55 protein-coding genes, 1 tRNA gene and 1 pseudogene (2 of these 57 running past the window's edge) are annotated in these 55006 nt (G+C 71.3%); 25 read left to right on the forward strand and 32 right to left on the reverse strand.

Going from position 1 to position 55006, the window contains the following annotated elements; genetic code table 11:
• The 3 genes in view from BUS84_RS26210 to BUS84_RS26220 are tightly spaced (each overlapping or abutting the next) and all read left to right on the forward strand, a layout consistent with a single transcriptional unit that may run on beyond the window.
• On the forward strand, positions 1-752 hold the 3' portion of the coding sequence (locus BUS84_RS26210) for an IucA/IucC family protein (protein WP_074316420.1). Its footprint begins 874 nt before the window's first position; 752 of the gene's 1626 nt are visible here — the last part of the coding sequence; the start codon falls outside the window, past its left edge; it ends in the stop codon at positions 750-752.
• Positions 749-2347: an IucA/IucC family protein gene (locus BUS84_RS26215; protein ID WP_074316422.1), complete on the forward strand. Its 1599-nt coding sequence runs from the start codon at positions 749-751 to the stop codon at positions 2345-2347. Before BUS84_RS26210 ends, BUS84_RS26215 begins: the two co-directional genes overlap by 4 nt.
• On the forward strand, positions 2344-3495 hold the full coding sequence (locus BUS84_RS26220) for an alanine racemase (protein WP_074316423.1): 1152 nt from the start codon (positions 2344-2346) through the stop codon (positions 3493-3495). The genes BUS84_RS26215 and BUS84_RS26220 overlap by 4 nt, the downstream gene beginning before the upstream one ends.
• Before the next feature lie 57 nt (positions 3496-3552).
• Here BUS84_RS26220 and BUS84_RS26225 read toward each other — a convergent pair whose 3' ends face one another.
• Entirely contained in the window at positions 3553-4287 is a 735-nt protein-coding gene (locus BUS84_RS26225) for a trypsin-like serine peptidase (protein ID WP_244298734.1), read from the reverse strand.
• 58 nt (positions 4288-4345) lie between these two features.
• Here BUS84_RS26225 and BUS84_RS26230 point away from each other — a divergent pair.
• Positions 4346-4418 (forward strand) — tRNA-Arg (locus BUS84_RS26230).
• A gap of 77 nt (positions 4419-4495) precedes the next feature.
• On the opposite strand, the gene BUS84_RS26235 is transcribed toward BUS84_RS26230, so the two are convergent.
• Positions 4496-4912 carry a hypothetical protein gene (locus BUS84_RS26235; RefSeq protein ID WP_425293466.1) on the reverse strand — a complete coding sequence of 139 codons (417 nt, stop codon included), beginning with the start codon at positions 4910-4912 and terminating at the stop codon, positions 4496-4498.
• A 32-nt stretch (positions 4913-4944) separates the two neighbouring features.
• Between BUS84_RS26235 and BUS84_RS26240 the strand changes: the two genes are divergently transcribed.
• The gene (locus BUS84_RS26240) at positions 4945-5178 is read left to right on the forward strand and encodes a hypothetical protein (protein WP_143728514.1); all 234 of its coding nucleotides are present in this window, start codon (positions 4945-4947) and stop codon (positions 5176-5178) included.
• 19 nt (positions 5179-5197) lie between these two features.
• Here the strand turns inward: BUS84_RS26240 and BUS84_RS26245 are convergent, their stop codons facing one another.
• The 5 genes and pseudogenes from BUS84_RS26245 to BUS84_RS26265 form a co-directional block, all read right to left on the reverse strand.
• On the reverse strand, positions 5198-5440 hold the full coding sequence (locus tag BUS84_RS26245) for a hypothetical protein (RefSeq protein ID WP_074316427.1): 243 nt from the start codon (positions 5438-5440) through the stop codon (positions 5198-5200).
• A 62-nt stretch (positions 5441-5502) separates the two neighbouring features.
• Positions 5503-5718 (reverse strand): hypothetical protein, encoded by a 216-nt coding sequence (locus BUS84_RS26250; RefSeq protein WP_143728515.1) that lies wholly within the window; start codon positions 5716-5718, stop codon positions 5503-5505.
• 687 nt (positions 5719-6405) lie between these two features.
• On the reverse strand, positions 6406-6855 hold the full coding sequence (locus BUS84_RS26255; RefSeq protein WP_074316429.1) for a hypothetical protein: 450 nt from the start codon (positions 6853-6855) through the stop codon (positions 6406-6408).
• Positions 6856-7191: 336 nt separating this feature from the next.
• Positions 7192-8069 (reverse strand): annotated as a pseudogene (locus tag BUS84_RS40945) (tyrosine-type recombinase/integrase); the annotation flags it as partial.
• 19 nt (positions 8070-8088) lie between these two features.
• Positions 8089-8397 carry a hypothetical protein gene (locus BUS84_RS26265; RefSeq protein WP_074316430.1) on the reverse strand — a complete coding sequence of 103 codons (309 nt, stop codon included), beginning with the start codon at positions 8395-8397 and terminating at the stop codon, positions 8089-8091.
• A gap of 500 nt (positions 8398-8897) precedes the next feature.
• Between BUS84_RS26265 and BUS84_RS26270 the strand changes: the two genes are divergently transcribed.
• Together BUS84_RS26270 and BUS84_RS26275 are read left to right on the forward strand one after the other, a co-directional pair.
• Positions 8898-11510 (forward strand): M36 family metallopeptidase, encoded by a 2613-nt coding sequence (locus BUS84_RS26270; protein WP_244298736.1) that lies wholly within the window; start codon positions 8898-8900, stop codon positions 11508-11510.
• A gap of 165 nt (positions 11511-11675) precedes the next feature.
• Positions 11676-13496 carry a CocE/NonD family hydrolase gene (locus BUS84_RS26275; protein WP_074316434.1) on the forward strand — a complete coding sequence of 607 codons (1821 nt, stop codon included), beginning with the start codon at positions 11676-11678 and terminating at the stop codon, positions 13494-13496.
• Between the two features lie 558 nt (positions 13497-14054).
• Here the strand turns inward: BUS84_RS26275 and BUS84_RS36785 are convergent.
• The 8 genes from BUS84_RS36785 to BUS84_RS26325 all read right to left on the reverse strand — a co-directional run bounded on the left by BUS84_RS36785 (position 14055) and on the right by BUS84_RS26325 (position 20614).
• Positions 14055-14360 carry a hypothetical protein gene (locus tag BUS84_RS36785; protein ID WP_084757599.1) on the reverse strand — a complete coding sequence of 102 codons (306 nt, stop codon included), beginning with the start codon at positions 14358-14360 and terminating at the stop codon, positions 14055-14057.
• A gap of 415 nt (positions 14361-14775) precedes the next feature.
• Positions 14776-15273 (reverse strand): barstar family protein, encoded by a 498-nt coding sequence (locus BUS84_RS26290; protein ID WP_074316438.1) that lies wholly within the window; start codon positions 15271-15273, stop codon positions 14776-14778.
• A 414-nt stretch (positions 15274-15687) separates the two neighbouring features.
• Positions 15688-16119, reverse strand: a complete 432-nt coding sequence (locus tag BUS84_RS26295) for a hypothetical protein (protein ID WP_074316439.1) — start codon at positions 16117-16119, stop codon at positions 15688-15690.
• A gap of 291 nt (positions 16120-16410) precedes the next feature.
• Positions 16411-17175, reverse strand: a complete 765-nt coding sequence (locus BUS84_RS26300) for a hypothetical protein (protein ID WP_143728516.1) — start codon at positions 17173-17175, stop codon at positions 16411-16413.
• A 436-nt stretch (positions 17176-17611) separates the two neighbouring features.
• Positions 17612-18211 carry a ClpP family protease gene (locus BUS84_RS26310; protein ID WP_074316444.1) on the reverse strand — a complete coding sequence of 200 codons (600 nt, stop codon included), beginning with the start codon at positions 18209-18211 and terminating at the stop codon, positions 17612-17614.
• Positions 18212-18345: 134 nt separating this feature from the next.
• Positions 18346-18843: a helix-turn-helix domain-containing protein gene (locus BUS84_RS40950; RefSeq protein ID WP_074316447.1), complete on the reverse strand. Its 498-nt coding sequence runs from the start codon at positions 18841-18843 to the stop codon at positions 18346-18348.
• Between the two features lie 111 nt (positions 18844-18954).
• On the reverse strand, positions 18955-20088 hold the full coding sequence (locus BUS84_RS26320) for a hypothetical protein (RefSeq protein ID WP_074316449.1): 1134 nt from the start codon (positions 20086-20088) through the stop codon (positions 18955-18957).
• 13 nt (positions 20089-20101) lie between these two features.
• Positions 20102-20614, reverse strand: coding sequence for a SigE family RNA polymerase sigma factor (locus BUS84_RS26325; RefSeq protein WP_244298737.1), 513 nt, complete (start codon positions 20612-20614; stop codon positions 20102-20104).
• A 168-nt stretch (positions 20615-20782) separates the two neighbouring features.
• On the opposite strand from BUS84_RS26325, the gene BUS84_RS26330 reads away from it, so the two are divergent.
• Positions 20783-21796, forward strand: coding sequence for a potassium channel family protein (locus BUS84_RS26330; RefSeq protein WP_074316452.1), 1014 nt, complete (start codon positions 20783-20785; stop codon positions 21794-21796).
• A 9-nt stretch (positions 21797-21805) separates the two neighbouring features.
• Here BUS84_RS26330 and BUS84_RS26335 read toward each other — a convergent pair whose 3' ends face one another.
• On the reverse strand, positions 21806-22294 hold the full coding sequence (locus BUS84_RS26335; RefSeq protein ID WP_143728517.1) for a MarR family winged helix-turn-helix transcriptional regulator: 489 nt from the start codon (positions 22292-22294) through the stop codon (positions 21806-21808).
• 82 nt (positions 22295-22376) lie between these two features.
• On the opposite strand from BUS84_RS26335, the gene BUS84_RS26340 reads away from it, so the two are divergent.
• On the forward strand, positions 22377-23021 hold the full coding sequence (locus BUS84_RS26340; RefSeq protein ID WP_244298738.1) for an FMN-dependent NADH-azoreductase: 645 nt from the start codon (positions 22377-22379) through the stop codon (positions 23019-23021).
• A gap of 469 nt (positions 23022-23490) precedes the next feature.
• Positions 23491-25248 (forward strand): trypsin-like serine protease, encoded by a 1758-nt coding sequence (locus BUS84_RS26345; RefSeq protein ID WP_074316458.1) that lies wholly within the window; start codon positions 23491-23493, stop codon positions 25246-25248.
• 71 nt (positions 25249-25319) lie between these two features.
• On the opposite strand, the gene BUS84_RS26350 is transcribed toward BUS84_RS26345, so the two are convergent.
• The 3 genes from BUS84_RS26350 to BUS84_RS26360 form a co-directional block, all read right to left on the reverse strand.
• Positions 25320-26354: a 2-oxoacid:ferredoxin oxidoreductase subunit beta gene (locus BUS84_RS26350; protein WP_074316459.1), complete on the reverse strand. Its 1035-nt coding sequence runs from the start codon at positions 26352-26354 to the stop codon at positions 25320-25322.
• Positions 26347-28194 (reverse strand): 2-oxoacid:acceptor oxidoreductase subunit alpha, encoded by a 1848-nt coding sequence (locus tag BUS84_RS26355; RefSeq protein WP_074316461.1) that lies wholly within the window; start codon positions 28192-28194, stop codon positions 26347-26349. Before BUS84_RS26355 ends, BUS84_RS26350 begins: the two co-directional genes overlap by 8 nt.
• A gap of 319 nt (positions 28195-28513) precedes the next feature.
• Entirely contained in the window at positions 28514-29971 is a 1458-nt protein-coding gene (locus BUS84_RS26360) for a hypothetical protein (RefSeq protein ID WP_074316462.1), read from the reverse strand.
• 129 nt (positions 29972-30100) lie between these two features.
• Here BUS84_RS26360 and ndhC point away from each other — a divergent pair, with 129 nt between their 5' ends.
• Complete coding sequence (ndhC, locus tag BUS84_RS26365) at positions 30101-30478, forward strand: NADH-quinone oxidoreductase subunit A (RefSeq protein WP_074316464.1); 378 nt, start codon at positions 30101-30103, stop codon at positions 30476-30478.
• Between the two features lie 67 nt (positions 30479-30545).
• Here the strand turns inward: ndhC and folP are convergent, their stop codons facing one another.
• On the reverse strand, positions 30546-31415 hold the full coding sequence (folP, locus tag BUS84_RS26370) for a dihydropteroate synthase (RefSeq protein ID WP_074316465.1): 870 nt from the start codon (positions 31413-31415) through the stop codon (positions 30546-30548).
• Positions 31416-31570: 155 nt separating this feature from the next.
• On the opposite strand from folP, the gene BUS84_RS40205 reads away from it, so the two are divergent.
• From BUS84_RS40205 to BUS84_RS26385, 3 genes are all read left to right on the forward strand, one after another.
• Positions 31571-32185, forward strand: a complete 615-nt coding sequence (locus BUS84_RS40205) for a DivIVA domain-containing protein (protein WP_074316468.1) — start codon at positions 31571-31573, stop codon at positions 32183-32185.
• On the forward strand, positions 32182-32679 hold the full coding sequence (locus tag BUS84_RS26380; RefSeq protein WP_074316470.1) for an SRPBCC family protein: 498 nt from the start codon (positions 32182-32184) through the stop codon (positions 32677-32679). The genes BUS84_RS40205 and BUS84_RS26380 overlap by 4 nt, the downstream gene beginning before the upstream one ends.
• Positions 32680-32779: 100 nt before the next feature.
• Positions 32780-33364 (forward strand): DNA-3-methyladenine glycosylase I, encoded by a 585-nt coding sequence (locus BUS84_RS26385; RefSeq protein WP_074319130.1) that lies wholly within the window; start codon positions 32780-32782, stop codon positions 33362-33364.
• A 136-nt stretch (positions 33365-33500) separates the two neighbouring features.
• Here BUS84_RS26385 and BUS84_RS26390 read toward each other — a convergent pair whose 3' ends face one another.
• Complete coding sequence (locus tag BUS84_RS26390; RefSeq protein WP_074316472.1) at positions 33501-34613, reverse strand: RNA-guided endonuclease InsQ/TnpB family protein; 1113 nt, start codon at positions 34611-34613, stop codon at positions 33501-33503.
• A gap of 101 nt (positions 34614-34714) precedes the next feature.
• On the opposite strand from BUS84_RS26390, the gene BUS84_RS26395 reads away from it, so the two are divergent.
• The gene (locus tag BUS84_RS26395; protein ID WP_074316474.1) at positions 34715-35338 is read left to right on the forward strand and encodes a hypothetical protein; all 624 of its coding nucleotides are present in this window, start codon (positions 34715-34717) and stop codon (positions 35336-35338) included.
• Here BUS84_RS26395 and BUS84_RS26400 read toward each other — a convergent pair.
• Genes BUS84_RS26400 through BUS84_RS26415 form a run of 4 tightly spaced genes read right to left on the reverse strand, consistent with a single transcriptional unit; the run spans position 35335 to position 39563 of the window.
• On the reverse strand, positions 35335-36576 hold the full coding sequence (locus BUS84_RS26400; protein ID WP_074316476.1) for a DUF1501 domain-containing protein: 1242 nt from the start codon (positions 36574-36576) through the stop codon (positions 35335-35337). The two genes, BUS84_RS26395 and BUS84_RS26400, sit on opposite strands and share 4 nt — an antisense overlap.
• A 16-nt stretch (positions 36577-36592) precedes the next feature.
• Entirely contained in the window at positions 36593-37891 is a 1299-nt protein-coding gene (locus BUS84_RS26405; RefSeq protein WP_074316478.1) for a DUF1800 domain-containing protein, read from the reverse strand.
• 58 nt (positions 37892-37949) lie between these two features.
• Positions 37950-38741 carry an enoyl-CoA hydratase/isomerase family protein gene (locus BUS84_RS26410; RefSeq protein ID WP_074316480.1) on the reverse strand — a complete coding sequence of 264 codons (792 nt, stop codon included), beginning with the start codon at positions 38739-38741 and terminating at the stop codon, positions 37950-37952.
• 3 nt (positions 38742-38744) lie between these two features.
• Entirely contained in the window at positions 38745-39563 is an 819-nt protein-coding gene (locus tag BUS84_RS26415) for a PaaX family transcriptional regulator (RefSeq protein ID WP_074316481.1), read from the reverse strand.
• Between the two features lie 190 nt (positions 39564-39753).
• Between BUS84_RS26415 and BUS84_RS26420 the strand changes: the two genes are divergently transcribed.
• Together BUS84_RS26420 and BUS84_RS26425 are read left to right on the forward strand one after the other, a co-directional pair.
• Positions 39754-39921 carry a DUF3117 domain-containing protein gene (locus BUS84_RS26420; protein WP_007455245.1) on the forward strand — a complete coding sequence of 56 codons (168 nt, stop codon included), beginning with the start codon at positions 39754-39756 and terminating at the stop codon, positions 39919-39921.
• A gap of 145 nt (positions 39922-40066) precedes the next feature.
• Complete coding sequence (locus BUS84_RS26425) at positions 40067-41542, forward strand: leucyl aminopeptidase family protein (protein WP_074319131.1); 1476 nt, start codon at positions 40067-40069, stop codon at positions 41540-41542.
• A 6-nt stretch (positions 41543-41548) separates the two neighbouring features.
• On the opposite strand, the gene BUS84_RS26430 is transcribed toward BUS84_RS26425, so the two are convergent.
• Positions 41549-42118, reverse strand: a complete 570-nt coding sequence (locus tag BUS84_RS26430; protein ID WP_074319132.1) for an O-methyltransferase — start codon at positions 42116-42118, stop codon at positions 41549-41551.
• A 300-nt stretch (positions 42119-42418) separates the two neighbouring features.
• Between BUS84_RS26430 and BUS84_RS26435 the strand changes: the two genes are divergently transcribed.
• Both BUS84_RS26435 and BUS84_RS26440 read left to right on the forward strand, forming a co-directional pair.
• The gene (locus tag BUS84_RS26435) at positions 42419-43813 is read left to right on the forward strand and encodes a S1C family serine protease (RefSeq protein ID WP_208869921.1); all 1395 of its coding nucleotides are present in this window, start codon (positions 42419-42421) and stop codon (positions 43811-43813) included.
• A gap of 76 nt (positions 43814-43889) precedes the next feature.
• Positions 43890-44324: a twin-arginine translocase TatA/TatE family subunit gene (locus BUS84_RS26440; RefSeq protein ID WP_074316484.1), complete on the forward strand. Its 435-nt coding sequence runs from the start codon at positions 43890-43892 to the stop codon at positions 44322-44324.
• Positions 44325-44410: 86 nt separating this feature from the next.
• On the opposite strand, the gene BUS84_RS26445 is transcribed toward BUS84_RS26440, so the two are convergent.
• The 3 genes from BUS84_RS26445 to BUS84_RS26455 all read right to left on the reverse strand — a co-directional run bounded on the left by BUS84_RS26445 (position 44411) and on the right by BUS84_RS26455 (position 47576).
• The gene (locus BUS84_RS26445; RefSeq protein ID WP_074316486.1) at positions 44411-45559 is read right to left on the reverse strand and encodes an Mrp/NBP35 family ATP-binding protein; all 1149 of its coding nucleotides are present in this window, start codon (positions 45557-45559) and stop codon (positions 44411-44413) included.
• 87 nt (positions 45560-45646) lie between these two features.
• On the reverse strand, positions 45647-46297 hold the full coding sequence (locus BUS84_RS26450; protein WP_074319133.1) for a DUF1003 domain-containing protein: 651 nt from the start codon (positions 46295-46297) through the stop codon (positions 45647-45649).
• On the reverse strand, positions 46290-47576 hold the full coding sequence (locus BUS84_RS26455) for a magnesium transporter MgtE N-terminal domain-containing protein (RefSeq protein WP_074316489.1): 1287 nt from the start codon (positions 47574-47576) through the stop codon (positions 46290-46292). Before BUS84_RS26455 ends, BUS84_RS26450 begins: the two co-directional genes overlap by 8 nt.
• A 33-nt stretch (positions 47577-47609) precedes the next feature.
• Here BUS84_RS26455 and BUS84_RS26460 point away from each other — a divergent pair, with 33 nt between their 5' ends.
• A complete protein-coding gene (locus BUS84_RS26460; RefSeq protein ID WP_074319134.1) occupies positions 47610-48479 on the forward strand; it encodes a PhzF family phenazine biosynthesis protein in 870 nt (289 codons plus the stop codon).
• Positions 48480-48494: 15 nt separating this feature from the next.
• Positions 48495-49025 carry a hypothetical protein gene (locus BUS84_RS26465; RefSeq protein WP_143728519.1) on the forward strand — a complete coding sequence of 177 codons (531 nt, stop codon included), beginning with the start codon at positions 48495-48497 and terminating at the stop codon, positions 49023-49025.
• A 17-nt stretch (positions 49026-49042) separates the two neighbouring features.
• Here BUS84_RS26465 and BUS84_RS26470 read toward each other — a convergent pair whose 3' ends face one another.
• The gene (locus BUS84_RS26470) at positions 49043-49750 is read right to left on the reverse strand and encodes an HAD family hydrolase (RefSeq protein ID WP_074316493.1); all 708 of its coding nucleotides are present in this window, start codon (positions 49748-49750) and stop codon (positions 49043-49045) included.
• 104 nt (positions 49751-49854) lie between these two features.
• Between BUS84_RS26470 and BUS84_RS26475 the strand changes: the two genes are divergently transcribed.
• The 3 genes from BUS84_RS26475 (at position 49855) to BUS84_RS26485 (ending at position 52846) form a co-directional block, all read left to right on the forward strand.
• On the forward strand, positions 49855-50814 hold the full coding sequence (locus BUS84_RS26475) for a DMT family transporter (RefSeq protein WP_074316499.1): 960 nt from the start codon (positions 49855-49857) through the stop codon (positions 50812-50814).
• A 104-nt stretch (positions 50815-50918) separates the two neighbouring features.
• A complete protein-coding gene (locus BUS84_RS26480) occupies positions 50919-51443 on the forward strand; it encodes a SigE family RNA polymerase sigma factor (protein ID WP_074316502.1) in 525 nt (174 codons plus the stop codon).
• Positions 51440-52846, forward strand: a complete 1407-nt coding sequence (locus tag BUS84_RS26485; RefSeq protein ID WP_074316507.1) for a hypothetical protein — start codon at positions 51440-51442, stop codon at positions 52844-52846. Before BUS84_RS26480 ends, BUS84_RS26485 begins: the two co-directional genes overlap by 4 nt.
• Here the strand turns inward: BUS84_RS26485 and BUS84_RS26490 are convergent.
• Together BUS84_RS26490 and BUS84_RS26495 are read right to left on the reverse strand one after the other, a co-directional pair.
• Positions 52843-53118 (reverse strand): hypothetical protein, encoded by a 276-nt coding sequence (locus BUS84_RS26490; protein ID WP_244298739.1) that lies wholly within the window; start codon positions 53116-53118, stop codon positions 52843-52845. The genes BUS84_RS26485 and BUS84_RS26490 overlap by 4 nt on opposite strands.
• A 10-nt stretch (positions 53119-53128) precedes the next feature.
• Positions 53129-53953, reverse strand: a complete 825-nt coding sequence (locus tag BUS84_RS26495) for an SDR family NAD(P)-dependent oxidoreductase (protein WP_074316509.1) — start codon at positions 53951-53953, stop codon at positions 53129-53131.
• Positions 53954-54082: 129 nt separating this feature from the next.
• Between BUS84_RS26495 and BUS84_RS26500 the strand changes: the two genes are divergently transcribed.
• Positions 54083-55006, forward strand: the 5' portion of a protein-coding gene (locus BUS84_RS26500; protein ID WP_074316511.1) for an HpcH/HpaI aldolase/citrate lyase family protein. Its footprint extends 33 nt past the window's final position; the window shows 924 of its 957 coding nt (coding positions 1-924); its start codon is at positions 54083-54085; the stop codon falls past the right edge of the window.

Raw genomic sequence — 55006 nt, forward strand, 5'->3', positions numbered from 1 at the left:
CCGCGGAACCGGCCTTCGCCGGCCGGGTCCGGCATGCCGAGGAGAGCACCTACGCGTACGCCGACGGCGACGAACGGCGCGGTTTCCTGCTGCGCCGGTATCCGCGTGATCTGGCCGGCGTCCAGGTGGTGCCGGTTGCCGCCCTCGCCGCACCCGATCCGGTCACGGGCACCGTCCTCGAACGGGTCAGCCCCGGGCGACCCGAGACGCTGCTGGAGTCCTACCTGGATCTCCTGCTCGACTGGCACGTCTGCCTCTGGCTACGGCACGGGGTGGCCCTGGAGGCGCACCCGCAGAACATCCACCTGCTGGTGCACCCCGACGGGACGGTCGGCCTGCTCTACAAGGACAACGACGGCGCCCGGCTGGACCTCCGGCACGGCGGCGCGGCTGGGCTCAAGCTGCGGGACGAGCGGATGTGGGCACGCGATCCGCAGGAGCTGGCCGACGTGTTCATCACCATCACCCTGCACCTGGCCGCGGCGGCGCCCCTGATCGCCCTGGCCGGCAGAGGAATGGCCGTGCCCGCACCGGCCACCGCGCTCGCGCCCCGGTTGGCCGCGGCCCGGGACCGTTGGGGCGACGGGCCGTCGGTGCGATCCTTCACCGAGCGGGTCCTGCAGGCCGCCCACCTGCCCATCAAGGCGATGCTCACCGCCGGCACCCTGCTGCCCAAGCAGCGGCTCGGCTGCTCCGACGTCAACAAGTACTACCGGCGCACCGGCCCGAACTACCTCCGGGAGACACGATGACGAGCGCACAGCTGCGCTCCCGGCCGGGCGTCGACACCAGCCAACTCGCCGACCTGGCCTCCGCCCACACCGTCTTCGGCTGCCTGATGCGCGAGATCGCCCTGCCCGATGGCGACGCCACCGTGGTCGGCGGAGACTCCCGTCTGCTGCTGCGGCACCTCGACGTGACACTGCGCTGCGCCGTCGTGCGCACCTCGCCGCTCGGCGCGCACCGCTACGCCGGCCCGGTGCAGCGGAGCACCGACGCCGGCCGGTGGGAGGACCTGGACGCGGCCGGCCTGGCCGGTCTGGTCGCGGCGGAACTCGCCGCTCGTACCGGGCAGGTGAACGACGAGTTCCTCGGGCAGGTCCAGGCCAGCCGGGACACGGTGGCCCGGCTGCTCGCCGAGCGCCCGGCACAGGATCCCACCCCCACCGGCGAGCCGGCCATCGACGCGTACGTCGGTTCCGAACAGTCGCTGGTCTTCGGCCACCCCCACCACCCCACACCGAAGTGGCGCAGCGGTGATCCGGACAGTTGGCGGGCCTACGCGCCGGAGCTGCGCACCGTGTTCCGGCTGCACTGGCTCGCCGTACCGGACGATCTCGTCGCCGGCGCCGGGCCGTTCGACCCGCTGATCACCACCCTCGACCCGCCGCGGCCCCCGACCGGGCACCGGGTGCTGCCGGTGCACCCCTGGCAGCTGTCGCTGATCCCGCCAACGGATCCGCGGCTTCGCCACCTCGGTGCGGCCGGTGTTCCGGTACGGCCGACGGCGAGCGTCCGCACCCTCTACGCCCCCGACGCCGATCTGTTCGTCAAGACCAGCCTGCACGTGCGGATCACCAACTGCCTGCGCAAGAACGCACGGTACGAACTCACCGGTGCGGTCGCCCTCACCGAACTGCTGGCCCGGGTGCCGATGCCGGCCGGCGTCGGGCTGCTCGCCGAGCCCGCCTACCGCACGGTCGACGTCCCGGGCGCGGACGAGGCGTACGGGACGATCCTGCGCACCGGCCTGCGTCCGCACCTGCGACCCGGGGACACCCCGCTGCTGGCGGCGGCGCTGGCCGCCACGCCGCTGGCGGTACCGGACCCGGTGGCCTGGTGGCGCGCGTACCTCGGGCTGCTGGCGCCGGCGGTGCTGCGGAGCTGGCTCAGCCACGGCGTCGTACACGAGGCACACCTGCAGAACGTGGTCGTGGTCCTCGACCGGGAGCGCCGCCCGGTGCGGATGCTGCTGCGGGACCTGGAGGGCGTGAAGCTGGACACCGACCGGTGGGCCACCTGGCCGGACGGCGTCCCGCCGCAGGTCGGCTACGGTCCACGGGACGCCCGCCGCCGGATCGTCTACTGCCTGTTCGTCAACCACCTGGGCGGCGTCTGCGGTGCGCTCGCCGACGCGCGACCGGGGATCGAGCCGCGGCTGTGGCAGGAGCTCCGTACGGTCGTCGAGGCGGTGGCGGCCGACCTCGGCGATCCGCCGGAGCTGCGTGCGCTGTTGAGCGGGGAACCGCTGGTGGCCAAGGCGAACCTGCTGGTCCGGTGGCGACGCGACGCCGACCGCGCCGCCCCGTTCGTGCCGGTGCCGAATCCGCTGGGCGGATCACGGTGACCCGACCGGTCTACGTCCACGACCTCGACGGGCTGGCCGCGCATGCCCGGTCCGTCCGGGCGGCGCTGCCGCAGGGGGTCGAACTGCTCTACGCAGTCAAGGCGAACCCGGATCCGGGCGTGCTGCGGACCCTCGCACCGGTCGTCGACGGGTTCGAGGCGGCCAGCCGTGGCGAGCTGCGGAGGTTGGCCGAGGTGCTGCCGGGCCGGGCACCGGCCGCGTACGCCGGTCCCGGCAAGACCGACGAGGACCTCGCCGCCACCCTCGCCGCCGGGGTGCACCGCATCCACGTCGAGTCGCCGGCCGAGCTGCGGCGTCTCGGCGCGCTGGCCGCCGCCTCCGGCCGGTCGGCCCAGGTGCTGCTGCGCGTGAACCTGCCGGTGGCCGCGCCCGGCGCCAGCCTGGTGATGGGTGGTGGGCCCAGCCCGTTCGGCCTGGATCCGGCCGACGCGGTGGAGTGTGCCCGCCGGCCGCCCGCCGGCGTCGAGGTGCGCGGAATTCACGCCCACCTGGCCAGCGGGCTGGACGCCCCGCTCGCCGGCACGGTCGCCGCCGCCGTGGTCCGCTGGTCCGTCACCGAGGTCGGCGCCGCCGAGGTCGACGTCGGGGGAGGCATGGCCGTCGACTACGCAGACCCGGCGGCGCGCTTCGACTGGGCGAGCTACGGCCGATCCCTGGCCGAGGTCCTCGACGCGTATCCGGGCCTGCGGGTGCGCATCGAGCCGGGCCGGTCGGTCACCGCCTACTGCGGGGCGTACCTCACCGAGGTCATCGACGTGAAACGCTCCTACGGCGAGTGGTTCGTGGTGGTGTCCGGCGGCACCCACCACCTGCGTACACCCGCGGCGAAGGGCCACCCGCAGCCGTTCAGCGTGCACCGGCGGCAGGATGCCGACGGCCCACGCACCGACGGCGGGCCGGTCACCGTGGTCGGCCAGCTCTGCACCCCGAAGGACGTGCTGTCCCGCTCGGCCACCGCCGGGCCGATCGGCGTGGGGGACGTGCTGGCCTTCGCCATGGCCGGGGCGTACGCCTGGAACATCAGCCACCGTGATTTCCTGCTGCACGAACCTCCGCTGTTCCGGACCGGTGATCCACGGGAGGTGGCCGCCGACTGGGCGGCCCGACCGTTGCGGTCGTCACCCTGAATGCCGTGGGCCGTCGAGCAATATCGCGCCCCGACGGCCCGTTGTCGTCAGCCGTCGTCAGCCGTTGTCGATCAGACTGGCGATCTCGTTGTAGATGAGGTGTGCCTTCGCGCCCTGGTTCGAGGGGCAACCGCCGAGGTGGTGCAGGGCGATGACCCGGTGGCTGGCGTTCAGCACCGGAGAGCCCGAGTTGCCGCCGGAGGTGTCACAGCTGTAGCTGATGTTCCAGGTGTTGTAGTTCGCGTTCCGCACGGCGCACGTCGCACCGTTCTGAGTGTCCTCGTAGATCGACAGTCGCTTCGGGTTGCCGTCGCCGTGCCCTGGAACGTACATCCGCGTGCCGGTGGTGGTGGCGGTCGTCGCCAGGTACAGGGTGCCGAACCCCTGGATGTTGGCGAAGTTGTTCACCGAGTACAGGGTGTAGTCCAGTTGGCTGGAGCCGCCGCTGCTCACCTTGTAGAGGGTGGCGCCACTGACCTTGGTGCCGGCGCCAGGGTTCGCGCCGCCACAGGTGGCGCACTGGTAGTTGAACTGCATCTCGCTGCCGCTGAAGGCGGACTGCGTCGAGAAGCAGTGCTTGTTCGTCAGCATGCGGTTGGTGTTGCCGACCCGCCAGGTGGTGCACATCCCACCGCCGCTGATCAGCAGCCGCGCCACCGCCCTGCCCCGGGCGTACTCGTTGAGGTGGCTGGTCAGGTAGCAGACCACGTCGCGGCGGGCGTCGATGCTGCAGACGGATTGCGTGGTGAAGTTGTGCTGCGTGATCTCCGTGCGGTCGTAGCCGCAGGTCAAAGTGGGTGGCTCCCTGCCAACGCGGGTCGACGCGCAGGTCGCTAAACTGAGCGCTCGCGCCCTCGTAGCTCAGGGGATAGAGCATCGGTTTCCTAAACCGTGTGTCGCAGGTTCGAATCCTGCCGGGGGCACCTCGAAGATCAGCGAAAACGCTACCTGAGCTGGCAATACGCGTGGCGCTCGATTGGTTGGCGTGTGCAGCCGTAGGTCACTGGAAGCGGCCGCTTGTCGTAGGTCGCGGAATATCCGCGGAATGATCTTGAAGTCGTCTGTCCGGGTCAGCCGAGTGGCCGGGCAAGATCCGGAATGGCGACCACCATACGGGCCAAGCCATGCCGGTCAGCGCGTCGTCGATCCGGCCGTTGACGGTGACCTCTTCCCCATCGATGCACTTGGCGTAGACCTTGAGCAGGACGCCAACGGAGTGGCCGGCCCGCTCGGCGACCTCGGTTGCCGGAATGCCAGCGTTAAGCCACAGCGAAACGGCAGCGTGCCGCAGGTCGTACGGCCGTCCGGCTAGCGGGGAGTCGACCTGATGCGGAGTCAGCGCCAACCGCCGTGCCTCCTCCCAGACGCGGGAGTAGGTCGAGGCGGCAAGGACGTTGCCCCGCTCACTGCGGAACATGCGGCCGCCGCGGCGAGATGGAGCGCGCCAACGTGCCGTCGAAGCTTGAGGTGGTCGGACCGATTGACGTCGAGGACCAGGCCGACGACCGTGCGACGGTGACTGCCCAGGTCCATGCGGTCTGGTGGCACGAGCAGATCAACCTCAGCGGCACAGCCCACCCGTTGCGGTTCGAGACCCGGCGAGACGCCGGCGGCTGGCGAGTGTGGGCAGCCGACCTGCCGCCGTGGTGCGGGGTCCACGTCCGGCCGAACGCCTGCCGTTGACTCGTCTCGCTGTGCCTGATCACCGAGTCAGGAACAGGCCGCGAGCAAGTGCATGAGCAACCTCGTCCGACGTCATCTGGGGGAACCGCTCTGCGATCGTGGCGCGAGCCTGCTCTTCCGTGACCTTGTGATCCCACACGAGAGCAGCTTGCTCGGAGGAGAAAGTGTCCACGACCCGTTGCCAGGTGTCGGACGTTTGAGTCTCGACCAGGTCCTGCGGGCGCCCGAAGATCGCACGCCAGAGGTACGCGAGCAGGCTCACGACTGGATCGTCTCAGCCAGCATCAATCTTTGACAGTGCCGCCGAGCCGTCGTGTGCTGCGGCTACTTGGCGTGCCTCTGGTCGGACTCGCGGCGTACAGCTTCGGTGAGGTCCCGCCAGGCTCCAGCCGAGGTCTTCATCATCCGGTCGACCATCCGTCGGGCTGATCCTTCGTCCGGGAAGTCGTGCGACACCTCCTGCCCGCCGTCACCACCGAGCCGGCCACGCACCCGCCAAAGCCGACCGTCGGAGACCAGCCAGATATCGCGACGAGCCATGCGGCCCCACGACCCATTCCACCAGCGCCCGCGTACCTCCACCGACAGCAGCATAATCGAACACACGTACGAACCAGCCGGCTACCGGCGGAGTTGTTCAAAGTTCCTGTACGTCTTCAAGGCGGCCCTTGACGGGCCGCACGCACCGCCGCCTGGGCGCGCGTCCGACGCTCCGCTGTCGCTCCACGCCGGCCACGCAACACGCCCGGCGGCTGGCGCGGACAGCGGGAAGCCCGGTGGGCCGCCGCAGAACGGCAGGCGTTGACCGGTGACGGGTTGGGTCGGCAGCCGGCCGGGCCGCGCGGCCACGAGCCCGCGCGGCGGAAACGCCACGCCGCTGCGTCGGCGAGCTGGCGCACCGAGCGGGGTTGCGGTTACTGCCTCCGGCGGGGGCGCTCCGGCTCCAGGATGGCCAGGGCTCCGTCGGCGGGTCGCGGTCCGTGGGTGGTTGCGGTAGGCCATCCCGCCAGCCATCGACCCGGGCAAGCCGAGCAGACCACCGCCCGACCCGCCAGCGTCCGAACCCGCGTCAAGGTCCGCTTGACATGGCGGGCCGGGCGGCGGCCCGCTCCCCAGGAGGGCGGGTCGATGGCAGACGGGATGGCAGGGCTCGCCGTGGTCGAGGTCTCGACGCCAGCAGATGGGCGGTCCCTGGACCGTCTGGGCCGGCAACTGAATCCGGCGGCGTCAGTGCTTCCAGAGGTCCTCCGTGCGGAAGTACCTGGCGGTGAACTCCTCTTCCAGGGAGTCCGTGTCCGTCTCATCCGTCCACCAACCTGGCCAGACGTCGACACCGGAGGGCGCACTGATGGCCGTCAGGACGGCGGAGCACCGGTGGCAGCGCCGAGGAGCCGAGTCCCGGAACCGCCCGCCGCAGTCACACCGTCGTAGTCGCGTTTCAAGTGCGTCCATCAGCGTGGAACGGCTCCCGTCTCGGGCAGGGAGCGCATCCGCGATGGCGATACACGTGCTGTCGTAGTAACTGACATCCACCCGCATTGGGCAGCCGTCGCAATAGAGGAAGTAGCAGTCCAGCAGCGGTGAGTGATCGAGACGGTAAAGGTGTTCGTGGCACTCCGGACAGGTGATTTCCTCGCCGTTGAGCCAGTTGTCGTCGAGTTCGTCCGGGTGACCCACGGCACGATGATGCCACGATCGGAAGCACTGCGGCCGGTCGCGCTTCCTCAGGTCGTGGCCTGGCCGGTCTCAGTTCCGCTTCAACGTCTGACGCTCGCGATTGAGTGACCAACTGGGCGACGACGGAGGCAAGCAAGGATGGACGCCCATGGACGCTGGCGGACCGTACCGGCAGCTCAGCCCGGCTGCGCGGGCAGCTCACCTCGCAGTGATCGTTCTTTCACACCGAAGAGGTCACTGGTTCGATCCCACTATCGCCCACGCAGATCAAGGCCACTTCCCGAGTTCGGGAGGTGGTCTTTCTGCTTCGGTACAGCAGTTTTGTACAGCAGTAGGTCAGTGGCCGAGTGAGTCGCCGAGGCGCTTGAGGGCGTCGAGGGTCGCCTTCGACGAGACCTGCGTGTAGATCTCCATGGTCACGGAGAAGCGGGCGTGCCGTTGGATCTGCATGACGACTCTGGGATGGACGTCGAGGTCGGCGAGCAACGTGGCGCAGGTGCGTCGCGCATCGTGCACGGTGATCAGCATGGCTCTCGCCCTTTCGCATCTCGTTTGCCAGGAGCGCTGGAAGTTGCGTGGCTCGATCGGTGTGCCATAGCGGGTGGTGAATACGAGATCGGTGTCGTGCCAGGTGTTGCCGGCGGCTGCTCGTGCCTCGTCCCGTTGCGCCTTCCTGATTCCTAGTGCCGTGGCGCAGATGTCGGGCCGGGGGAGGGTGGCGTCGGATGCCTGGGTCTTGGTGTCGCGGTGGAGGAGCCGGCCGCGGACCCGTTGCAGCTGGCGGCCGATGGTCAGCTCGCCCACGTCGAGGTCTACGTTCTCTCACGTGAGTCCCAGGGCCTCGCCCTTGCGTAGGCCGGTGGCGAGGACCAGGGCGTAGGCGGCGTAGAGCGGGTCCTGGTCGACGCGGCCGATTCGAGGAACTTGCGGGCCTCGTCGCTCGACCGCGACTTGCCCCGTCGCCGACCGACGGTGGCGAGGGTGATCGGCGCGGCCAGGTTCTTGGTGATGAGGTCTTCGGCTTGCGCGTGGGTGAGGGCGGCTCGCAGCGCGGCCCGGATGTCGCTGACCGTCCGCGTTGACGGGACGGCCTGGCAGCAGCGGCCAACGGCACAGCAGCGCCGCTTGTCCTTCGGGCGGGCGGCGTCCTGTCCCTGAGCGCAGCACTGGCAGGTCCGGGCCACCTGGTTGATCCAGGTCTGCACGTCCCGGCGCCGGGGGAGACGCCCTCGATCAATTGAGTCGGCAGCTGTGCCGGGAGGTGGCCTCGTCCAGCGAGTGCCCGGCGGCCAGGTGCGGGCCGAGGTAGATGGCACCGACGACGGTGTTCGGCAGGCTCCAGGTGTGGTCGACGACGAAGAGCAGGAAGCCCTTCACATCCGGGCGGTACACCCGGGTCGAGGCGATCGCCCGGCCGAAGATCATGCCGGGCAGCAGCCCGAGGGCCGCGCCGACCAGCAGCCCGAGCGGCCCGCCGAGCCAGCCGCCGAGGGCCGCGCCGGCGAGGGTGTGCGCGATCGCGCTGAGGATCCCGTAGGCCATGGCCCCTCCTCGTACCCGAGACGCCACCTCCATGCTGACACCGCTAGCAAGATCATCGTTTCCCCGCCAGGTGGAAGGCGCCGCACGACAGGTGTAGGAGCTATTGATCGAAATATTTAACAGTTGTTCGATGATCGGCCGCAGGTCAAACCGTAGCGTCGGGGCAACTCAACTCGCACGGACCGATTACGGAAAGTAATCGCCGGGCGAGCGGCGCGAATCACCGCGGCGGGCCGCCCCCCGGCGGTCGTGAGTAGGCGCTCCACGTTGCCAACCCCCGAGGAGTAGCTGTGCCGCCGAACAAACATCCGTCCCGTGGCCGCCGTCCCGCGGCCTTGTTGTTGTCCACGACTCTTGTTGTTGCTCTGACCTCGCTTCCGACGTCGTCCGCTTCGGCGGCTCCGGAGGAGGGTGCGGCGAGGTCGAATCCGATCTTTCTGACTGGTCCGAACGAGGGGACGCCGGACAGCATCGCGATCGACTATCTGCGGGCGAACCCGGTGCAGTACGGCGTGACCGACGCCGACCTGCGTGATCTGGCGGTGGCGTCCCGCTACACGAGTCGGCACAACGGTGTGACGCATGTGAACCTGGCGCAGCGGTACAAGGACCTGGAGGTCTTCGGTGCCACGGCGACGGTGAACGTCGCTCGTGACGGCAGTGTGATCTTCGTGGGTGACTCGCTGGTGTCGGGTCTGTCGGAGAAGGTGTCCGGGACCGCGTCGCTGGACGCCGTGCAGGCGGTGGAGGCGGCCGCGAAGGGCCTGAAGCTGGCCAAGCCGAAGAATCCGCGGGTGGTGAGCCGGGCCGGTGGTGCGGCGAAGCGGACCGTGGTGTCCGGCAGTGGTATCTCGGAGCAGCCGATCCCGGCGAAGCTGGGGTGGCAGCCGACCGACGAGGGGCTGCGCCCGGCGTGGCAGTTGGTCATTGACGACTCGTCGGCTGCGCACCTGTGGAACGCGGCGGTGGACGCCCGGACCGGTGAACTCCTCAACGCCGACGACTGGACCACCCACGAGCACGTCGACGAGCTGTCCGGCGCCCTGAGCCAGGTGGAGGGTCGGACGTTGCCGGCCGGCGCCAGCGGCCTGGGCACCCGCAACCCCGCGCAGGACGGATCGAGCTACCGGGTCTACGGCTACCCGACGGAGAGCCCGAACGACGGGCCGCGCACCCTGGTGACCAACCCGGCGGACGGCACCGCGTCGCCGTACGGCTGGCACGACACCGACGGCGTCCCGGGCGCCGAGCACACCACCACCCAGGGCAACAACGTCCACGCGTACCAGGACCAGGACGTCAACAACGCCGCGGACTTCGGCAGCAGCCCCAACGGCGGGGCCGGTCTGAGCTTCGACTTCCCGCTCGACCTAGCGGAGAACCCGCAGAACTACCGGGACGCGGCGACGGCCAACCTCTTCTACTGGAACAACATCATCCACGACGTCTCCTACCTCTACGGCTTCGACGAGGCGTCGGGCAACTTCCAGGTCAACAACTACAGTCGCGGCGGCGCGGCCGGCGACTACGTGCGCGCCGAGGCCGCGGACGGCAACGGCACGAACAACGCGAACTTCTCGACGCCGGCGATGGACGGCACGGGTACCCCACGGATGCAGATGTACCTGTGGCCGGGCAACCAGTTCGGCGCTCAGAACCAGGTCGTCGTCAATGGCGTCGGTTCCTTCGACGCGTCGTGGTCGCGGTTCAGCCCGGCGCTTTCGGCGGCCGGCCGGTCCGGCCAGTTCGTGTACGGCGGCACCGGCTGTGCGGCGGACGCGTACCCCGGCACGCTGCCGAGCGGCGACTGGATCGCGGTGGTCGACGGCGGCACCGCCGCCTGCAGCTACCTGCAGCGCACCCAGGTCGCCGAGTCCCTCGGCGCCAAGGCGGTCGTGGTCGCGCACAACGCCGCCGGGGCCGCGCCGGTGCTGACCGGTTCCATGACGACCGCGCCGGTCACCATCCCGGCGATCGCCGTGACCCAGGCCGACGGGGCGACCATCAAGGCCGCGATCGCCGCCGGCGACGTCACCGGGTCGGTGCGCAAGCACCCGAACCACCCGGGCATCCGCGACGGCGACCTCGACGCCGGCATCATCATCCACGAGTACAGTCACGGCATCTCCAACCGGCTCACCGGCGGCCCGACGATCAACTGCCTGACCGGCAACGAGCAGATGGGCGAGGGCTGGAGCGACTACTTCGCCGTCACCACCCTGCTCGACCCGAGGCTCGACACGGCCGACGGTCAGCGCGGCCTGGTGCCGTACGTCCTGTTCCAGGAGAACCGGAGCGGTAACGGTCTCCGGCCGCGGCCGTACTCGCGCAACATGGAGGTACAGCCCTTCACGTACGACAGCATCAAGACCGGCGGTTGGCTGAACGGCACCTCCCTGGCCGCGCCGCACGGCATCGGTCACGGTTGGGCGTCGGTCCTCTGGGACATGACCTGGGACCTCATCGACAAGCACGGGCTGAACCCGAACGTCTACGACTCATGGGAGACCGGCGGTAACAACCTCTCCATGCAGCTCGTGATCGACGGGCTGAAGATGCAGGGCTGTGGCCCGGGCTTCGTGACCGGTCGCAACGCCATCATCGCCGCGGACGCGGCGTTGACCGGTGGCGAGAACGCCTGCACGCTGTGGGCGTCGTTCGCCCGCCGCGGTCTGGGTTACAGCGCGGTGCAGGGCACCACGAACCGGGACGACAACACCGAGGCGTTCGACACGCACCCGTCCTGCCGGGGTGACTTCACCGAGCTGGCCGCGCAGCCGGCGCTGAACGAGGTCGACGCGGGTGACGCGGTGCCGCTGCGGTTCAAGCTGGCCGCCAACCGGGGTCTGGACATCCTAGCCAGCAACTCCCCGTACTCCCGGCTGGTGGACTGCGACACCCTCAAGACCGTCAACCCGGACGGGCCGATCACGCCCCGGCCCACGCCGGTCGCGGCGCAGACCCCGGGCGGGTCCGCGATGACCGTCGCCGCGAACGGCCAGTACCTGTACCCGTGGAAGACCGACCCCGCCTGGGCCGGCACCTGCCGCGAGTTCGTCCTGACCCTCGACGACGGCTTCCAGCACCGCGCCTACTTCAAGTTCACCAGCTGAGCCACAGCACCGATCGGTAGCGAACGGAGGGAGCGTCCCGGCCAACGGAACGCTCCCTCCGGTCCGTCCAGACCCGACCAACCGCGACCGATGTACGGCCGCGTTGGACGCGGCGACCCGCCGCGTCACCCAGAGTCACCCATCACGGACGACGAGGAGACATCGATGCAGAGACGGATGACGGCGGCGGCGCTCGGCGTGCTGCTGACCGCGAGCGTCTTCACGGGAGGGGTCGCGGCGGCGGCCCCCGCGACGGCGGCGGAGGCCCCGCCGGAGGGGATCACCCACGAGGAGAACGACCGGGTCCCGGAGGGCTCGGTCTGGACGGAGCACTACTTCCCGTCGACGGACGGGGTCGAGCTGCACGCCGACGTGCTGCGGCCCGAGGGACTGCCGGCGGGCGCGAAGACGCCCGTCATCCTCGCCGTCGGGCCCTACTTCGGCCACGCCGGGCAGACCGGGCCCGAGGGCTTCACCCACCCCGGGCCGTCGGCACGCTTCAACGACTTCCTCGAGGGCGCCGACCTCTTCGACGAGGGCTTCACGTACGTCATGGTCGACCTGCGCGGGTTCGGCGGGTCCACCGGCTGCCTCGACAACAAGGGCCCGGGCGAGCAGAACGACGTCCGCGCGGCCATCGAGTGGTCCGCCTCGCAGCCGTGGTCGAACGGCAACGTCGGCATGTACGGCAAGTCGTACGATGGCGCCACCGGTCTGATGGGCAACAACCTCAAGATGCCGCAGCTCAAGGCGGTCGTGGCGCAGGAGTCGATCTGGACCGGGTACAACTACCTGTTCTCCAACGGGGTGCCGCGCCCGAACGCCACCGGCACGCCGAACTCCTACAACAACATCGCCACGATGGACCCGCTGGCCGACGACACCTCGCGCTACCAGGCCAACGCCCGGTACGAGGAGTCGCACCCCGAGTGCCTCAGCGAGAACATCGCGGACAACTACGAGCCGGACCCGAACGCCCCCTTCTGGCGGGCGCGCGACATGGCAGCCAAGGCCGAGGGCACGACGACTCCGCTGTTCGTCACGGCGGGCTTCATCGAGAACAACACCAAGCCCGAGGAGATGGAGGAGTTCCTCGAGAACCACGTCGGCCCCGAGCGCGGCTGGCTGGGCCAGTGGGACCACGTGCGCGGCAACGACCGCGTGTCCGACGGACGCCTGGCGATGGGCCGCGAGGGTTGGTTCGACGAGGTGATGAGCTTCTACGACCAGTACCTCAAGGGCGAGGAGCCGACGACGACGTACCCCACTTACTCGATCGAGGACAACCTCGGCGAGTGGCGGGCCGAGCCGACCTGGCCGACCCCCGACCGCCGCATCACCGTGGCGCTCGGCAACGGCACCTACGTCGACGACGGCGGCGCCGCGGGCGTGCCGTACGCGTCGTCGCCGTCCACGCTCGCCCTCCCGAAGAGCTACGGGCAGTGGGACATGGAGAGCGCCCCGAGGCTCGAGGGGCTCGGGGCGACGCGCAAGGCGGCCTCGCCGTCGGCGTCGTCCGACGCAGCCTCCGCGGAGCCGGCGTCGAGCTACCTCGTGTGGTCCGACGTCGTGCGGCAGGAGACGCGGCTGACCGCCACGCCGCGCGTCGAGCTCACGGCTGGTGCGGCGGGCAACGTCATGGTCAAGGTGTGGGACGTCGCGCCCGACGGCACGGCGGTGATGTTCGACGAGAACGTGTCGCTGGTCGAGAAGGGCCGGGTTGGGTTCGACCTCAAGTCGACCGACTGGACGCTGCAGGCCGGGCACCGGCTCGCGGTCGAGATCGGCTCGATCACGACCGGGAGCTGGCGGGACACGCCGTCGGGCGCCACGATCAGCGTGACCGGCGCCGTCCTGCGGCTGGCGACGGAGAGCACCGCGGACGACGTGCCGACCGCGGGGGAGCGCTCGCCGTTCCTCGACAGCTACATCCAGGCGTACACGCGCACCTTCCCGGAGCCGGGCACGCCGACATTCCGACTCTGAGCAGCGGTTCAGGACCAGCGCACGCCACGTGCGCTGGTCCTGACACCTCCGGATATCCTCTCGTCGGTGTCAGGAGAGGCTGCCGCGTTGCGGTGGTTGGATCCCTTGCCACCTGGTGTCTGGCTCATAGTGGTCGAGCACGTCCATGAGCATCGGACCACAAGGGACGACTTGGTTGTCATGCCGGGGCAGCACGAACACGCCTCTGTGCTGGTGCGCGACGATCTCGTCTCCAGTATCCGTGTCACCAGTCGGGACGAGCAGCGGGATATCACCCAGCGCGAGCGTCTCCTCGCCCCAAGCCCAATACTCTGCCCACATCGCCCGGCTCGACGCCACAGATCGCTAGTCGTCGCCATCATTCATGGTTGAGGGGGGCGAGACCCGCACCAGGTTCGCAGTAGGTTCCCTGCCCGAGCGTTGTCACGAACTCCTCGTACCCCGCCGGCACTCCAGCCCAGCGCGCATTCCAGTTCGCGAACCGAGTCCCGCGTAGACGTGTTCAGAGTTGCGCGCAGAAGTAGCAGGTCATCCAGCCAAGATGATGACTGTCCCGAATCACCGACACGCGCGGACTGGATGAGCGGCTTCGGCCGGAGTGTCGTAGTAACCCGGCCTGGCTACCAGGACAGAGTTGAAGTAGTAGCCCTGGGGCTCCTCCGGGTCGTCAGAGACGAACGCGCGCCACAAGGACAGGAGGAGATCCGGCGCGACGAAGCAGCCCTCCTCGTCTTCGTCCGGTACTACACGAGTATGCCGTCGGAGCCGCTCGACTACCTCTAGAGCTGGAAGCCCGAAGACATCAACGCCGCGATAGCGGACGACGTCCAGCTCGTCCGGGCGATCGAGCTGGACTGCGTTCACCCGCCCGCCGACGCCGGTATCGACCCCAATCCCGAGGCCGCCAGGCCGATGCGCGTAGAGCGGGCCAGCAAGCTAACCGAGCTGAGCAAGGGCAGACCGGGCGTGATCGAGCGCCATCCCAGGCGCAATGGGCCAACCCCGTCGGGGGGCTCCAACTCGAAGTCCACGCGGCCATGCTCCCACTCGGTCGACCGGAGGCCACTGGCGGTTGCCTCATCCAGCACCGATGAGCTTGGAGTGATCATCTAATCTAGTACAACGCCAGTACAGATGAGCGCCACGAGAGATGTGAAACGTCGAGAGACGCTGACGCCTCCGGCCAAGCTCAGAGCGTCGATAGGTCCGTTCCAGGTCGACCGAGAGCCCACAGGCGGCTTAGGGGTTCAAGTCCGCGTCACCGTCTCGTGCCGGGCTTCTACGAATTCCTGCCGAGGGGTTCGCGCCACCAGTGTTCGTGGCCGCCGAGTCGGCCGAGCTTGACGGTGCGGTCTCGGGTGTACAACAGCGCGAGGAACCTGTTGCCCATGAGTAGGTGCTCGTACGAGACCTGGGCGATGATGTCGGCGACCGCCTGCGCCCATGCCGGATCGGCTCTGAACGGTTCGTCAAACTGGCGGATGACCAGAGCCCAGCCCGTAACCCCCGTGAAGTCGATGTAGCGCAGGGTGTCACAGAAGGCATCCAGGTTCTGGACCGACCAGCCGCAGTAGCGCATCGCGACCTGAGAGAGCAGATGGGTGAGCATGGTCGGTCCAGTGCCGCCATGTGCCTGGGCAACCCGGTAGCCCAACCTCTGTAGTTCCCGCACAACGTGGTCGAGCTGCTTCTCATCGCGGAATCCCGAGACCGCGCCGTCTTGAAGCAGCTCGTAGTCCCACTGTCGCTCGGTCTCTGCCTCAGTGAAGGCCACCATGGCAGCAAGGTAGCCCGTGCAGCAGCGAAGTGCAGCAACGGGCCAGACCCGGACAAGATCCGGAACATGCGCGGAATGATCAAGCGCGTCGCCGGGGAGCCGCCGGGCGTATGTCCTGGTAGGGCCAGGGTTGCGCCAGCAGGCGCTACACCCTTCCTAAACCGTGTGTCGCAGGTTCGAATCCTGCCGGGGGCACCACGTCAGAGCCTTGATCAACTTCCAGGGCTCCGTGCCCGATCGCCTCGCCACCTTCGCCCCGAGAGGGCCACCGCCCTCCGTAGGGACCTGGCCCAGTAGACCTCGGTCACTCTTCCGACTCCAGTATGGCATCGCACTGAACTCCGGTGGCGGTCTGATCAGGGTCGGTGCGACCAGGAGCAGCACGAACGGCAAGTTCGGCGTCGCCGCTGGCGCCTATGGGCGGTCCATGGGAGGGAAATTCACATGTTCGCCAAACGGCTCGACGGATCCATCCCAACCGTTCCAACCCCGTTGAGTGATCTGCCCGTCAGCGTAGGTGTAGGACCAGCCGGCGCCATCTTCGCCCTCGATATGGACGATTCCCGACCGAACGAACGGCGCAATCGCGACGTAGAAGGCCGTGGCCTGGTCCGACCACTTCGGGTCACCCTCGTCGTCGTAACCAAATTCGACCCAGTCTCCGTCGCGGATGATCGAGGCTCCGGCCGCCTCCGCCATGTCGGCCAGGGTGTCATGTGAAGGAAACAAATCCGGTGTGAACCAACCATCTCGTACCGCCATGGCCGCCTTGACAGCGGCCACAGCGGCGACCTCGTCCGACCCCGGGAGGTTCAGACGGCCTGAAGGCTGCACCAGGTATCCCACGGCACGCACCCTACAGCGGTCGATGCTTACACGCCAAAGGCACTGCCTCCCCGGTCAGGAGCAGGAACCGGCACGTACGTCACTTCGTCCGTGCCGGGTACGTCAACGGGGCCACGGCCGCCCTCGGACTGGTCACCGCCGCGTACGGGATCCTCGCCGCCACGACGGCAAAGCGCGCAACCGCCGGTCGCGCACGCGGCCGATCGCGACGACTGATCGCGGCGATGGTGATCCCCCGGGAACAGTCGGTGCCCTCCGGATCATCCGGAGGGCAACGCGTCTTCCATCGGATCAGAGGAACTTGTACATCTCCGCGGAGGCCGCCTCAATCTCGTTGGCGGGCGGCGCCGCCACCGAGACCTTCTCGCCGAAGCCGCTCATGCGCATGTCGGTGACCAGGTCGCCCACGGTCTTCGTGGCGATCGTGTAGGACAGCGCGGTGAGACGACCGTCCGCGTCGACAGTTGCTTCAAACGGGATCGCCTTCGGGTCCTTCGCCAGCTTCGCTGACGACTCCAGGCCCTCGCGCGTGCCGCCATCGGCACTGGCGGCCTCGGCCGCCTTGCTCAGGTCGGCGGTGCCGGTGTAGCGGCCGTCGCCCACCTCCTGCGCGGACACGACGCCGCCGATGATGCCGGTCTGCGCCTTGATGTCGAAGGACTGGCGCAGCGAGCTGGTCGGCCTGAGCTTGGTGAGGTCGATCTTCATCCACGGCTTCTCGCCCTCGAGCGAGTCCGACTTGATGTAGGCGGCGTCGCCGATCAGCCGAGCCTCCATCGGCTCCGGGGCGTTGCCGGTGACTTGGACCGCCCGGGAGGCCGGATCCATCTTTCCGCTGAGAGTGATCGATTGGGTGCCGGCCTTGACCGAAGCGTCCATGGTGACCGTGCCGGCGAGGCTGCGATCCATGGCCTCCCGGATGGTGGTGACCGGGTCGGCTTTGGACGTTGCGGGGGCGGATGCGGGCGCGGCGGAGTCGCCGCCGGAGTTGGTGCCACAGCCCGCCACGAGGGCGACGGCGAGGGCGATCGAAAGGGTTGGGATCAGTCGACGCATAGACGTGACCCTAACGGACGGCCGCTGGCCGATTCTCGCGGGCATCACCCCCCGCCGGGATGCCGAGATGCTGGTCAACCGCTGATGCCGATCTGTCACGCACACGTCGAGCCCTCAAAGCCGAACGCCACCAGACGACGTATCAGAGTCTACTGGCGGGCGCATCAAATTTACATATATCTCTGTAACGAGAATCCGGGGAAATGCGCTGCGCCTAGCGAGCCGAGCCTATTCCCACCGGTGGGAATAGGCTCCGACGTATCGGGTCCGCATTACCCGGACCCGCCCCGTGCCTGGTCGGACGCGGATCGAGGGGGCCGCGTCCGGCATGGGCACGGGTCCAAAGCGCTCGACAAGCTGCCACCACCAGCACCGGCGACGCCCCACCGTGGTCGCGGCAGCGGCCGGCGGGACCATCGCCGGCCGCTGCCGCGGGTCAGACCGCCGGTAGCTGCTCAGCCCGGGTGAGCACCCGGTCGACCAGGCCGTACTCCAGGGCCTGTTCGGCGGTGAACCAGCGGTCGCGGTCCCAGTCACGCTGGATCTCGGCCAGCGTCCGTCCACTGTGCTGCGCGATCAGCTCCTGCATGGTCTGCTTCACGTGCAGCATGTTCTCCGCCTGGATCCTGATGTCCGAGGCGGTGCCGCCCATCCCGCCGGACGGCTGGTGCATCATGATCCGCGAGTGCGGCAGCGCGTACCGCTTGCCGGCCGCACCGGCGCAGAGCAGGAACTGCCCCATAGAGCCGGCGAACCCCAGTGCCAGCGTGGCCACGTCGTTGCGGACGTAGCGCATCGTGTCGTAGACCGCCATCCCGGCGCTCACCGAGCCTCCCGGCGAGTTGATGTAGAGGTAGATGTCCCGATCGGCGTCCTCGGCGGCGAGCAGCAGGATCTGGGCACAGATCTGGTTGGCCGATTCCTCGGTCACCTCGGTGCCGAGGAAGACGATCCGCTCCCGTAACAGCCGCTCGAACACCTGGTCACCGAAGGACGGCTGCCCGCCGTCCAGCATCCGCACGCCGTACCCGATCATCACGCCCGCCTTCCACCGTGCCGGCGGGCGGAGGGGCCGCCCGGTGGACCGGCTCCTCCAGCGTGCGTGCGGCGGTGGTGGCTGCCCAGGGATTCTGCCGGTGGCAGATCCGCCGATGGCAGAACCGGCGCGGCCTACGCGGCGGTGAGCCGCCGCGCACCCGCCCAGGCCCGCGCGCAGCCCCGCAGGGCGGTGGTACGCGGACCGGGGCGCAGGCCACCGGTGGAGGCCATCGCCCCGACGTGCAGGGTCGGGCCGGCCGCCCCCGGCCCCCGGTGCAGGATCGGCCCGGAGGTGCGCGGGCCCACCCGCAGGGTGTGGTTGCCGGTGTCGCGTCGAGCCATTTCGACCCGCTCAAGCCGGTTCAACACCGCCCGCGGCGCGGCCGGGATGCGCGGCTCGACCCGGCGCATGTCGTCGCGGGCCTCCCCGAGCAGGTCAGAGAGGCTGATGCCGAGCGCCCGGCAGATCGCCGCGAGCACCTCGGACGAGGCTTCCTTCCGCCCCCGCTCCACCTCCGAGAGGTAGGGCACGGAGACGCCGGCCGACTGGGCCAGATCGCGCAGCGTGCGGCCCTGGCGCTGACGGTGGCGGCGCAGCACACCGCCGATCACTCGTCGCAGCAACGACATGCGGGCCTCGCTTTCGCGGTCGTCGGATGGCCACCCCCATCATGCCCGTTCCTGGCTCTCGCGGCCGACCCGTGCGGGTCCGCGCCGACGCGTCGACGCGGACCCGACGCCTCATCGGCCCAGGTGGGTGTGCCAGGTGGCCGGCTCGGGCACCAGCGTGACCGCGCGGAACAGGGCCCGGGTGCCGCCCGCGGGCAGCAGGGCGTCGTCGTCGATCGTCACGGTCGCCCCGTTGACGTCGTAGACGGTCAGCGACTCGTTGCCGTCCTGTCCGCCGAACTTCGCCGGATGCCCGTCGACCGTGGTGTTCGGGTCGACGTACGCCTTGTCGGACGGGTCGGCGACGTGCCGGTACCGGGAGATGCTGACACTGAGTGTGCGGGCCCGCTGCCGGCCGGGCTCGGCGCTGGCCGGCTCCGGGGACCACTGCGTGCTGGCGTACCAGTATCCGGGCTGCTCCAGTGACTCGCTGACGTTGACGGTGATCAGGCGTAGGCCGGCAGGGACGCCGGCGACCTTCCCCGGCAGTTGGACCGGGCCGTCGTCGAAGCGCAGCGACCGGGCCACGCGCGCGGCAGTGTCCGTGGCGGCCGCCGGGCCGACCAGGCGCAGCTGCGCCCAGCCGTCCGGGGCGTACCGCCAGCGCAGGATCGCCTCCGGAGCCTCCGCACCGGAGTACGCGACGAAGCTGCTGGCCGCGCCGTTCAGCTCGGGTCCGTAGCTGGTGCCGGTCACGGTGGCCGGCTCACCGCTGTCGCGCTGCGGTGCCGGCGGCTCCAACCCCTGCGGGTAGAGCGTGACCGCGACGCCCTGCCGCGGGCCGTCGCCGCTGTGGCTGCTGGACGCACTGAGGTAGACCCCGGGGCCACCGAGCAGCAGCCCGGCCTGGTACTGGAGATCGCGCATCCCGGCTGGCAGCCAGCCGAACCGGACGTACACCCGCGCGGGGTCGACCGTGGTCAACGCCGCCGGCAGGCCGGTCACCGCCTCCTTCCCAGCGTCCTCCTTCCCAGCGTCGCCGGACGGCATCGTGGCCGGTGGGCGATCCGGGGTCAGCAGGTCGGGCACGGTTAGCGCGCCCACGGTCAGCGCCGCTGCGAGCAGCACCGCGCCGGTGCCACGGGCCGCGCGACGTTGGCGGCGCGCGGTGCTCATCGCCCGGTCCACGTCGAGCACCCGGGAGGGTGTCTCGGTCGACTCGACCTCGGCGAGCATCAGGTCGCCCATCTGGCGTTCGTCCAGCATCTCGTCGCTCCTCTCAGTTGCCGGTGAGGCTGGGGGTGAGCAGTGTGCGCAGGGTCGCCAGGCCCTTGGCGGCCTGGCTCTTCACGGTGCCCGCCGAGCAGCCCATGGCCTGCGCGGTCTCCTCGACGCTGAGGTCCTGGAAGTACCGCAGCACCAGCACCGCGCGCTGGCGGGGCGGGACCCGACGTAGCGCGCCGACAAGGGTGATCCGGTCCGTGGGGTCGGGGGAGGAGGTCGCCTGTTCGGGCAGCGCGGCGCCGAGCCGGACCCGGGACCAGCGCAGGCGTCGCTCGTCGATCAGCCGCCGAAGCAGCATGGTGCGCACCAGGGCGTCCAGGTGGTCGGCTCGGCGGGCCCGTGCCCAGGTGCGGTACAGGTCGGTGAGGACCCGTTGCAGGATGTCGTCGCCCCGGTCCCAGTCCCCGCACATCAGGTACGCGGTCCGACGCCACTGGACCATCCGGGACCGGATGTACTCGGTGTACTCGTCGTCGGCCCCGCCGTCGCGTTCGCCGCTTCTCGTCACGAGGGTCGTGCCCCCTCCGTCTGCCGGCCTCGACCGGTTCGTCGCTGTCGCCTGGTAGTCGGGCCCGGTGCCGCGATCGGTTGCCCGGTCGGCCACCCCGGGCTGGGGACCGAGCCGTACCGGCTATGTTGTGGGCGTGCAGGCGACGGCGGCGGAGCAGGTTCGACGGTGATCCATTTTCCTGCGCAGCGCCGGGGTCCGCTGAGCGCGTTGAGCCTACGGCTGGCCGCCGCCCTGGGCCTGGTCTTGGCCGTGGTCAGCGCGGTCTACCTGGACCGGGACGGCTACCGCGACGTCAACGAGGACGGCCTGACGCTGCTGGACTGCTTCTACTACGCGGTGGTCTCGCTCTCCACCACCGGCTACGGGGACATCACCCCGGCCGCGCAGTCGGCCCGGCTGGTCAACGTCCTCTTCGTCACGCCCGCCCGGGTGCTCTTCCTGATCATCCTGGTCGGTACCACCCTGGAAGTCCTGACCGAGCAGTACCGGACCGGCCGTCGCCTGTCGCGGTGGAGGAGAACCGTGAAGGACCACGTCATCATCTGCGGCTACGGCACCAAGGGCCGCAGCGCGGTCTCCGCCCTGATGGAGAACGGCCTGGACCGGTCGAGGATCGTGGTGGTGGAGCGCAGCAGCGCCGCCCTGCGGCAGGCCACCTCGGCCGGGCTGGTCGCCATCGAGGGCTCGGCGACCCGGTCGTCGGTGCTCAACGAGGCGCACGTCCGCAACGCGAAGGCTGTGATCATCGCGACCGACAGTGATGACGCCTCGGTGCTGGTGGCGCTGACCGTGCGGCAGCTCACCGCCGGTCAGGTCCGCATCATCGCGGCTGCCCGGGAGGCGGAGAACGCGCCGCTGCTCAAGCAGAGCGGCGCCCACCATGTGATCGTCTCCTCGGCCACCGCCGGTCGGCTGCTCGGTCTCTCCACCTCGGCGCCGCCGCTCATCGATGTGGTGGAGGACCTGCTCACCCCGGGTCAGGGCATGGCGCTGGCCATGCGTTCGGCGGAGCGGGACGAGGTGGGTCGTTCGCCGCGTGAGCTGGAATCGCTGGTGATCGCCCTGGTCCGGCGGGGCAAGGTGGTCACGCTGGCCGACCGGGCCGGCGCGGTGATCGAGACCGGCGACATGCTGGTGCACGTCCGCGACGACCGCCCCCAGTCGACCTCGGGGGTCTGAGCCCGCGGCTCAGCACGTGTCGTCGGGTGACCCGTCCGAGTAGATCGCCACGCTGCAGTTGGTCGCTGCCGCCCCGGTGGCCCGCCGGAGCAGTAGGTAGAGCGTCTCCCGCTCGTCCGGTTCCAACGGCCCCAACACCTCGTTCTCGGCGCCGGCGAGGGCGCACTCGGCCTCGCTGAGGCGTTTTGCCCCGTCTTCGGTGAGTTCGACGACGTGCCGGCGACGATCCTCGGGCGAGCGTCGCCGCTCGATCAGCTGCTTCGCCTCCAGGTCGTTGAGCAGCCCGACGATGTTGGTGCCGTCCATCTCCAGGGTGCCGGCGAGCGCCTGTTGGCTGATTCCGCCGCCGTCCCGCAGCACGGTGAGCGCGACCAGATGCCGCGGGCGCAGGCCCAGCGGCGCCAGCACCGACTCCGACCGCAGCCGCATCCGCCGGGCCAGGTGGTCCAGCAGCGCGCCGGAACGGTGCTCCGAGGGGTCGAGCGGCGCGGCGGACATGTGAGCCAGTCTACCGAGCCGACGGAACATCGGCCTGCTATAAATAGTTGGTGCTTCACATACGATCCCTGGAGGGGGAATAATGAATCTGCTGCATATCGATTCGAGCATCCGTGGCGAATGGTCCGTCAGTCGACGGCTCACCGCCCGCGCCGTCGCCGTCTGGCAGGCGGCCCACCCCGACGGCACGGTGACGTACCGGGACCTGGGCACCGAGCCGCTGCCGCACCTGGACGCGGCCGGTGGCCTGGCCCGGATGACGCCCGCAGACCAGCACACCCCGGCCCAGCGCGAATCCTGGGAGCTCAGCGAGCAGCTGGTCCACGAGGTGAAACAGGCCGACGTGGTGCTGCTCGGGCTGCCGCTCTACAACTACGGCGCGCCCAGCAGCGTCAAGGCCTGGGTCGACCACCTGATCGTGCCGGGCCTGGCATACGACCCGGCGTCCCAGCAGGGGCTGCTCGGCGGGCGGGAGTTCGTCGTGCTGGCCACCCGGGGTGGCGGCTACGGCGAGGGCACCCCCCGCTACGGCTGGGACCACGCCGAGCCCTGGCTTCCGCACGGCCTCTCGCTGACCGGCATGGAGCCGCGCTTCATCAGCACCGAGCTGACACTCGCCCCGTCGGTACCGGCGATGGCCGAGCTGATCCCGCTGCACGAGGCGAGCCTCGCGGCGACCGAAAAGGAGATCGACAACCTCTGGCTGCCGGCTTCCGCGCAGCGCTGACCGAAGCCTCCCGTTCGGACGGTGGCTGGCCGTTCCGCACCGAAAGGCCAGCCACCGCCCGCCATGCGCTCCCCATGCCGATTGACCCGAGGGCTGCCACCGTTCTTCTCGCGCGTGCTCCAGCCGATCACCCTTCGAGCTGCGCGGTTCGCCCCCAAGGCTGAGTGAAAGGTCCTCTATTTGGCGCTTCTTTCACGCCGTGATGCTTGCTAGTGTGTGGCGGCTTGGAACTGCCAATGAGGTCGCCGTAGCCAGTGTTCGGCGCGGTGTCGTTGGCGCAGGCACGACGGGGGCAACACACTTTTCGCAAGGGGCCATGGGCTCCCGGCGTCGGTCGTGGTCCTCCCGTCCGGTCGGACGCATCTCATCCGGGCCGTTCCGAGTGCCTCGTTAATCGAACGACGGGAAGCAATCAGTGGCTGAAGTGGCAACATCCGCAGGAGCCCGACGGCGGTGGTACGCCGGTGTCGTGGCGGGCCTCGCTCTCACGGGCGTGGCGGCCGTCGCGCCCGCGACCAGTGCCCAGGCCGCCCCCGCCGGGGGCGGCGTGTACGACGCGGCGAGCAGTTCACAACCGGACCGGTTCAAGAAGCTGCCGAACCTGCACAAGGGGAAGCTCACGCTTCCCGAACCGGGCGCCAAGGGCCGGACGTTCGAGTCCGGCACGGTTGCATCTCCCAAGGTCTTCCAGGGAACCCTGGCGAGCGCCTCCGAGTTCCCGTACATCGTGGGCATCGTCACCAGTTTCCAGGACGGTCCGGACTACTACTGGTACTGGTGCACCGGCACGATCATCGCCCCCAACAAGGTGCTGACGGCCGCGCACTGCACCGCCGACGGGCCCGGCACCACTCGGGTCATCGCCGGCAAGGACCAGTTGTTCGACAGCAACGGTCAGATCATCGGTGGCAGCGGGTTCGTCGCCGAGGTCGGCTCGACCTGGACCCACCCGGGCTGGAACATCGCCGACCAGTACGAAAACCCCTACTCTCCGATCGTGGACGACGTCTCGGTCCTCACGCTCAAGCAGAACCTGCCCAGCGCGTACACCCCGGTGTCGCTGAGCGCCCAGGGCGACCAGAGTCCGTACGTGGCCGGCACCGCGGCCCAGATCGCGGGCTACGGCGTCACCTCGTCGGACGATGCGGCCCCGGACAGCCGGCTGCGCAAGGCGACCGTCCCGATGCAGTCCAACGAGGTCTGCGACGACACGGGGCTCTACCTCGCCGACCGGATGATCTGCGCTGGCTCGGGCACCGACACCACGCCGCGCAGCGACACCTGCGGGGGTGACTCGGGCGGTCCGCTGCTCGTCAACGGGGTCCAGGTCGGTATCACCGACTGGGGCTTCGAGCCGTGTGGCTCGTCCCCCGGCTACTACGAGCGGCTGAGCTACTACAACAACTCCATCAAGGCGGACCTGACCCGTCCGCCGCTGGTCAACGCGGACTGGTCCGGCGACGGTCACACCGACCTGATCACCCGGGACACCGCTGGCAACCTCCGGCTGTACTACGGTGCCGGCTTCGCCAACAACGGTGACGGCGGGTTCTACATGGACCAGCAGATCGGCAACGGCTGGAACATCTTCAGCCGAGTCTTCCGCGTCTACAACTGGAACGGCGACAAGAAGCCGTCCATCATGGCGATGAAGCCCAGCGGCGAGCTGTTCATCTACGACACCGACGGCAAGGGCAACTTCGTCGGAGGAGCCCGGAAGATCGGCACCGGGTGGCAGGGCTTCACCGCGCTCATGGTCACGAACAACTGGCTGGGCAACAATCGGCCGAGCCTGATGGTCCGCAAGTCCAACGGCGACCTGGTCCGCTACACCAGCAACGGTGCGGGCGGCTGGGAGAACCCGTTCGGCACCAAGATCGGCAGCGGCTGGAACGGGTTCAACCTGTTCCTCACCCCGGGGGCCTGGAAGGGCGACGGGCGCGAGGTGCTGATTGGTCGCACCTCGACCGGCGATCTGAAGATGTACCAGTCGGACAGCAAGGGCGGCTGGACCAACCCGTTCGGCACCAAGATCGGTGGCGGCTGGGGCGGCTTCAAGAACATCATGGTCCCGGGCGACTGGAGCGGCGACAACATGATGGACATGCTCGGCGTCGACAGCAGTGGCCGGATGCGGCTCTACACGACCAACGGCTACGGCCAGTGGATCGACTCGAGCGGCGCGGTCATCGGCACCGGCTGGGGCGGCTTCAACCTGGTCTTCTGATCAGGCTGTCCCAACAGGAACGGGAAGGGCCCGCAACCGAACGGTTGCGGGCCCTGTCCCATTTCTGAGGGTCAGATGATCGTCCAGGTGTCGCCGCTGCCCAGCAGGCCGGCGAGCTGCTGCTCGGGGGTCTCGGTGACCTTCGCCTTGGCGGCGGCGAGCTGGCTCTGCACCACGCTGTCGTACGACGGCCGGTCCACCGAGCGGAACACTCCGATCGGGGTGTTCCGCAGGTCCAGGCCGGGCAGTCGGGACAGCGCGAACGCGTACGCCGGGTCGGCCACCGTCGCGTCGTGCACGACGATCTCCTCCGGGCGAACCGAGCTGGTCTCCCGGACCTCCAGGCCGAACCCGCCCGGCGGGTGCACCACGCAGAACCGGCCGTCGGCGCCGAAGGTGATCGGCTGCCCGTGCTCCAGGCGGATCAGGTAGTCGTCCCGGGTGGCCGGATCCTTGAGCTGGTCGAACGCCCCGTCGTTGAAGATGTTGCAGTTCTGGTAGATCTCCACGAACGCGGAGCCCTGGTGCTCGGCGGCGGCCCGCAACACCGACTGCAGGTGCTTGCGGTCGGAGTCGATGGTCCGGCCGACGAAGCTGGCCTCCGCGCCGAGCGCGAGGGAGAGCGGGTTGAACGGGGCGTCCGCCGAGCCGGACGGGGTCGACTTGGTGATCTTCCCAACCTCGGAGGTGGGCGAGTACTGCCCCTTGGTCAGCCCGTAGATCCGGTTGTTGAACAGCAGGATCTTGAGGTTGACGTTGCGCCGCAGCGCGTGGATCAGGTGGTTGCCGCCAATGGAGAGCGCGTCACCGTCACCGGTGACCACCCAGACCGACAGGTCGGGCCGGGACACCGAGAGACCGGTCGCGATCGCCGGAGCACGGCCGTGGATCGAGTGCATCCCGTACGTGTTCATGTAGTACGGGAAGCGGGACGAACAGCCGATGCCGGAGACGAAAACGGTCCGTTCCCGGGGGATGTTCAGCTCCGGCATGAACTGCTGGATGGCCGCCAGGATCGCGTAGTCGCCGCAGCCGGGGCACCAGCGCACCTCCTGGTCGGACTTGAAGTCCTTGGCGGTGAGCTTGAGGGCGACGGGCTCAGACATTCTTCAGCACCTCTTCCAGCGTCGTCTCCAGCTCGGCGGACGTGAACGGCAGGCCGCGGACCTGGTTGTAGCTGATCGCGTCGACCAGGTAGCGGGCCCGGATGACGTGGGCGAGCTGGCCCAGGTTCATCTCCGGGATGACCACCCGGTCGTACGAGCGCAGGACCTCAGCCAGGTTGGCCGGCATCGGGGCCAGGTGCCGCAGGTGCGCCTGGGCGATGGACAGGCCGCGCTGGCGCAGCCCGCGGCACGCCGCACCGATCGGCCCGTACGTCGAGCCCCAGCCGAGCACCAGCACGCGGGCGTCGCCGTCTGGGTCCTCCACCTCGATGTCCGGTACCGGGATCGTCTCGATCCGGGCCGCACGGGTGCGGACCATGAAGTCATGGTTGGCCGGGTCGTAGGAGATGTCGCCGGTCTTGTCGGCCTTCTCCAGGCCGCCGATCCGGTGCTCCAGGCCCGCGGTGCCCGGAATCGCCCACGGCCGGGCCAGGGTCTCGGGGTCGCGCAGGTAGGGCAGGAAGGTGGTGCCGTCCTCGCCGTTGGGCTCGGTGGCGAACTCCACCCGCAGGTCGGGCAGCGACTCCACGTCGGGCAGCAGCCACGGCTCCGAGCCGTTGGCGACGTAGTTGTCGGACAGCAGGATCACCGGAGTGCGGTAGGTCAGCGCGATCCGGGCCGCCTCGAGCGCGGCGAAGAAGCAGTCCGACGGCGACCTGGGCGCGATCACCGCGACAGGTGCCTCGCCGTGCCGGCCGTAGAGCGCCATGTTGAGGTCGGCCTGCTCGGTCTTGGTCGGCATGCCCGTCGACGGGCCGGCGCGCTGCACGTCCACGATCACCAGCGGCAGCTCCAGCGCCACCGCGAGGGAGATCGTCTCGCTCTTGAGCGCCACGCCGGGGCCACTGGTGGTGGTCACCCCGAGCGACCCGCCGTACGACGCGCCCAGCGCGGCGCCGACCGCGGCGATCTCGTCCTCCGCCTGCATGGTGAGCACGCCGAAGCGCTTGTGCTTGCTCAGCTCGTGGAGGATGTCCGACGCCGGCGTGATCGGGTACGCGCCGAGGAAGACCGGCAGCCCGGAGCGGACCCCGGCGGCGACCAGACCCAGCGAGAGCGCCGCGTTGCCGGTGATGTTGCGGTAGGTGCCCGGCTTCATCTTCGCCGGCTTGACCTCGTAGCGGACCGCGAAATCCTCGGTGGTCTCGCCGAAGTTCCAGCCGGCCCTGAAGGCGGCCACGTTCGCCGCGACCAGCTCGGGACGGGCGGCGAACTTGCGCTCCAGGAAGCGCAGCGTCGACTCGTACGGCCGGGAGTACATCCAGGAGAGCAGGCCGAGGGCGAACATGTTCTTCGACCGTTCGGCGTCCTTCTTGGACACGTCGTTCGCGGCGAGCGCGCCGACGGTCATCGAAGTCAGCGCCACCGGGTGCACGACGTAACCGGCCAGCGAGTCGTCGTCCAGGGGGCTGACCTGGTAGCCGACCTTGGCCAGGTTGCGCTTGGTGAACTCGTCGGTGTTGACGATGATGTCCGCGCCGCGTGGCAGGTCGGCCAGGTTGGCCTTGAGCGCCGCCGGGTTCATCGCCACCAGCACGTTGGGCGCGTCGCCCGGGGTGAGGATGTCGTAGTCGGCGAAGTGCACCTGGAAGCTCGACACGCCGGGTAGGGTGCCGGCAGGCGCCCGGATCTCGGCGGGGAAGTTGGGCAGTGTGGAGATGTCGTTGCCGAGCTGCGCCGTCTCCGAGGTGAACCGGTCGCCGGTCAGCTGCATGCCGTCGCCGGAGTCACCGGCGAACCGGATGACCACCCGGTCGAGTTGACGGATCTGCTTGGTCACGCCTGCACCTCGCTTCGCTGCGCGCGGTCGCGCGGGCGGCTGAACATGATGGTGACCTCGACTTGCCCGGTCACGGGACCTCCTTGACGCACCGCTGCACCGCACCGCTCCAGGCTGGTCCGGTCCGCTGTCGTTCCTCACCTGAGAGCCTACGTCGAACAGACCCCCGACCCTCCCCGGAGGTCCGCCGACTGGGACCCGATCCGGTTGAGGATTACGCCGTATTGCGACGTTTCGCCCAGCCCGCCGTAATCCAGATCACCGTCGACGTCCCGCCAGCGGCCCTCGCCGGGGTGGCGGGGCGCGTAAGTGTGGCTGGTCAGTCGGTGGGGACCGTGGTCGGGTCGGTGAGCCGGCGACGCAGCGAGGTGGTGGCCAGTGTGAGGGCCAGCACCACCAGCAACGCGGAGACCGCGATCAGGATGACCGCGGTGCGCTGCACCGAGGTCATCCCGCCAGCGTCGGCGGAGCCCCCGGCGGGGAGCACGCCCTGCGAGCCCGTGGGCGCGGGCGGGGAGACCACCGGGGTGGCCAGCGCGGCCGCCGCGGTGATCCGGAAACTCATCTGTACCTGCCGGCTGGGGCCGCTGCGCGGGTCGAGTTGCCCGATCACCGCGCCGGACAGCGGCGCCTCCCGCTGGGCCTGCGCGGTCGCTTCCACCGGCAGCCGCAGCTCGGCGGTCCTGCCCGCCGGCACCGGGCCGGTGTCGCACCGGGTGCGGGTCGGGTCGACCGTCACGCAGCCAGCCGGTGGGGTCGGCACGCTCACCCCGGCCGGAAGGACCACCTCGACCCGGCCGACCGCATCCACCTTGCCGGTGTTGCCCAGCCGGACCGCGAGGGTGCTCGCCGCGCCGCTGATGTCGAAGCTCACGTCGTCGGCGGCCAGCGAGATGCCGGGCACCGGTGGACCCGGCGGGAAAAGCACCGCGAAGCCCTGGTCGTCGGCGGCCTCGCCGGCCACTCCCGGTGCGTTCGCGGTGACCCGCACGGAGCCGCTGAGTGGCATCTGCTTCCATGCGGTGCCGGCGACCCGCAGCCGGAGCAGGCTGCTGAACCGTGCGCCCGCCCCGGCCGTCCAGGCCCCGCAGCGGTACGCGCCGCCACCGGTGCTGGTGCAGCCCTTCGTTCCGGCGTCGGTCAGCCCGGCGGGCAGGGTGTACGAGAGTCGGATCCGCTGGGCGGTGGTGCCGGTGTTGGTCACCGTGACCCGCAGCGTGGTGGCGGTGCTGGCCGCGTTCCAGTACGCGCCCGTGAGGGTGACGTCCTCGGTGGTGACCTGCACGCCGAGCGGGTTCGGCGGCGGCGCCTCCGGGCCCGGTGCCGGCGGGCGGACCGGGGGCGCTGACGGCGCCGGGGGTGCCGGTGGCGCCGGTGGCCCGGGCGTGGGCGGCCGGGCGGTGCTGCTGCCCGGCGCGGGCGCGGTGGTGGTCGGCGCCGGTGGTACGTCGGGCGCGGTGGTCTGCGGGGCCGGTGGCGGCGTCGTCTCCGGTGGCGGTGCGGTGGTCTCCGGGGCCGGTTCGGTCGGCAGGGGCTCGCCACCCGGTTCCTCGGTCGGGGTGGGCTCCTCCGCCGGGCTGGTCTCGGGGCCCGGCTCGGGCTCCGTCACCGGGTCGGTCACCGCCGCGACCGGGCTGGCGTCCGGCATCGCGGCACCGGCCCAGGCCGGCGCCGCGGCGAGTGCCGCGAGCAGGCCGACCGCGAGTGAGGTCGCCAGCAGGGGCCTGGGACGCCGCCCGGCCGCCCGGGGGCCGGGCGAAACCTGCACGCTGGCCATCTGTCCTCCGGTGACATGGGTGGGGGTCCAGTATTCGGTAACAGTTGCCTTGGAGCACTAGTCCCATTCGGAAACAAATCCGTAACGTGTTCGGGACGGCCGTTCCGGGGGGACGGTAGGCTCCCGGGCGTGACCGGTTACCTGGGCTCGTACGCGACGCTCGGGCTCTTGCTGCTCGCCAGCGTCCTGTTCTTTGTCACGGCGTTCTCGGCCAACCGGGTGTTACGTCCCGCCCGTCCGGCTGAGCCGCACGGCAAGCGGACCAGCTACGAGTGCGGGCTCGACCCGGTTGGCGCGGACTGGGCGCAGATGCAGATCCGCTACTACGTCTACGCCTACCTCTACGTCCTCTTCGCGGTCGAGGCGGTGTTCCTCTTCCCCTGGGCGGTGGTGTTCGACCGGCCGGGCTTCGGCCTGGTCACGGTGGTGGAGATGGCGGTGTTCGTGGCGGTGCTCGCCCTGGGCATCCTCTACGCGTGGCGTAGGAACATCCTGCGCTGGACCTGACCGCCCGGGCCTCCGGCAATCGTGCTGGTCCGCCCGGCCGTTCGCGGCCGGCTGCCGCGACGACCGGTCAGGCCAGGCCCCGGCGGGTCACCGCGGGCGGCCGATCGCCGCGGATCGAGGCCACCATGTCCAGCACCCGGCGGGTGGGCGCGACCTGGTGGGCCCGGAACACCCGGGCACCGAGCCAGGCGGAGATCGCCGTCGCGGCGAGCGTCCCCTCCAGCCGCTCGGCCACCGGCAGGTCCAGCGTCTCGCCGATGAAGTCCTTGTTGGAGAGCGCCACCAGCAGCGGCCAGCCGGTCCCGGTCAACTCGTCCAGCCGGCGGGTGATCTCCAGGGAGTGCCGGGTGTTCTTGCCGAAGTCGTGTGCCGGGTCGATCAGGATTCCGTCGGGGCGTACCCCCGCCGCCACCGCGCGCTCGGCGAGCCCGGTCACCGTCGCGACCACGTCGTCGACCACGTCGTCGAAGGCTGCCCGGTGCGGCCGGGTCCGCGGGACCAGCCCGCCGGCGTGCGAGCAGACCAGGCCGACGCCGGTCTGCGCGGCCACCCGGGCGAGCGCCGGGTCGGCGCCCGACCAGGTGTCGTTGAGCAGGTCGGCGCCGGCCGCCACGGCCTCCACCGCCACCTCGGCGCGCCAGGTGTCGATGGAGATGACCACCTCCGGGAACTCGGCCCGGACGGCGGCGATGGTGTCCACCGTGCGCCGGATCTCCTCGGTGACGTCCACCTCGGCGCCGGGACCGGCCTTGACCCCGCCGATGTCGATGATCGCCGCACCCTCGTCCACGGCCCGCTCGACCGCGCGCAGCGCGCTGTCCGCGGCGAAGGTGGCGCCCCGGTCGAAGAACGAGTCCGGCGTGCGGTTGACGATCGCCATCACCACCAGCTCGCCCGGGGCGAACGTCCGCCCACCCAGCCGAAGCGCCCCGGCCATGCCCGCCTCCTGAAAGTCCGCACCGGCGCCGCCGCGTCGGCCGGTCCCGACGCTAGCCGGTCGGCGGACCGGGACGCCGCGCGGCGTCGGCGTTGATCGTGATCGAGGTGGGTGGCGGGCTCGCTCACGGCCGGTCGCCATGCCACGATCAGTGCATGGGTCAGCTTCTGCTCCTCCTGGTCGTGGCGTTGACCGTCGCGGCGGTGGTGTTCGGCGTGACGGTGCTGGTCACCGGTCGTGATCCGGGCCTGGCGCCCGCCGAGCCGGATTCGCAGGCCGTGCCGTTGCCGGGCACCCGGCCGTTGCGCGAATCCGATGTGGGGGCGGTCCGTTTCGACACCGGGCTGCGCGGGTACCGGATGGCCCAGGTCGATCAGGCGATGCGCCGTGCCGCCTACGACATCGGCTACAAGTCGGAGCTGATCGGCGTGCTGGAGGCGGAGGTCACCGCGTTGCGTGAGGGACGCACCACCGACGCGGAGGCGCTGCGCCGGGCCCGTGAGCAGTCCGCCAGCGCGGCGACGAACGAGGATGCGGCGGCTCAGCAGGTTGAGCGGCCGGGCGACGACGCCGGATCCGGTGCCGCCCCGGTCGGCTCGGCCGTCGCCGGCCCGCTGCCGGGTGCCACCACCTCCCCGGCGGACTCCGACGGCGTGGCGCCGGCTGTCGTGCCGGCCGATGACACGTCCGCCGATGGCAAGTCCGCGGACGGTGAGTCCGCCGACGGCACCGGACAGCACGGCGCGGTGGTTCGGTCGGAGTCGGCGTGACCGATCCGGGGGGTGCCGACGATCTCCGCGAGGCTGCCCAACCCGGTGCCGGCGAAGTGACCGCCACGGTGATCGTCAACGCCCCGGCGGAGCGGGTCTTCACCGCGTTGCTCGCCTGGGAACGTCAGTCCGACTGGATCCCGTTCACCCGACTGCGGGTGGTCGAGGGCGATGGCCGTGAGGGCAGCCTGATCGAGGCCGTGACCGCGCTCGGCCCGATGGTGCTGCGCGACGAGATGCGGGTGGTCCGGGTCGACGAGCCGTACGAGATCGGCGTGGTGCACTGCGGCCGGCTGCTGCGCGGCCCCGGCGTGCTGCGCTGCACCCAGATGGACCGGGCCCGCACCCAGGTGGTCTGGCACGAGTGGTTCCACCTGCCGGGCGGCCCGGCCGGTCGGCTGGCGTGGCCGGTGCTCTGGCCCGGCTCCAAGGTCAGCCTCACCCAGGCGCTGAAGAGGTTCGCCCGTCTGGTCGAGCAGGGCCGGCTGCCCTGACCACGCTCGCGGCGGCAGTCAGCCGGCGCGCGGGCCACCACAGGCAGCCGGGGCGGCCGGCGGCAATGGGCTGTCGGCCCGATGGCCTAGCGTGTACGAGGTGACTGACCTGGTGATCGGCGCCGACGGGCTCCCACGCTGCGCCTGGGGGGCGAGCACCCCCGACTACGCGGTCTACCACGACACCGAGTGGGGGCGGCCGCTGCACGGCGACGACGCGCTCTACGAGCGGATGACTCTGGAGGCGTTCCAGTCCGGCCTGTCCTGGTTGACCATCCTGCGTAAGCGCCCGGCGTTCCGGCTGGCCTTCGACGAGTTCCGGATCCCGACCGTCGCCGGCTACGGCGACACCGACGTGACCCGGCTGCTCGCCGACGCCGGCATCGTCCGCAACCGAGCCAAGATCGAGGCGGCGATCGTCAACGCCCGCGCCGCGCTCGAGCTGCCCGACGGGCTGTCCGCGCTGCTCTGGTCCTTCGCGCCGGCGCCCCGGCCGGCCCGCCCCGCCTCGTTCGCCGAGCTGGCGGCGATCACCCCCGAGTCGACGGCGATGGCCAAGGCGCTCAAGAAACGCGGCTTCCGGTTCGTCGGGCCGACCACCGCGTACGCGCTCATGCAGGCCACCGGCATGGTCGACGATCATATCGTCGGCTGCCACGTCACGCTCCCACCGGCGGCGGCGTGATGGGATGGCAGGCTTGACATCATCCAACGCCCTGAAGGGCGGGGATTCCCTCAGTCGCCGGAGGGGGTTCCTGTTTCACCGGGCCGTGCCTTTACCGCTGACCTGGATCGGGTCTTACCGTCCCTCCACAGCCGTTTCACCTCTCCGCCAGCCCGGCGGCGAGGATGTTCCTGGCGGCGTTGACGTCCCGGTCGTGCACGGCGTCGCAGCCGGGGCACGTCCAGATGCGGACGCCGAGGGTCATCGCGGTGTTGATCCGACCGCACGCCGAGCAGGTCTTCGTGCTCGGGTGCCATTGGTCGACGGCGATCACGGTCCGCCCGTACCAGGCGGCCTTGTACTCGATCATGTTGCGCAGGTGTGTCCACGCCGCGTCGGAGATAGCGCGGGCCAGGCTGTGGTTGCGCAGCATGTTGCGCACGCTGAGGTCTTCGATCACGACCGTTTGGTTCTCGCGGACGAGTCGAGTCGACAGCTTGTGCAGGTGATCCCGCCGCCGGTCGGCGATGCGGGCATGGATCCGGGCCACCGCAAGGCGGGCCTTGGCCCGGTTGGCGGAGTCCTTGGCCTTACGCGACAGGTTGCGTTGCGCCTTGGCCAGCTTGCGCCGGTCGGCACGCTCGTGCCGCGGGTTGGTGATCTTCTCCCCGGTGGACAGGGTGAGCAGACTGGTGATGCCCGCATCCACCCCTACCGCCGTGTCGACCGGCGGGAGCGGCGTCACGGTGGAATCCTCGACCAGCAGGGACACGAACCACCGACCGGCCGGGTCGCGGGACACCGTGACCGTGGACGGCTCGACGCCGTCGGGCAGGGGCCGCGACCACACAATGGTCAGCGGGGGGTCCATCTTAGCGAGGGTGAGCTGCCCGTCGCGCCAGCGAAAAGCCGAGCGGGTGTACTCCGCCGACGCCCGGGACTTGCGCTTGGACTTGAACCGCGGGTAACGCGAGCGCTTGTCCCAGAACGCCGCGAACCCGGCTTGCAGGTGCCGCAGCGCCTGCTGCAACGGCACGGAGCTGACCTCGGTGAGGTAGGCCAACTCCTCGGTGCGCTTCCATTCGGTCAGCCACGACGACGACTGAACGTAGGTGCTGCGCCGCCGATCGACGGCCCACGCACGGGTACGCGCCTCCAAGGTCAGGTTGTAGACCTTGCGCACACAGCCGAACGTCCGGTTGAGCTGTTCGGCCTGCTCAGGGGCCGGATAGAAGCGGTACTTGTACGCTCGCTTCACCGCCTCACCCATGCCTTACATCCTAACGGTCCATCGTGTAAAACGACTATCGAGGGGAGGGAGTGGCGTTACCTCCTTCGCCGGAAGGCGGAGGTATCCACGCCGCGATCTTGATGACGACCGAGACCGCCCACTGGGCTGGCGAGGCCGGCTCTGCCGACGGGACGGGCACCTGGGCGCTGCTGCTGCCCACCGAGCGGTACGAGGCCGAGCGGCTCGTGCACCACGACACGCTGGAGCTGACCGGGCTGGCGGAGGTCAGCCTGCCGGGCCCGGGTGACCGGGTGGCGGTGCTGGCCGACACGCCGCCCCGGCTGGTGGCGCTCGGCCGGGTCACCGCGCCGACCCGACGGCACCGGGAAGACCCGGACGATCCGCAGTCCCCGGTCGCGCCCGGGACGCTCGTCGTGGCGTACACCCGACGGGCCTTCGACGAGCCGGTGCCGGCCGACCGGCTGACGCTCGACGGGCCCCTCACCGCGCTGGATCCGGCGGCCTTCCGGTCGCTGGCCGACCGGCTCGGGCCGCCCCCGGCGCGGCGCACCTGGCTGGTCAGCCTCGACCTGCCGATCGAGGCCGGCACGCCGGCCGAGGCGGTCCGGCTCTTCTGGTCCTACGTTCAGGAGCTGGGGCCGCGTGAGCTGCCCGCCTTCGTGTCGCCTTCCGGCGACGAGCTGGCCATGCAGGCGTTCGTGCTGGGCGCGGAGGCCAACCAGGACCCGGAAGAGGACGACTAGAACAGGCCGCCCAGCCGCCCTCGCCAGTCGGCGAGCACCGGGCCCGGGTCGGTGTCCAGCACCCGCTCCAGCAGCGTGGCGTAGACGTCCCGGAAGTCGGTGGTGTATTTCAGGTCCCCGTCGTCCAGGTCGGTGAGGCTGGGCGGTGCGCCGTGCCAGCCGCCGCGCACTCCGGCACCGAGGAGCAGCATGTCCGAGGCGGTGCCGTGGTCGGTGCCGTCCGAGGCGTTGGCCCGGACCCGGCGGCCGAACTCCGAGTAGACCGCGACGACCACCTTGCGCCCCGCCTCGGTGCGACTCATCCGGTCGGCGAACCCGGTCAACGCCCGGTCCACCTGCCCCAGCAGGACGGCCTGCAACTGCTTCTCGTCGGCGTGCGTGTCGAACCCGCCGAGGGACACCGAGAAGACCCGGGTGGACACCTCGGCCTCGACACACTGTGCGACGAGGTCCAGCTGCGCGTCCAGGGGGGTCCGTGCCCCACCGGTGGCCGTCGCCGGCGCCTGCTCGCCGTCCGGGTCCGCCGTGTCCGTGTCCGCGGAGTCGCGGACGTGGCGGATCATCTCGTCCACCGACCGCAGATCGGCGAAGCAGGCGGCGGCCCGACCCCGGGCCGCCGACTCGCCGGCCTCGGGGGCGGCGAACGCGGCCAGCGTCTCTGCTGGCAGGCCCTTGGCGGCCTTCCGGTCGGCCACCGGCACTGCGGCGCCCGCGCTCCGCGCCCCGGCCAGCAGCGGTGGCAGCGCCGGCTCGAAGGAGACCGCCAGCCGAGGGTCCCCGCCTGCCCCGTCCAGCCAGCGACCCAACCAGCCGGTGTTGCCCGGCCGGTCCGGTTGCGCGGTGTGCCAGATGTCCATCGACCGGAAGTGGCTGCGGTCCGGCTTGGGGTAGCCGACCCCGCGCACGATCGCCAGTCCGCCGCCGGACCAGCGCTGGTGCAGGCCGGCCAGCGCCGGGTTGAGACCGAAGTCGTCGTCCAACCGGCGCACCTCCCCGTCCGGGTACGCCAGCTCGGGCCGGGCCGCCCGGTAGGCCGGGTCGCCGTACGGGATGACGGTGTTCAGGCCGTCGTTGCCGCCGTAGAGGGTGACCAGCACCAGGGTGCGGGACTGCGGATCGCGATCTCCGGCGGTGTCCAGCAGGTCCCGCAGGCCGTACGCGCCGGCTCCGGCGGCGAGCGCGCCCGCGCCGACCACCCCGCTGGTGAGCAGGAACTTCCGTCGGGTCAGGGTGTCCATCGATCGGCTCCTCCGCTCAGCTGACGGTGTACTCGGGACTGACCAGGCCGGCGGCCAGCAGCGTCCGCGGCTGGCCGGCCAGCGGGGTCAGGGCGGCGCGGGTTCGGGCACCCCATCCGTCGACCACCAGGAGCCGGGCCAGGGTGTCCGGCCGGTCGGCGGCGGGCGCGGCGGTCAGCCGGGTCAGCACCGCCGGCGCCGTGGCGGCGGCCAGCATCCCGGCCGTCCGGAGCCGGGCCTGCAACGACGAGGTGGTCAGCCAGGCGGGCCCGGCCGGCCAGCCGCCCACGCTGGGCGGTCGCAGCGGCACCTGGTCCAGCGCGTTCAGGCCGGCCAGCAGTTGTTTGCGTTGCTGCTCCGGCAGCTTGGAAGGTCGGATGCCGAGTTGCCGCAGCGCACCGACCACCCACTCCACCGGCTGCTTGACCAGGGTGCCCCTGGTCCGTACGAAGGCCGGTGAGGAGAAGAGCGTGCGGAGGGTGGCGACGGTGTCCGTACCGGCCAGGCCGGCCGGCGCCGGGACGTCGGTGCCGGCGTAGCGGAACCAGAGCCGGCCGGCCACGAATGTCGCCGCCGCGGGCTGTGCGGCCAGCAGCCCGGCGTACGCCTCGGCGTCGAACCGGCCGCTGTGCCCGAGGATGGTCTTCTCCCCGGGGTCGTGCCGGCGGGCCTCGAATCGTGCCCTGCCGCTGCGCCGGTCCACCACCCAGCCGGTCAGCGCCCGCGCGCCGGCCTTCACGTCGGCCTCGGTGTAGCTGCCGATGCCGAGGGTGAACAGCTCCATCAGTTCGCGGGCCAGGTTCTCGTTCGGTGCCTTGCGGGTGTTCTTCTGCCCGTCCAGCCAGAGGATCAGGGCCGGGTCGCGCACCATCGCGGCGACCAGCGGGCCCAGCGGTCCGCGCCCGTGGCGGCGCAGCGTCTCCAGCTGGCCCAGCATCAGGTGGGCGGACTTGACCTTCTGCGCGCTGGTCGCCCAGTGCCCGTGCCAGAAGAAGAGCAGCTTCTCGGTCAGCCCGTCCTCGGCCGCCACCATCCGGTCCAGCCACCAGAGGGTCAGCCGCTGGAGCTGCTCCCGGCGCTCGGCGTTGGCCCGCTGCCGCTGCTCCCGGGTGGATTCCTTGGTCAGCGCGGCGTAAGGGTCCGGGGGCAGCGCCGGGACCGGGGTGGCGGTTGCACCCCGGTCCGACCGGTCCGGGTTCAGGAGGCTGTCCAGGGTGGCTGCCGGCCCGGCCCGTTCGGCCGCGTCCACCTCGTCGGCGGTCGGCCCGAAGGTGGCCCGGCGCAGCAGGTGTGCCACCGCTTCACGGTCGGTCATGTGGGCGACGCTAGGCGGCCCGTGTTCGAGGACGGTAAGGGCGGGGTGCGAATCGCGTTCAGTGTCCCTCGAAGACCGGTTTCTGCTTCGCGACGAAGGCGAGGGTGGCCGCCCGGTGATCGGCGGTGGCGCCGCAGATCGACTGTGCCTGCGCCTCGGCGGCCAGCGCGTCGGCGAGGGTGCCGGCGTCCGCGATGGAGAGCTGCCGCTTGATCGCCCCGTACGCGACGGTGGGGCCGGCGGCGAGGCGCGCGGCCAACTCCTGTGCGGTCGGCAGCACCTGCTCGTCGTCGTCCACCAGCCGGTTGAGCAGCCCCAACCGGCAGGCCTCCTGGGCGCGTACCGGCTCGGCCAGCATCAGCAGCTCCACCGCCTTGGCGTGGCCGACCAGCCGCGGCAGCGTCCAGGACGCGCCGGTGTCGGCGGCGAGGCCGACCCTGGCGAACGCCATCAGGAAGCTGGTGGTCGGGCCACCGATCCGGATGTCGGCGAGGAAGGCCAGGGACGCGCCCGCCCCGGCGGCCATCCCACGGACCGCCGCCACCACCGGCTTGGGCAGGTTGGCCAGCCGGGCGGCGATCGGGTTGTAGTGCGCTCGGACGGTGCCCAGCGGGTCGCTGGCGGAGTTCTCCAGCGTCGACACGTGCTCGCGCAGGTCCTGACCGGCGCTGAACGACCCACCCGCTCCGGCCAGCACGACCGCCCGGCAGGACCGGTCGGTCTCCAGCTCCGCGAGGGTGTCCCGCAGCGCCTCCTTGAGCGCCACGTCGAGGGCGTTCATCGCGTTCGGCCGGTTCAGCGTGAGGGTGACGACGGCGTCGGTCCGGTCGACCAGCAACGGCTCGGTCACTGTCTAACGACCCTTCTGTCGGACGATGCGGTTGCCGGCGTCGAGGCACTGCTCGACGTACCGGTCAGCGGCCGGACGCAGGCGAGCCGCGTGCCGGTCGAAGAAACTGGCCGCGGCGGTGCCGGGCCAGCGTTCGGGCAGCAGCGCCGGGGGCAGCTGCGGGTCCCGGAACAGGAAGGTACGCCACGCGTGCACGAGCCGGAACCGGGCCGCGTACGCCTCCTCGTCGCTGCTGCGTGCGGTGACCGCGCCGAGCAGCGGGCGCTGGTCCGCGACGAACCGTTCGTAGGCGCGGCCGATCTCGGTCAGGTTCCAGGCCCGGCGGACCACGCCCATCGCGCCGGGGGTGCCGGCGAAGTGCGAGGCGGTGAATCGTTCGAACCGGACGCCGGCCTCGGCGAGCAGCAGGTCGACGTCCTCGGCGGGCCGGGTGGCCACCCAGGTCTGCTCGTCGAGCGTGCCGTAGCCCAGGAAGCTGAGGTTGGCGGCGAGCCGCTGCCGGTCCCGTCGGGAGCCGGGGGCCTCCAGGACGAGCAGATCGAACCGACCGTCCCAGCTGACCCGGCCGGTCCGGTAGATCCGGGCCGCCGCCTCGTCCAGTCGCCGGGCGGCTTTTGGTGTGATCGAATATCCCGGTCCGGACGCCAATCGGAGCGGGTCGAGCCAGCCCTGACGCACCATCCGGGACACGGCGGTGCGCACTGCCGGCGGCGCGATTCCCAACGGCGCCAATAGCTTGACCAGGGCGGCGACCGGTGCCCGGCCACCCCGCGGTCGGAGGTGGTCGCCGTACAGGTCGAAGAGTGCCGACCGTGCCTGCATGACCGCACATTGTGACAGGCCTTCTCAAGATAAGCTAGATGCTGTTACATCAATGCTGCTCCGGTTTGGGTCCGGCGGTGTTCATCAGGGAAAATCGTTGGTCGACACCCCCGCGACCGTTGCGGGTGGTCGTGACGAAGTGGCTGTGGGGCAACCCACCGACCCTGGTGTAGGTCTGAGGGGAGACAACATGGCGGCGATGAAGCCGCGGACGGGCGACGGTCCGCTGGAAGTCACCAAGGAGGGCCGGGGCATCGTCATGCGGGTCCCGCTGGAGGGCGGTGGCCGGCTCGTCGTCGAGATGACTCCCGACGAGGCCAACGCGCTCGGTGACGCGTTGAAGGCGGCCGCCGGCTGAGTGAGGAGTGATCCGGGCGGCGTACGCCGCCCGGAATTCCTCGGTCCCTGAGCCACCGGCATCGCCGGTGGCTCAGGGTCTTCATCTGTGCGGACAGACGGGTTCAGTCCCGCTCCGCGACACTTTTCTGGAGGTGCGTTTCCGCGTGCTCGCCATCCGTCCGATCACCGAGCCCGACCGGCTCGAGGTCCTCGTCCTGCCCGTCCGTCCCGTCGATCCGGCGGCGGATGGCGACGCCTCTGCCGAACCGGCGCCGACCGCTGTGGCACTGCCGGACGGCGCCGCCGACGAGGCCGCCGCGCTGGCACCGGTCGCCCGGCTGACCGGCCGGGCCGGCGAGATCCGCACCCACCTGCGCCCCGGGCGTACCCCCGGCCGACTGCTGCTGCTCGGCATCGGCGACGGCGGCGAGGCGGCCTGGCGGACCGCCGGCGCTGCCCTGGCCCGCGCCGCCGCAGATGAGACGCACATCACTATCGCGCTTCCGGCGGAGGCGACGTCGGTAGCGGTCCGCGGATTGACCGAAGGGCTGCTGCTCGCCTCGTACCGGTTCCGGCTGACCGAGGCCGGTGACCCGCCCGCGCTCGGCGCCGTCGACCTGCTGCTCGCCGACCCGGCCGCGCACGAGGCCGCCATCGACACGGCTCGGACCACCGCCGCGATGACCCGCCTCGCCCGCGACCTGACCAACATGCCCTCCTCGGTGAAGAACCCGCAGTGGTTCGCCGACCAGGTGGCCTCCGCCGCGGCCGAGCTGCCGGACCTGCGTCTGCGGGTCCGCGGGCCGGACGAGCTGGCCGCCGAGGGCTTCGGCGGGATCCTCGCCGTGGGTGGCGGCTCGGCCAGCGGCCCCCGCCTGGTCGAGCTGGACTGGCACCCGGCCGGCGCGCGTACCCATGTGGTGCTGATCGGCAAGGGCATCACCTTCGACACCGGCGGGATCTCGATCAAGCCGGTGCCGGCGATGAAGCTGATGCGCAAGGACATGGCCGGCGCGGCGGCGGTCGTCGCCGCCACCCTCGGCGCCGCGGCGCTGCGGTTGCCGGTCCGGGTCACCACGCTGGCCCCGCTGGCCGAGAACATGGTCAGCGGTTCGGCGTTCCGCCCCGGCGACATCGTCCGGCACTACGGCGGGACGACCAGCGAGACGACCAACTCCGACGCGGAGGGCCGGCTGGTCCTCGCCGACGCGCTGGCGTACGCGGTGCAGCAGCTCGCGCCGGACCTGCTGCTCGACCTGGCCACCCTCACCGGAGCCAACGCCGTGGCGTTGGGAAAGCGGACCGCCGCCCTGTACAGCGAGAACGACCAGCTGGCCGCCGATGTGCTCACCGCGACCGAGGCGGCCGGCGAGGCGGCCTGGCGGATGCCGCTGCACACCGACTACGTCGAGTACCTGGGCAGCGAGGTCGCCGACCTGTACAGCGCGCCGGCGCAGGGTGCCGGCTCGGTGGTGGCCGCGCTCTACCTGCGCGAGTTCACCGGCGAGCTGCGGGACCGCTGGCTGCACCTGGACATGTCGGCCCCGTCCTGGGCGGACGGCGACCACGCCGAACTCAGTCGCGGCGCGACCGGCTGGGGCGTCCGCTCGCTCCTGCGGTGGCTGGCCAGCGTCGACTGACCGGGATCAGCACTTCACCGCGGCGAGCACCCCGTGCCCGACCGGGAGCAGCGCGGGGATCCAGTGCTCGGACTCCCGCACCGCCTTGATCGTCTCCCGGACCGTCACGGTCTCCGCGTCCCGGGCGGCCGGGTCACCGATCCGACCACCGGCGAGCATGCCGTTGAGCGCGAGCACGCCCCCTGGGCGCAGCAGCCGCAGCGCGGCTTCCACGCAGGCGTGGAAGCCGGTCGCCTCGGCGTCCACGAAGACCAGGTCGTACGCCCCGTCGGCGAGCCTTGGAAGCACGTCGAGGGCGCGACCGGTGATGATCCGGGTGCGACCGGCGGCGAAGCCGGCCTCGCTGAAGATCCGCCGGGCGATCCGCTGGTGCTCCACCTCCACGTCGATGGTGGTGAGCACGCCGTCGGCGCGCATGCCGCGCAGCAGCCAGAGACCGCTCACCCCGGTGCCGGTGCCGATCTCCACCACCGCGCGGGCGTTGCCGGCCGCGGCCAGCAGCCGTAGCGCCGCTCCGGCGCCGGGGGTGACCGCGTCGAGGCCCACCTCGTGGGCCAGGCTGCGGGCGGTGCGCAGGACGAGATCCTCGGTGACGTACGACTCGGCGAACTGCTGAGCCTGGGTCGTCGAACTGCCGGAACCGGCGACCGTGGCGATGGGGCACCTCCGGGGGCGGTGCGTGGTGCGGGGGCGGGTTGGCACTGTGAGCGTAGAGGCGAGCCCCGCGCGGCGCAGCCGCGCCTCCGCCCTCGGCGATCACCGGGGGCAACCGCTGACTCCACCGCGTGCATCCGTGCAATCCTGGAGGCGGTATCCCGTCAGCCGCGACCGCGCCGGTCGGTGGCCGGACGACGCGGCGCGGGATCCGGGGACGGACTGGGAGGCACCGACGTGACCGACGGCTGGGACTGGCGCCGGGGCGGTGAAACTCCGGCTCCGGCACGACCGCCCGGGGCAGAGGCCCCGTCGGCGGGGTCGCCGACCACGCCGGGGGCCCGCGGCGTGTCCGCCGCGCCGCCGGAGACCTGGCCGGCACCGAACGCGGCGTCGGGCGGGTCCGGCGCCGCCGGCGCATCGCCCTGGTGGTCCGACGCTCTCTCCGATCCGTGGCGGGATCCGGCAGCGCCGACCGCGGTGGTGGTGCCCGGGATCGTGGCGGCGGGCACCGAGCCGGAGCCGGTCACCGATCCGGACGCGCCGGGCCGGCCGACGCTGCGCCACCTGCTGCTCATCCCGGTGATCACCGCGCTGCTGGCCGGCACCCTCGGCGGCGCGCTGGGCTACGCGTTCGCGGTGCGTGGCGGGGCCGCCGGAACGGTCCTCGGCGCCGAGCCGGCGCAGCCGCCGGCGTTGGCCCAGCGCAAGCCGGAGTCGCTGGCCGGAGTGGCGGAACGGGTCCTGCCCAGCGTGGTCACCGTGCGGGTGAGCAACCTCGGCGGGACGAGCGAGGGCTCCGGCTTCATTGCCAGCGCCGACGGGCACGTGATCACCAACGACCACGTGGTGGCCGGCGGCAGCGGCAAGGCCTCGGTGATCTTCAACGACGGCAGCTCCGCGGCGGCGACCGTGGTCGGCCAGGACCCGGAGTCGGACATCGCGGTCATCAAGGTGAGCCGGAGCGGGCTGCGGCCGGTGGAGTTCGGCGACTCCGACGCGCTGGCGGTCGGCGACCCGGTGCTCGCCATCGGCTCACCGCTCTCGCTGGCCAACACGGTCACCGCAGGCATCGTGAGCGCCCTGGACCGGACGATGCAGGCCGGGGAGCCGGGCGGCCCGGTGCGTTACTACGCGGCGATCCAGACCGACGCGGCGGTCAACCACGGCAACTCGGGCGGCCCGCTCGTCGACGGCGCCGGGCGGGTGGTCGGGGTGAACTCCACCATCAAGTCGCTGGTCGCCGAGGGGCAGGAGGCCGGCAACATTGGTCTCGCCTTCGCCATCCCGATCAACCAGGCCAAGCGGGTGACCCAGGACATCATCGGCACCGGCAAGGCCCGGCGTACGGTGATCGGCGCCCAGGTCGGCGGTCCGGGCGCGGGTGCCAGCGGCGGCGTACGGCTGGCCGCGGTGGAGCCGTCCGGTCCGGCAGCCGGCGCCGGACTGCGGGTCGGCGACGTGATCCTGAAGCTCAACGGCCGGCCGATGACCGAGCCGACGGACCTGATCGCCCTGGTCCGCAAGTTCGCGCCCGGCTCGGTGGTGACCGTCGAGTTCCGGCGTGGCGCCGACCGGCAGAACACCTCGGTCACCCTCGCCGCGGATGCCAAGTGAACAGCGGGTCACCCCCTGCCCGAAAGCCGTCCGACGTGCGTAGTCTTGCTGCTGACGCCGAGAGGAGGCCCGCGGGATGCTCGACAACCTGAACTGGTGGGAGATCGGTGCGCTGCTGCTCCTGGCGCTGCTGATCTTCGGTGACCGGCTGCCCGCCGTGATCACCGACGGCCTGCGGCTGGTGCGCAACCTGCGCAACATGGCCCGCAACGCCACCGGTGACCTGAGTCGTGAGCTGGGCACCGACATCCAGCTGGAGGATCTGCACCCGAAGGCCTTCATCCGCAAGCACCTCCTCAGCGAGGAGGACGAGGCGGCGATCCGCAAGCCGTTGCAGGGCGTCTACGACAACCTGCGCGCGGATGTCGGCGGCGTGCACAACGAGCTGAAGGACGTGGCCAACGCCGCGGACCTGCGGTCGAAGGGAACCCGGTCCGGCACGGCCACCGACACGGCCACGGTCACCCCGTCGACGCCGGCTCCCCGAGCCAGCTACGACGACGCCACCTGATCGGCCCGCCACCTGATCGGCCCGCCACCTGATCGGCCCGTAACCCGCCGGCCGGACGGCCGGCGGGTGAACGACGGACCGGGCGCTCAGCGCCCCGCGGGCTTGAGGCCGAGCGGCTTGCCGAGCAGCGACTCACGGCGCAGCGCGAGCCGGTCCGCGATCGTGCCGAGCGCCTGCGCGGCCGGCGACTCCGGCTCGGCCAGCACGATCGGGTTACCGGCGTCGCCGGCTTCCCGGACACGGGTGTCCAGCGGGATCTGCCCGAGCAGCGGCACCTGCGCGCCGATGGTCCGGCTCAGCGACTCGGCGACCGCCGCGCCGCCACCGGCACCGAAGATCTCCATCCGGGAGCCGTCCGGCAGCTCCAGCCAGGACATGTTCTCGATGACGCCGACCACCCGCTGGTGGGTCTGCAGGGCGATCGCGCCGGCCCGCTCCGCCACCTCGGCGGCGGCGGCCTGCGGGGTGGTGACTACCAGGATCTCCGAGTTGGGCAGCAACTGGGCCAGCGAGATGGCCACGTCGCCGGTGCCCGGGGGCAGGTCGAGCAGGAGCACGTCCAGGTCGCCCCAGTAGACGTCGGCCAGGAACTGCTGCAACGCCCGGTGCAGCATCGGGCCGCGCCACACCACCGCGGCGTTGCCGGAGGTGAACATGCCGATCGAGATCACCTTCACGCCGTGCGACTGCGGCGGCATGATCATGTCCTCGACGCGGGTCGGCCGACCGTCCGCGCCCAGCATCCGGGGCACCGAGTGGCCGTAGATGTCCGCGTCCACCACGCCCACGGAGAGCCCGCGGGCGGCCAGCGCCGCCGCCAGGTTGACGGTCACGCTGGACTTGCCGACGCCGCCCTTGCCGCTGGCCACCGCGTACACCCGCGTCCGCGAGCCGGGCTGGGCGAACGGAATGACCGGCTCCTCGCTGGCACCCCCGCCGCGCAGCTGCGACTGCAACGACTGCCGCTGCTCGGGGCTCATCACACCGAAGTCGATCTCCACGCCGGTCACCCCGGGCACCGCGGCGACTGCGGTGGTGATGTCCGTGCGCAGCTTGTCCTTGAGCGGGCAACCGGCGACGGTGAGCAGCAGCTCGACCCGTACGACGCCGCTCGCGCCGATCGTGGCGGAGCGGACCATGCCCAGCTCGGTGATCGGCCGGCGGATCTCCGGGTCGTTGACGGTGGCCAGGGCGGCCTGAATCGCGTCCTCGACGGTGCTGACGGGTGCTGACATGCCCGCAATGCTACGTCGCGGGGCATCCGCTCCGGCCGCTGCCCGGGAACGGTGTGAGCGAATCGATGACCTCTCGGGCCCCTCCGGTCAGCCGTCCTGCGGGCCGGGCCCGGCGCCGTCCGGCCGGGTGTCGCGGGCGAAGTCGGTGTCGAGGTCGTCGCGGGGTTCGTCGAGCCCGACACCGTCGGTCGGCCGCTGGCCGCGCTTCTCCTGCCGGCTGTCCCTCTCCTGCTGGCGGCGCTCCAGCCGCTGCCGGCGCTGCCCCGCCTCGTCCAGCTCCTCGGCCAGCCGGGTCAGCTCCGAGCGGAGGAAGTCCCGGGTCGCCACCTCGCCCAGCGCGATGCGCAGCGCGGCGATCTCCCGGGCCAGGTACTCGGTGTCCGCCTTCTGCGCGGTGGCCCGCCGCCGGTCCTCCTCCAACGCCACCCGGTCCCGGTCGGCCTGCCGGTTCTGCGCCAGCAGGATCAACGGCGCCGCATAGCTGGCCTGTAACGACAGCACCAGGGTGAGGAACGTGAAGGTGTACGGGTCGAAGCGCAGATGCGCCGGGGCCAGCGTGTTCCAGCCGAACCAGATCGCGATCACCACCGTCATGACGACGATGAAGTTCGCGGTGCCCATGCCTCGGGCGATGCCCTCGGACCACCGGCCGAACGCCTCCGCGTCGAACCGGGGCAGTTTGATACCCCGGGGCTCGCGTGGCTGGTCGAGCCGTTCGGCCCGCCGCTGGTCAGCCATCCGCGCCATCCGGCGCCTGCTCGTTGGCGGTCAGGGTGCCCAGCGCGTCGCGGTCCCGCCAGTCCCGGGGCAGTGAATGGTCCAGCACGTCGTCCACCGTCACGGCGCCGACCAGCCGGTTGTTCCGGTCGATCACCGGCATGGCGACCAGGTCGTAGGTGGCCATCCGGCGGGTGATCTCCGGCAGTGGGGTGGTGGGGCGCAGCGGGTCGATGTCGTTGACCACCACCTTGCCCAGCAGGTCGGCCGGGGGTTCGCGCAGCAACGCCTGGAAGTGCACCATGCCCAGGTATCGGCCGGTCGGGGTGTTCTGTGGGGCCCGGGTCACGAAGACCTGCGCGGCGACGGCGGGGGAGAGCTGTGGCTCCCGGATCCGGGCGAGCGCCTCGGCGACGGTGGCGTCCGGCGGCAGGATGACCGGCTCCGAGGTCATCACGCTGCCCGCCGTGCCGGGCGTGTACTTGAGGAGCTGGCGCACCGGGTCGGCCTCGTCCGGCTCCATCAGGTCCAGCAGCACGTCCTGCTCCGGCGGGGGCAGCTCGTTGAGCAGGTCCGCCGCGTCGTCCGGGTCCATCTCCTCCAGCACGTCCGCGGCCCGCTCCCGGTCCAGCGCGGCGAGGATCTCCACCTGGTCGTGCTCCGGCAACTCGCTGAGCACGTCGGCCAGCCGCTCGTCGTCCAGTGCCGCCGCGACCTCGTTGCGCCGCGCGTCGGGCAGGTCCTGCAACGCGTTGGCCAGGTCGGCCGGGCGCATGTCCTCCAGCACGGCGAGCAGATTCGCCGTACCTCGGTTGTCGGCGATGCCGCTGAGCCCGCGCACCCGGTCCCACTCCACCTGGTGCAGGTGGCCGCGGCGGGTGAGCCGGCCGGTCTGCTCGCGGACCGCTACCCGGGTGAGGGACCACTCAGCGCCCCGGGAGCATTCCATGGCGACGTCCACCACCGCCCCGGGCTGGCCGCCCGGCTCGAGCTGCACCCGTCGGTCCAGCAGCTCCTGGAGCACCAGCAGTTCGTTCGGGCGCTTCTCGAAGCGCCGCAGGTTGAGGGTGCCGGAGCCGAGTACGACCGCGTCCGCGTCGATGGAGGTGATCCGGTTGATGGACAGGAAGATCCGCCGACGCATCGGCATCTCGGCCACCAGGCCCACGACCTCCGGGGGGCGCTTGGTCGCCCGCAGCCGGGCCACCGCGTCACGAACCCGGCCCACCTGGTCGCCGTTCGGATCGAAGACGGCGACTCCGGCGAGGCGGGCGATGTAGACCCGGGTCGGCGTGCTCACGGGCACCAGCCTAAGCGCCTAGTGTTTATCAACATGTCGACCTTGGCCTACGAGATCGTGGACGTCTTCACCGATCGCCCTTTCGCCGGCAACCCGCTGGCCGTGGTGTTCGGCGCGGAGGCGCTGGCCACGGAGCAGATGCAGGCGCTCGCGCTGGAGTTCAACCTTTCCGAGACGGTGTTCGTGCTGCCTCCGACCCAGGTCGGCGCCACATACCGGGCCCGGATCTTCACCCCGGTGGAGGAGTTGCCGTTCGCCGGGCACCCCAGCGTCGGCGCGGCGGTCACCGCGAGCCGACGCGGCATGTTCGGTGTGGGGCAGGTCACGCAGGAGTGCGGTGCCGGTGTGCTGCCCATCGAGGTGACCGCGTCCGGAGCGACGCTCACCGGTGGAAGCCCGACCCTCGGCCCCGAGCTGGACCCGGAGCCGTTGCTGGAGATCGCCGGGCTGGCCCCGGACGACCACGTCGGGCCGGCCCCACGGGTCGCCGGCTGCGGGCTGGAGTTCCCGTACCTGCCGGTGCGGCCGGAGTCGGTGGCCCGGGCCCGGGTGAACCCGGCGGCGGCGGAGCGGTACGGGGTTGCGCACGTCAGCGTCTTCTCCTGGGACCCGGCTGGGCAAACCGCGCACGCCCGGGTCTTCGTGCCCGGCCTCGGCGTACCGGAGGACCCGGCGACCGGCTCGGCGGCACTCGGTCTCGGTGTCTGGCTGGTGGCCAGCGGCCTGCTGCCCGGGGACGGGCCGTCCCGGTACGCCGTGCGCCAGGGTGTGGAGATGAACCGTCCGTCCGCGCTGGCCTGCACGGTCACCGCGGAGAACGGCGTGGTGGTCGGTGCGACGGTCGCCGGCCAGGTGATGCCGGTGGCCCGGGGCGAGATCGCCGTGCCACCCTTCGTGGGCTGACCGGCGGAGGTGCCGATGCGGGACAATGCGGGTGTGACGGACGAGGATGGCCCCCGTGGCACGCCACTGGTCGACGAGGCGATGAAGAAGGCTGCGGTGGCCTGGGTGAGCGTGGCCGGTGGGCCGGCCCTCGCACTCTGGTGCGCCCCACTGGAGGGCGCGCTGTTCGTGGTCAGCGGGCGGGGTGAGCAGGCCGCGCCGGGGCTGGCCGACGCAGCCGAGGCGCAGGTCACCCTGCGCGGTGACCACGGCGGCCGGATCGTCACCTGGCCGGCGCAGGTGACCCGGCTGCGACCGGGCACCGAGGAATGGGACGCCACCGCGCCGCTGGTGGCCGGTAAGCGGCTGAACGCGCCCGGCCCGACCGCCGACCTGGTTGCCCGGTGGGCCGCCGACGACTGCGCGGTGAACCGGCTCGCCCCGGCCGGTGAGCCGCTGACCGGCGCTGACCTGCCCGCCGACGCGCAGGCCGAAACACCCCGGGACACCCCGGCGGTCCGGGCCACCCGCAAGCCGTTCCGCCTGCACCGGGTCCGCCGCCGCTGACCCGCCGCTCCGTCCGGTCAGCCGACGCCCACGCCGATGACCTCGGCGTCGACGAGGTCGAGCACGTCGCGCAGCGTGCCGAGTGTCGGGCCGCGCCAGTCCCGGTCCGCGTTGAAGACCATGTGCTCGGCCAGGTCGGGCGCGGCGAGCCGGACCGCGGTCATCCCGGCCCGCTCCGCGCCGGTCAACTCCTGGCTGCCGCCGTCGCCGACGTACAGGCAGTCGCGTGGCGCGAGCCCGAGCCGCCGGCAGGCGGTCAGGTAGAGCGCAGGATCCGGCTTGCACCGTCCGACCTGCACCGAGAAGACCCGCACGTCGAGCAGCGGGGCGACCGCGAGCTGTGGCAGGAAGGCCGGCAGCTCGTGCGTACAGTCGCTGATCACACCGGTGCGCAGGCCGCGCTGGCGCAGCGCCGTCAGCACGGGCGCCGCGTCGGCCCGTAGCCGGGTGTCCGCGCGGACCGCGCGGTGCCGGGAGGCCACGGCCGCGCGCACCGCGTGGTCACTGGGGTGTACGCCGACCTGGCCGCAGACCCACCGCAGCGTCGCCTCCGCGTTGCCGAGCCGGCCGGTGGCCCGCTCGTAGTAGGTGCGGTCCAGCACCTCGGTCAACGTGTCCGTGTGGCATCCGAGCAGCTCGGCGGTGCCGAGGTGGGCGGCGCCCCGCTGGACCGGACGGGTCAGGGTGCCGAAGAAGTCGAACAGCACCGCCTGGTAGTTGGGCATGGGGGAGCGCCTCCGGGCGGTCGAGGGTCGCCGGCGCGGACCGCGTGATCGTAACGGAGTGCTGACGTTCTGTGTTGTTCGCGAGCGTGTGAGGATTGCTTCCCGTGCCCCCTTCCTCACACCGCCCGCCCCTGGATCCGCTGACCACCGGCGCGGTCGGCCTGGCCGTGGTCGCCGTGTCGTCGTCCGCGCCGTTGATCGCCTACGCCGCCGCTCCCGCGCTGGCCATCGCGTTCTGGCGCAACCTGCTCGCGGTGGCCGTGCTGAGCCCGTTCTCGCTGGCCCGGCGTCGCGCCGAGTTCCGTGCGCTGGCCGCACGGGCGGGCCGGCGGGAGGGGCTGTACTGCGTGCTCTCCGGGGTGGCGCTGGCCGCGCACTTCGCCACCTGGATGCCGAGCGCGCAGCTCACCTCGGTCGCCACGGCCACCGCCCTGGTCGCCACCCAGCCGGTCTGGCAGGGGCTGATCGCCCGCGCCCAGGGCCGCGGGCTGCCCCGGGTGGTCTGGATCGGCATCGCGGTGGCGGTCGGCGGCGCGGTGATCGCCACCGGCGCCGACGTGGGCATCTCCGGGCGGGCTGTCCTCGGTGACCTGCTGGCGCTGGCCGGTGGCCTGTTCGCCGCCGTCTACACCGCCTTCGGTGAGCGGGCCCGGGCCAGCATCAGCACCACCACGTACACCACCATCTGCTACGGGATCTGCGCGCTGATCCTGCTGGTGGTCTGCCTGCTCGGTGGAGTCCGGATGACCGGCTTCGACGGGCGTACCTGGCTGGCCATCCTGGCCCTGGTGGCCGGGGCACAACTGCTGGGCCATTCGATGTTCAACTACGCCCTGCACCGGATCCCGGCGACCACGGTCAGCGTGCTGATCCTGCTGGAGGTGCCCGGCGCGGCCCTGCTCGGTTGGGTCTGGCTGGGGCAGCTGCCCCGCCCGTACGCGCTGCTGGGAATGGCGCTGCTGCTGGTCGGGGTGGCGGTGGTGGTGATCGGCGGCACCCGGGCCGGCCGCCGTGCCACGCCGCCCACCCCGCTCCCCGCCGACGCCGCCCCGTTGAAAGACTGACCACGCCACGGCCGGCGAGCCCAGGACGAGCTGAGGAACGTGGGTGGCGGTTCCCTCCGGGGCGGGCCCGCCCGGCGTCTGCCCGGGTGAGGAGGGCGATCCGTTTGACGACTGAGGACCGCACCCGGGACAGCTTCGCCGATTTCGTACGGGCCGAGACCGCCGGGCTGACCCGGTTCGCGTACCTGCTGACCGGCGACCGGCACCACGCCGAGGACCTGGTGCAGGTGGCGCTGGCCCGGGTCGCGGTGCGCTGGGAACGGCTCGATGATCCGGCCGCCTACCTGCGCCGGGTGCTGTACACACAGGCGGCGAGCTGGTGGCGGTGGCGCCGGGCCCGCCCGCCGGAGCGGCTGGGCGGAGCGCCGCCGGAGCGGGCCGGCCCCGGCGACGACACGGACCTGCGGCTGGTGCTCCGGGCGGCCCTGGCTCGGCTGACCGTGCGGCAACGCGCGGTCCTGGTCCTGCGCTATTACGAGGACCGCACCGAGACCGAGACGGCCGCGTTGCTGGGCTGCCGGGTCGGCACCGTGAAGAGCCAGACCCGGCACGCCCTCGGGCGGCTGCGCGTCCTCGCCCCCGAGCTGGCCGAGCTGGTTGGCCGTAGCCCTCAGGAGGTGGCCCGATGAGCGCCCGGCTCAGCGAGGCGCTGCGTCGCCTCGCCGACGACGTGCCGCCCGCGCGCGTACCGGACGGGCTCTTCGACGCGGCGCGGACCCGGCACCGGCGTCGCCGGGCCGCCGCGGCCGGCGCGCTGGCCGTCCTGGTGCTGTTCCTCGGCACCGGGTACGCGCTGCACCCGGTGGCCCTGCCGTCGCCCGCCGCCCCGCACGTCGATGCCCCGGGCCTGCCCACCCGACTCGTCGACCCGCCACTGCGCACCGCCTCGGTACGGGACTCGGCGCCCGGCGCGGCGGCGATGCTCTTCGGCGGCCCGGCCGTGCGCACCGACTGGTTCGAGACCCGGATGGGCGTGCTGGCAGCCGAGGCCGACCGGTACCGGGTGCTGGACGCCGGGGCGTTCACTCCGGGCTTCGACGCGCTGCTCTCCCCGGACGGCCGGTACGCCTGGGTCGGCGCGTCCCTGCTCGACCTGACATCCGGGCGGTTCACCCCGGACCGGACGGACGGCTACCCGCTCGCGTTCGCCTCGGATGGTGAGCGACTCGTCTACGCCGACGACGATGCCGCCTTCACACCGCCGAACACTTACACCACCCCGTACGTCGGGGTCTACGACCGCGAGAGCGGGAAGGACGTCCTGCGGGTCCGGGTGGGCACCGCCTGGATTCCGCCGGGACGCACCGCGGCGCTCTCGCCGGACAGCGGCGAGTTGGCCCTCCAGGTCCGCGACGAAATCTGGCTCACCCGGGTCGCCGACGCCGGCGCCGACGGTGTCGCCGACCCGTACCGGAAGCTGCCGTTGCACGGCGGGCGGCTCGGCGGTCCCGGGTCCTGGCTGCCGGACGGGCGGGCGGTGGGGGTCCTGGACCGTTCCACCTGTGCCGACTGCCCGGTGCCGGCCTATCGGCGTACCTGGACGCTGTCCGTGCGGTCCACCGTCGACGCCGCACCGCGGGCCGGTGCGGCGTTCCCACCGCTGCGCTCCCGTACGTTCGTCCAGCTGCTCGGCTGGCGCTCGGCGGACGAGGCGGTCGCGCTGGTCGGTGTGCCCGGCCCGGACGCGGTGGACCGGCCGGAGGACCACGACATCGCCTGGAGTCCGTATCACGAGCCGGGCACGGATCGGGTGGAACTCGTGGTGCTGCGCCGGGGCGCACCGGCGCCGGAGGTCCTCTTCCGCACCCCGGAGGGCATCACCGACCTGACGGTCGCCGCCGACCTGGCGATCGACGGCGCGGTACGCGAAAGTGGCCGACCCGACTACGGGCCGCTGCCGTTCTGGCTGCTCGCCGTGGGATTCGTCGTGGCGCTCGTGGTGGGCCTGCCCGTGCTGTCGCTGCTGCGGCGCTGGCACGGTCGACGGCTCCACCGGCGCGCCGCGCGCCGCCGGTCCGGTGAGTTGCCCTAAGCCTCGTACACCTCGATCACGCGGGTGGTCGGCGCCGATTCGCCGAGTGCGGTGCGCAGCACGGAACGCTCCGGGTCGGCGAGGAACGCCTCGTACCCGGCCCGGTCGTCGAACCGGATCACGTGCACCTCGGTCCGCTCGTCGATGCCGCGCAGCCGCCGTTCCAGTTGGCCGCCGTGCCGGCCGAGCAGAGCCAGCACGGTGTCCTCGTAGCGCTTCCCGGCGGCCTCGGCCCGGGCGGTGAACTCGACGAGCGCGACAAGCGTCAGCACGGTGGCCACGCTAGTCCGCGATGCCGACGGCCTTGGCGCTCGCCGCCCAGAGCCGGGCCGCGAGCTGCGGATCGCTGGCCTTGCGCAACGGCCGACGCAGCCGCCGGTTGTGGTAGTAGCCACCGTCGACCAGCCGGGACCGGTCCTGGTTGGCCAGCCAGACCAGGGTCTCGGCACCCTTCTCCGGACTGCGGAACGGCAGGATCCGCATGCCGAGGGCGACCAGACGGCTGTCGTTGGCGAACCGGGTGCGCACCACCCCCGGGTGGAAGCTGTGTGCCGGGATGTCCGGCCAGCGCCGGGCCGCCTCGGCGGTGAACAGGATGTTCGCCTGCTTGCTGGTGCCGTACGCGACCATCGGCCGGTAGCGGCGCAGTGGCTTGTTGAGGTCGCTCGGGTCCAGCACGCCGCTCCGGTGCGCGCCGGAGGCGGTGACCACGATCCGGCCGACCCGGTCGGCGAGCAGATTGGTCAGCAGGAACGGGGCCAGGTGGTTGGCCTGGATCGACAGCTCGAAGCCGTCGACGGTGGTGAGCGGCTGGAGCGCGATGGCACCGGCGTTGTTGACCAGCACGTCGATCCGGTCGTACGCGTCGCGCAGCCGCTCGGCGAGCCGGCGCACGTCGTCGAGCACCGCGAAGTCGGCCCGGAACAGCTCCGGACGCTCGCCCGACGTCTCCCGTACCCGTTCCGCGGCGGCCTGCAACCGGGCCGGGTCCCGCCCGACCAGCACCACCTGGTCGCCACGGCACGCCAGGTCCACGGCGGCGGCCAGCCCGATGCCGGAGCTGGCCCCGGTCACCACCACCAGTCGACGCCCAGTGAGATCTTCCACAGGTCCATTCACCGCGGTCATGGCGCGAGGTTACCGTGACGTCACCACGCCCTTTGGGATCGTTAAGTTTCTCGGATCTGTCGTCAGGTGGCGTCGGCGTGCCCGCCGGACGCTGGAAGGAGCGCATCCATGGCCGCAGTCGGTCGTCCCCGCCGGTCCTGCCTCGCCGTACCGGGTTCCAGCGTCAAGATGCTCGCCAAGGCGCAGGGACTCCCGGCCGACCAGGTCTTCCTCGACCTGGAGGACGCCGTGGCCCCGCTGGCCAAGCCGGATGCGCGGAAGAACATCGTGGCCGCGCTCAACGAGGGCGACTGGGCCGGCAAGGCGCGCGTGGTGCGGGTCAACGACCTGACCACCCCGTGGACCTACCGGGACGTCATCGAGGTGGTCGAGGGCGCCGGCGCGAACCTGGACTGCATCATGCTGCCGAAGGTGCAGGACGCCGCCCAGGTGCAGTGGCTGGACCTGACGCTCACCCAGATCGAGAAGACGCTCGGCCTGGAGGTCGGCCGGATCGGCATCGAGGCGCAGATCGAGAACGCCGCCGGCCTGGTCAACGTGGACGCGATCGCCGCCGCCTCGCCCCGGGTGGAGACCATCATCTTCGGCCCGGCCGACTTCATGGCCTCGATCAACATGAAGTCGCTGGTGGTCGGCGCGCTGATCCCGGACTACCCGGGCGACCCGTACCACTACATCCTGATGCGGATCCTGATGGCCGCCCGGATGCACGACAAGCAGGCAATCGACGGCCCGTTCCTGCAGATCCGGGACGTGGACGCCTTCCGCGAGGTGGCCAAGCGTTCGGCGGCGCTGGGCTTCGACGGCAAGTGGGTGCTGCACCCGGGCCAGATCGACGCCGCCAACGAGGTCTACCAGCCGGCGCAGGCCGACTACGACCACGCCGAGTTGATCCTCGACGCGTACCAGCACTACACCTCGGAGGCCGGCGGCAGGCTCGGCGCCGTGATGCTCGGCGACGAGATGATCGACGAGGCGTCCCGCAAGATGGCGCTGGTGGTGGCCGCCAAGGGCCGGGCCGCCGGGATGAGC

Source organism: Micromonospora cremea (assembly GCF_900143515.1).
In the GTDB taxonomy this organism is placed as follows: Bacteria; Actinomycetota; Actinomycetes; order Mycobacteriales; family Micromonosporaceae; genus Micromonospora; species Micromonospora cremea.

What these genes read in the sequence shown, in the direction of transcription:
- BUS84_RS26465 (WP_143728519.1), top strand. Translation starts at nt 48,495, where the DNA reads ATGCGGGACAATGCGGGTGTGACGGACGAGGATGGCCCCCGTGGCACG.
- BUS84_RS40205 (WP_074316468.1), top strand. Translation starts at nt 31,571, where the DNA reads ATGGGTCAGCTTCTGCTCCTCCTGGTCGTGGCGTTGACCGTCGCGGCG.
- BUS84_RS26250 (WP_143728515.1), bottom strand. Translation starts at nt 5,718, where the DNA reads ATGGCTCGTCGCGATATCTGGCTGGTCTCCGACGGTCGGCTTTGGCGG.
- BUS84_RS26235 (WP_425293466.1), bottom strand. Translation starts at nt 4,912, where the DNA reads ATGTTCCGCAGTGAGCGGGGCAACGTCCTTGCCGCCTCGACCTACTCC.
- BUS84_RS26310 (WP_074316444.1), bottom strand. Translation starts at nt 18,211, where the DNA reads ATGATCGGGTACGGCGTGCGGATGCTGGACGGCGGGCAGCCGTCCTTC.
- BUS84_RS26415 (WP_074316481.1), bottom strand. Translation starts at nt 39,563, where the DNA reads ATGCAGGCACGGTCGGCACTCTTCGACCTGTACGGCGACCACCTCCGA.
- BUS84_RS26360 (WP_074316462.1), bottom strand. Translation starts at nt 29,971, where the DNA reads ATGGCCAGCGTGCAGGTTTCGCCCGGCCCCCGGGCGGCCGGGCGGCGT.
- folP (WP_074316465.1), bottom strand. Translation starts at nt 31,415, where the DNA reads ATGGCCGGGGCGCTTCGGCTGGGTGGGCGGACGTTCGCCCCGGGCGAG.
- BUS84_RS26440 (WP_074316484.1), top strand. Translation starts at nt 43,890, where the DNA reads ATGCTCGACAACCTGAACTGGTGGGAGATCGGTGCGCTGCTGCTCCTG.
- BUS84_RS26390 (WP_074316472.1), bottom strand. Translation starts at nt 34,613, where the DNA reads ATGGGTGAGGCGGTGAAGCGAGCGTACAAGTACCGCTTCTATCCGGCC.
- BUS84_RS26215 (WP_074316422.1), top strand. Translation starts at nt 749, where the DNA reads ATGACGAGCGCACAGCTGCGCTCCCGGCCGGGCGTCGACACCAGCCAA.
- BUS84_RS26395 (WP_074316474.1), top strand. Translation starts at nt 34,715, where the DNA reads ATGACGACCGAGACCGCCCACTGGGCTGGCGAGGCCGGCTCTGCCGAC.
- BUS84_RS26420 (WP_007455245.1), top strand. Translation starts at nt 39,754, where the DNA reads ATGGCGGCGATGAAGCCGCGGACGGGCGACGGTCCGCTGGAAGTCACC.
- BUS84_RS26290 (WP_074316438.1), bottom strand. Translation starts at nt 15,273, where the DNA reads ATGGTGGCCTTCACTGAGGCAGAGACCGAGCGACAGTGGGACTACGAG.
- BUS84_RS26400 (WP_074316476.1), bottom strand. Translation starts at nt 36,576, where the DNA reads ATGGACACCCTGACCCGACGGAAGTTCCTGCTCACCAGCGGGGTGGTC.
- BUS84_RS26470 (WP_074316493.1), bottom strand. Translation starts at nt 49,750, where the DNA reads ATGCCCAACTACCAGGCGGTGCTGTTCGACTTCTTCGGCACCCTGACC.
- BUS84_RS26460 (WP_074319134.1), top strand. Translation starts at nt 47,610, where the DNA reads ATGTCGACCTTGGCCTACGAGATCGTGGACGTCTTCACCGATCGCCCT.
- BUS84_RS26275 (WP_074316434.1), top strand. Translation starts at nt 11,676, where the DNA reads ATGCAGAGACGGATGACGGCGGCGGCGCTCGGCGTGCTGCTGACCGCG.
- BUS84_RS26340 (WP_244298738.1), top strand. Translation starts at nt 22,377, where the DNA reads ATGAATCTGCTGCATATCGATTCGAGCATCCGTGGCGAATGGTCCGTC.
- BUS84_RS26265 (WP_074316430.1), bottom strand. Translation starts at nt 8,397, where the DNA reads ATGGCCTACGGGATCCTCAGCGCGATCGCGCACACCCTCGCCGGCGCG.
- BUS84_RS26485 (WP_074316507.1), top strand. Translation starts at nt 51,440, where the DNA reads ATGAGCGCCCGGCTCAGCGAGGCGCTGCGTCGCCTCGCCGACGACGTG.
- BUS84_RS26350 (WP_074316459.1), bottom strand. Translation starts at nt 26,354, where the DNA reads ATGTCTGAGCCCGTCGCCCTCAAGCTCACCGCCAAGGACTTCAAGTCC.
- BUS84_RS26320 (WP_074316449.1), bottom strand. Translation starts at nt 20,088, where the DNA reads ATGCTGGACGAACGCCAGATGGGCGACCTGATGCTCGCCGAGGTCGAG.
- BUS84_RS26450 (WP_074319133.1), bottom strand. Translation starts at nt 46,297, where the DNA reads ATGGCTGACCAGCGGCGGGCCGAACGGCTCGACCAGCCACGCGAGCCC.
- BUS84_RS26405 (WP_074316478.1), bottom strand. Translation starts at nt 37,891, where the DNA reads ATGACCGACCGTGAAGCGGTGGCACACCTGCTGCGCCGGGCCACCTTC.
- BUS84_RS40950 (WP_074316447.1), bottom strand. Translation starts at nt 18,843, where the DNA reads ATGTCGTTGCTGCGACGAGTGATCGGCGGTGTGCTGCGCCGCCACCGT.
- BUS84_RS26300 (WP_143728516.1), bottom strand. Translation starts at nt 17,175, where the DNA reads ATGCGTCGACTGATCCCAACCCTTTCGATCGCCCTCGCCGTCGCCCTC.
- BUS84_RS26335 (WP_143728517.1), bottom strand. Translation starts at nt 22,294, where the DNA reads ATGTCCGCCGCGCCGCTCGACCCCTCGGAGCACCGTTCCGGCGCGCTG.
- BUS84_RS26445 (WP_074316486.1), bottom strand. Translation starts at nt 45,559, where the DNA reads ATGTCAGCACCCGTCAGCACCGTCGAGGACGCGATTCAGGCCGCCCTG.